A 52,952-nucleotide genomic window follows, 5' to 3' on the forward strand; every position below is an offset into this window, starting at 1 on the left:
ATGGGCATGAGCCCTTCGCCTATCTGAAGGACGTCCTCACCCGTCTGCCGACGCAGCAGCAGAGTCGGATCGGGGAGTTGCTGCCGCATCGGTGGAGGCCGGATTCAGCCTGAGGCTCGGTCAAGAGGGGATTGCCGGGGGCTTACGCTGGCGCGGATGCTCAGTCCGCAGAGTCAGTGCAGGTCCGGAAAACGCTGTAGCCAGAGCCAGGCCACCGCGAGCTGAACAACGACGATGAGGCTCCAGGTGCTAGTCACGTAACAGCAGGCGGCCGGTAGTACGACCTCCAGCAGCTCTTCGCAGAGCAGGCCGAGGGCAAAGAAGAAGAGCGTTAGGCATGTCCACTTCACGATGAAGCCCGGCAGGTGGATGCCCATGCGCCGGTTGTGTCGGTAGTTTTGCTGCCGTTCGATCAGGCTCCCGCGGGTGACGTCCCGAAAATAGGGGAAAGGCCACAGATAGCGGTAGAGCAGGCGCCAGAAGGCGTCCCGGCAGCTTGGCGCAGTGTCGTTCATCATGCCCTCCGATGAGGATGCAGCGCTGCTCAGTCTGCGCCGCGGTGACGCGGGCGGGAAGAGGGAAGGACAGAAAAAGCCGCGGCGCCAGGGCTGCGAGCGGCAACAAAAAAAGCCGACGGCGGAGCGTCGGCTTCTTGTCGTTGCAGTGCAGCGGTGCGGCTTACTTCACGGTTGCCTTGCCGCGCAGATCGGCGATGTGACGCTCGACCACCTGCTGTTCAAGACGCTGCTTCAGCTGACCCTTGACCTCGTCGAACGGGGGCGCCTTGAGTGCGCGGCTGTCTTCGAGCTTGATGACGTGGTAGCCGAATTCGGTCTTGACCGGCGTGGTGGTGAACTTGCCCTTTTCGAGCTTGGTCAGTGCGTCGGCAAAGGGCTTCACGAAGCCGGCCGGATTCGCCCAGCCCAGATCACCGCCCTTGTCGCGGGAGCCCGGATCTTTGGACTGCTTGGCCAGATCTTCGATCTTCTCGCCCTTTTCGAGCTTGGCGATGATGGCCTTGGCGTCTTCTTCCTTGTCGACCAGGATGTGGCGGGCCTTGTATTCCTTGTCGCCCAGCTGGGATTTGATCTTGTCGTACTCGGCCTTCACGTCGGCGTCGCTGACCGGGTGGCCCTTGACGTAGTCCTGAAGGTAGGCACGGATCAGCACGGCCTGGCGGGCCAGATCCATTTGCGCCTGGACGCTGGCGGCCTTCTCAAGGCCCTTGGTGCGAGCGGCCTGCGAGAGCACCTCGCGGCGGACCAGTTCTTCCTTGATGGCGCCGCGCAGTTGTTCGGAATCGGGGGCGCCCTGGCTCTTCTGTTCCGCGATCATCACGTCGGCACGGGCCTGGGGGATGGCGGTGCCGTTGACCGTGGCGACGGTCTGAGCGAACGCCGGCAGCGCGACGAAGGCTGCAAAAAGGGACACGACCAGACGGCTCGGGAGGGTCTTCATCAGTTTTCCTTGCTAGGTGTAACGGGTTGAAATTTACTGTTCGTCCGGGGTTTGCGCCTGGATGGCCAGGGCATGGATTTCCCGACGCATCATCTCGCCAAGCGCATCGTAAATCATTCGGTGCCGGGCAACGGTATTTTTGCCACCAAAGGCCGCCGAGATGATCTGCAGACGATAATGGCCGCCGCCGGCGCGGGCGCCAGCATGGCCGGTGTGCAGGGCGCTGTCGTCGATGAGTTCAAGCCTGGTCGGTTCGAGGGTGGCCAGGCGGCGGCGGATCTCGTCGACGACGCTCACGGCAGGGTTTTCCGGAAAGGCTTCACGGTGCAGCGGGCAAACACGCCAGCGGCGACGTAGGGGTCGGCTGCAGCCCAGGCTTCGGCTTCGGCCAGTGAGGGGAATTCGGCGATGATCACGCTGCCGGTGAAGCCGGCCGGGCCGGGATCCGGCGAGTCGATGGCCGGGCAGGGGCCGGCGAGGACCAGACGGCCGTCGGCCTGCAGCGCCTGAAGGCGCGCGACGTGTTCGGGGCGCACGGCCAGGCGCTTGTCGAGGGTGCCAGGGGCGTCTTCGCCGATCAGGACATACAGCATTACTTGGGTTCCTCTTCAATGTAACGGGACAGCAGGATTCCCTGGGCCAGCACGAACACGAGCATCAACCCCATGCCGCCGAACAGTTTGAAGTTGACCCAGGTGTTTTCGGAAAAATTGTAGGCGATCAAGAGGTTGAGCACGCCCATCAGCCCGAAGAACGCCGCCCAGGCTAGATTGAGGGTGCGCCAGAGCTTCTCCGGCAATTGCATCTGGGCTTCAAGCATCTTGCGGATGAGGTTTTTCTTGAGGACGGCTGCCGAAAAGACCAGCGCGATGGCGAAGAACCAGTACAGCACCGTGGGCTTCCACTTGATGAACGTGGGGTTCTGGAAAACCAGGGTGGCGCCGCCGAAGACGCTGACGATGGCGAGACTGACCCACAGCATGGTGTCGACCTTGCGGTGCCGGAACCACACCCAGGCGATCTGCCCGACGGTGGCGGCGATCGCCACGGCGGTTGCCGCAAAGATGCCGGCGAACTTGTAGGCGACGAAAAACAGGATGATCGGAAAAAGGTCGAAAAGGAATTTCATCGTTCGGGACGGCGGGCGGTGACGGGGGCCGGATGTGCCGGATCGCGAGGTGCGCCGTGCAACAGGCGTTCCGGCCCGCAGGAATCGCGACTGTACTGAACAACCGCGCCGAGCGGAATATCCTGGCCCGGGTGTGCGGATGATTTATTCACGTGGCGCAGTGGTATCGGCCTGATTGCGCATGTGGTCGGCGAGGCCTTCGATGGCCGACCACAGGCGCGGACGCAGGGGCGAGTCGGGAATGATCTCGTCCAGGGCCAGGCGCATGCACATCAGCCATTGATCGCGCTCGGCGCTGGCGATGGTGAAAGGCAGGTGACGTGCGCGCAGGCGCGGGTGACCGTTGGCGCGTTCGTACAGCGGCGGCCCGCCGAGCCAGCCGCTGAGGAACATGAACAGCTTTTCTTCCGAACCGGAGAGATCCTCGGGATGCATCTGACGGATGTCCCAGGCTTCCGGGAGCGTATCCATCAGTTCGTAGAAGCGATGGACGATACGGCGGATGACGGCCTCGCCGCCCAGCTGCGTGTAAGGGGTGCTGTCTTCAGGCGTCATGGACATCCAGCGGGCGGACGCGACCGCAGTTCATGTTGGCGGGCAGCGCTTCGTCCATCATTTCGGGACGCGGCAGCTTGAGCTCGGCCATCTGAGTGATGAAGCTCTGGCGGTTATGGCCGACAAAGCGGGGATTGCTGCCTTTTTCCTGGCCAATGCAGGAGACGCGGTTGCCGCGGTAGTCGTGGCCCGGGTAGACGAGGGTTTCGTCGGGCAGGGTGAACAGCCGTTCGGTGACGCTGTCGTACAGGGTGCCGGCGTCGCCGCCCTGGAAATCGGTGCGACCACAGCCGCCGATGAGCAGGGCGTCGCCGGTGAAGAGGCGATCGCGCCACTGGTAGGTGACGCAGCCCGGCGTGTGGCCTGGCGTGGGGATGACGCGGATCACGTGATTGCCGAAGACGATGGTGTCACCGTCGCCAACCAGACGGTCGGCACAGCCGGCGCCGCCCGCGCGGCCCATCACGCTGCGCGCACCGGTAACTTCGCGCAGGCCTGCCGCACCCGTGATGTGATCGGCATGAATATGGGTTTCGAGGATCCAGTCGAGCTGGAGCTCCTGCTCCTGCAGGAAGCTGAGGTATGCGCCCAGATGCTCCTTGACCGAGTCGATGATGACGGCGTCGCCGGTGAGGGGGTCGGCGAGCAGGTAGGTCAGCGTCGAGCTACCCTGGTCGAAGAATTGATGGAACAGGATCATGGGGATTTGCGCCATAAAGGGGATTGCTCCGATTTTAGCTTTAACTCGGATTTTTTGGCGCAGATTGCAGCAGGATGGCGGCATCGAGCCCCCCGCCGGGACGTGCCGCGAGGCGGAATTCACCGTATTGACCGCGGACGATGCGGTCGACGATGGCGAGGCCCAGGCCGGAGCCCTTCGTGTTGCTGCGGGCTGCCTCGAGGCGGGTGAAGGGGCGCTTCACCTTTTCGGTTTCCTCGGGAGGAATCCCCGGGCCGCGGTCGAGCACGTGCAGTGCCATGCGGCCTTCCTCGGTGCGCACCTCGAGCTCGGGCGGTGCACCGGCATAGTTGATCGCGTTTTCGATGAGGTTGGTGACCGCCCGGCGCAGGGCCTGGGGGCGGGCGAGGGCGACCGGCTTGCCGTCGTGCCGGACGCTGACGTTCATGCCCCGGCGGGCATACAGCGCGGAGAGTTCGTCGGCGAGTTCGCCCAGGTCGAGGGGGCAGAGTGTCTCGCCGCCGTCGATCCGCGAGAACTCCAGGAACTGGCCGATGATGCGGTCCATGTCCTCGATGTCGGAAACCATCGCGTCCACGTCGGCGGGGTCGGCGCCGCACATCTCGACGCCGAGGCGCAGGCGTGCCAGCGGCGTGCGCAGGTCGTGGGAGACGCCGGCGAGGATCAGTGCCCGGTCGGCGTCGAGCTGTTGCAGGTCGTTGGACATCTGGTTGAAGGCGTGGGCGAGGTCGGCCAGTTCAGTGGGGCCGTTCTCGGACTGGCGCGGTGGTACCTCGCCACGCCCGACGGTGCGGGCGGCGGCGGCGAGCGCCTTGAGTGGCCGATTGAGGCGCGAGACGATCATGTAGGCGCCGAGCATCGCCAGGCTCAGGGCGGCGGCGCCCCACCACATCCATTCGAGGGCGTGGGGGCGGATGATCCGGTCGCTGGGCAGCATGACCCAGAAATCGCTGTGTTCGGTGGTGTCGTCCGCCTCGATGCGAAAGCTCACCCAGAAACCCGGCAGGCCTTCCCACGACGAGGCGAAACGGGTATCGGCGCCCAGCTGCAGGCGCACGTCCGCCATCACCCGGCGCAGGACTGCGGTGTCCTCGAGCGGGGTGGTCTTGTCTTCGGCCTCGGCGGGGTAGATGCGAATGCCTTCGAGGGTGGCGAGGTCGAGCAGCAGATCCTTGCGCAGCGCGGGGTCGGCGTTGAGCAGCGCGGTGCGCGTCAGGTTGATGATGCTGACGACGGTCTGGGCGGTCTGGCGGCCGCGGTTGAGCTGGTCGAAATGACTGAAGATCGCCGACCACACCGCCACCGAGGCGAGCATCAACACCGCGACGAGCAGGAAGATGCGCCACAGCAGGGTGCGGGGCGAACCAGGCAGGAGGGTGCGCAGTCGAGGCAGCGACACGGGGCCGGCTTACTGGGTGGTGTGCTTGTTCCCGTCCGGCACGAAGACGTAGCCGAAACCCCACACCGTCTGGATGTAGCGCGGCTTGCCGGGGTCTTCCTCGATGAGCTTGCGCAGGCGCGAGATCTGAACGTCGATGGAGCGGTCGAATACGTCGTACTCGCGTCCCCGCGCCAGTTCCATGAGCCGGTCGCGGGACAGGGGCTGGCGTGGATGCTGGAGCAGAACTTTGAGCAGCGCGAACTCGCCGGTGGTAAGCAGGGTTTCCTCGCCGTTGCGGATCAGCACGCGGGTGCCGAGCTGCACGACGATCTGGCCGAAGCGCACGTCCTCGTCGTCGGCGGCTGGTGCGCCGGGCGGGGTCTGAGGCTGGCGGCGCAGCACGGCGTTGATGCGCGCGACCAGTTCGCGAGGATTGAAGGGCTTGGGCAGGTAGTCGTCGGCCCCCATTTCGAGGCCGACGATGCGATCCACGTCGTCGCCTTTGGCGGTGAGCATCACGATCGGGATGGGGTTGTTGGTGCCGCGCAGGCGGCGGCAGATCGACAGGCCGTCCTCGCCGGGCAGCATGAGATCGAGCACCATCAGGTCGAAGTGCTCGCGCAGCAACGCGCGGTCCATCTGGGCGGCGTCGCTGACGGTCTTGACGTTGAAGCCTTGCTCGCCGAGATAACGCTTGAGCAGGTCGCGCAGGCGAAGGTCGTCGTCCACGACAAGGATGCGGTAGCTTTCTTTTTCCATGAGGCGAATCCTAGCGACTCCCTTTCCGGCCGGCTAGCCGGGGGAGCGGGGGTGGGTAAGCAAACGTAAGTGCGCTTGCCGGTCTAACATCCTCTTACAATGCGCGATTTCAATTGCTGGCGGGCCTGCCAGAATCGAAGCGGTAAGGTTAGGATTAGTGCCATGGGACGTGAAAAAAGTTTGCCGGGAATGCGCGTTCGTCGCCTGGGGCTGATGGTCGTGGTGCTGGCCGGTTCGGCCATGGGCGGCACGGCATGGGCGCAGACCGTCGATCGCAACGGTGGCTGGTTGCGCGCGATTGCCGGGGTGAATGATCGCCCGATCCGCGAACCTCAGGCTTTGGCGGCCGATGCGCCGCGCCACCCCGAATCGGACGAAAGCCGCAATCCGCGGCGCTGGTCGCCCGAAGAACGACGCCAGCTACGCAACGACATTCACCAGGCCGGTCGCGACGTCTACGGCGGCACGCCGCGCAAACGAGACTGATTCCGACACTGCATGCCCGCGGCGCCCTGCCCGGGAGGCGGTAGAATGCACGGGCCATGAAGATTCTTGCCCTCGAAACCTCTACCGAATCCGGTTCCGTCGCTTTGCTCGACGGCGAGCGGATGATCGAACACGCCGTCGTCGGTCGTCCCGGCCATTCCGAAACCCTTCTGCCTGCAACCTGCCGACTGTTGCGGGATGCCGGCGTGGCGCTGGCCGATCTGGACGCGATCGCGTTCGGCGCGGGCCCCGGCGCCTTTACCGGCTTGCGCCTCGCGTGCGGCGTTGCGCAAGGGCTGGCGATGGGGGCGAACAAGCCGGTCGTCCCGGTGGGCACGCTCGAGGCGCTGGCGAGCCAGTGTGAAGCCTCCGCGATTTTCGTCGCCGTCGACGCGCGGATGTCCGAGGTCTACTTCGCCGCCTTTCGGCGCGAGGGCGGGGTGCTGCGCGAATGTGTGGCGCCCGCCTGCGCGGTGCCGGGGGCCGTCGCCTTGCCCGCGGATGGCGAGTGGTTCGGCTTCGGGTCGGCCTTCGGCGCCTATCCGGATGCGCTGTTACCGGCGCTGGGCGATCGCCTTGTCGGCTTCGACGCGACGCCGGTGCCGCTGGCGTCGAGCATTGCGCGGCTGGCCGCCGGTCGTCTGGCCCGTGGCGATGTGGTCGACGCAGCGCTCGCCGCGCCGCTCTATGTCCGCGATAAGGTGGCGATGACCACCGCCGAACGTCTCGCTCGCGGCGGCAAGGCATGAGCGAGGCCATGGCGTTTCGGTTTGCGCCGATGCAGGAGCGTGAGCTCGGCTGGGTGGCCGAGCAGGATCGCCAGCTGTATCCGTTTCCCTGGTCGGCGGGCAATTTCGAGGATTCCCTGCGCGCCGGGCACAGTGCGTGGACGATGTTCGACGGTTGTGAACCTGTGGGCTACGGCGTGCTGATGATGGTGCTCGACGAGGCGCATCTGCTCAACATCAGCGTTGTCGCGTCGCGCCAGCGCGGTGGATTGGGGCGACACCTGCTCGATCATCTCACCGGGGTTGCCCGGCAGGCGGGGGCGACCCAGTTCTTTCTCGAGGTCCGTCCGTCCAATACCGCCGCGTTGGCCCTTTACGCGCGGGCCGGCTTCGCGCTGATCGGCCGCCGCAAGGGCTATTACCCGGCGGTCGAGGGGCGGGAGGATGCGCTGGTGATGAGGGCCGAATTATGACGCGTCCCAACCCGCGTAGCGCGGGCATCCTGCGTGAAATGGGGCTGGCGCCGCTGTGGCGGTTGCGCGGCGCAGAGGACGAGGCGGCGATGCCGATGTCTGTCGAGGCGCCGGTGGTGCCCGCAGTCGCTTCCGCTCCCGTGGCGCCGCCGCCTTCGAACGTCGCCGCGAGGCCGACGGCCGGCCGCGTGGCCTCGCCGGTCATGCCTCGGGCGCCCGTTCGTGCCGCCGCGCCGCCCGAAGCGGCCTCCGCCGCACCCGCCCGTCTTGCGCCGGCGGGCGACGTGGTGGGGTTGGACTGGGATGCGCTTGAGGCGCGCATCCGTGCCTGCGATGCCTGCAGCCTGTGCAAGCGGCGCAAGCAGGCGGTGCCCGGCGTGGGCGACCGCGAGGCGGACTGGCTGTTCGTCGGTGAGGGGCCGGGCGCCGAAGAGGACGAGCGGGGCGAACCCTTCGTCGGGCAGGCCGGCCGTCTGCTCGACAACATGCTGGCGAGCGTCGGCATTGCGCGCGGTAACGACGTGTACATCGGTAACGCGGTCAAGTGCCGTCCGCCCAACAACCGGACGCCGGAAACCGACGAGATCGCGGCCTGTTTCCCTTATCTGCGACGTCAGATCGAACTCATCCGGCCACGGCTGATCGTGGCACTCGGCCGCCCGGCGGCGCAGGCGCTGCTCAACCAGGAGGTCAAGATCGGCGCGGCGCGGGGCAAGCTCTTCCATTACGCCGGCATCCCGGTGATCGTCACCTACCATCCGGCTTATCTGCTGCGTAACCTGGCCGACAAGGCGAAGGCGTGGGAAGACCTGTGCTTCGCCAGGGCGACGATGGGACGGCTGAAGCAGGCCGAGGGCGAGTCGGCCGCTTGAATGCAAGATTTGATGGCGGACCGGCGGGCCTGAGCCCGTCGTATGCCGCGGCGCTAAAATGACGAATTCCGGACGTCGCCTCCGGGTTTTTTCCTGACGAGGGCTCACCATGCGTATCAAGCTTTTCCTGTCCATGATCCTGTCGCTGCTGCTGCTCTCGGGCTGCGGCTACAACCAGATCCAGATCACCGACGAGCAGGTCACCGCGTCGTGGTCCGAGGTGCTCAACCAGTACAAGCGCCGGGCCGACCTGATTCCCAATCTGGTCCAGGTGGTGCAGGGTTACGCCGCCCACGAGAAGGATGTGCTCACCCGCGTTACCGAAGCCCGCGCCAACGTCGCCGGCATGAAGGTGACGCCCGAACTGGTGAATGATCCGGACGCGATGGCCAAGTTCCAGAAGGCCCAGGGCGAGCTCTCGGGTGCCCTGTCGCGTCTGCTGGTGGTCGCTGAAAATTACCCGAACCTCAAGGCCGACGCGGGTTTCCGCGATCTGCAGGCGCAGCTCGAAGGCACCGAGAACCGTATCACCGTGGCCCGCAACCGCTACATCAAGGCGGTGCAGGACTACAACGTGACGGTGCGCACCTTCCCGAACAACCTCACGGCGATGGTGGTCGGCGCCAAGCCGAAGGCCAGCTTCCAGGTCGAGAACGAGGCCGCCATCAGCACGCCGCCGAAGGTCGACTTCGGCGCCCCGGCGGCGCCGGCCAAGCCGGCCGGTCAGTAAGGCGCACCACGGAGCGCCGGTGGTGACGTGCATCCGCGGCCTGTCGTGGCGTTCGCTGCCGGGTGGCCTGGCGCTGCTGGTGGCGCTGTGCCTCGGGTTGATCGGGGCGAGCTTCGCGCAGTCCCTGCAGCCGGTGCCGGTGCTCAGTGCCCACGTCACCGATTCGGTCGGGCTGCTGTCCGACGCTTCCCGGCAGGCGCTTGAGGCCAAGCTGGTCAGGTTGGAGCAGGAAAAAGGCGCCCAAGTGGCCGTGCTGCTGGTCGCCACCACCCAGCCCGAAGCCATCGAGGAATACGCGCTGCGGGCCGCCGAGGCCTGGCGACTGGGGCGCAAGGGCGTTGACGACGGCCTGCTGTTCCTCGTCGCGCGCGACGACCGGCGGATGCGTATCGAGGTCGGACGTGGGCTGGAGGGGGCGATTCCCGATGCGATCGCCAAGCGCATCATCGCCGACACCGTCGCGCCGCATTTTCGGACGGGCGATTTCGCCGGTGGGGTCGAGGCCGGTGTGGCGGCGATCGCAGCGCGTATTTCCGGCGAGCCCTTGCCGCCACCGCAGCCCCAGGCGGGCGGCGCGGCGGATGGGACCGATGTCGAGGGCTTGCTGGTGCTCGGCCTCATCGTGACGATCGTGGCGGGCAGCGTCTTGCGGGCGATCTTCGGTCGGTTGCTGGGGGCCACGCTGGCGTCGGCCCTGGTCGGCGGCGGTGCGTGGTTGCTCACCGGCGCATTGCTGATCGGTGCGGTCGGCGCCGCGCTGGCCTTTGTCTTCGTGCTGGCCTTGGGTGGCAGCGGAGCGGGCCGCCACGTGGGCGGACCGTGGATTGGTGGCAGCTCGGGCGGTTTCGGGGGCGGGTTCGGTGGCCGCGGCGATGGCGGCGGCTGGTCCGGCGGTGGCGGCGGTTTTGGCGGTGGCGGGGCGTCGGGAGGTTGGTGATGGACATCGGACGTGTGCTTCGTCATCTGCTCACGCCGTCGTGGGTGCTTGGCCGGACCTTCACGCCCGACGTGCTGGCGGCCATCGCCGAGGCCGTCGAGGCGTCGGAGGCGCATCACCGCGGGGAGATCCGCTTTGCCGTCGAGGCCGGTCTCGACTTGGCCGAGCTGCTGCGCGGTACGACCACTCGCGCACGCGCCATCGAGGTGTTCTCGCGCCTGCGGGTGTGGGATACCGAGGAAAACACCGGGGTGCTGATCTACGTCCAGTGGCTCGACCGCCGGGTGGAGATCGTGGCCGACCGGGGCATCGCCCGACAGGTGCCGCAGGCGGCATGGGCGAGCGTGTGCCGCCAGATGGAAGCCGCGTTCGTCGAAGGGCGCTTCCGAGCGGGTTCGGTGGCGGCGGTGGCGGCGGTGGGCGAACTGCTTGCCAGGGCCTTCCCGCCAGGCCCGGACAACCCCAACGAACTGCCGGACCGGCCGGTGCTGCTGCGCTGAGCCTTGCCGGCTGCGGGGGCTCAGCCGCCGTTCTGCAGGACCGGCGGCTGGCCGATGCTGAAATACAGCGAGGCGCCCTTGCCGACCTCGCCCTCGGCCCAGACTTCGCCCCCATGCCGACGCACGATACGGGCGACGGTCGCGAGGCCGATGCCGGTGCCGGGAAACTCCCGGTCGGAATGCAGGCGCTGGAAGGGGCGGAACAGATTCTCGCGGTAACGCATGTCGAAACCGGCGCCGTTGTCGCGCACCACGAAGGCGTCGATGCCCTCGTGACGGGTGGCTTCGAAGCGGATTTCCGGGTGATCGACCCGGCCGGTGAATTTCCAGGCGTTGCCGATGAGGTTTTCGAGTACCGTGCGCATCAGGCTCGGGTCGCCTTCGACCTGCAGATCGGGGGCAATGTCGATGCGCACCTCGCGCTCGGGCTCCTGCTGGCGCAATTCGTCGCAGATCACCTGGGCGAGGTGGGTGAGATCGACCGGGCGGCGCTCGAGCTCCTTGCGGCTGACCCGCGACAGGGTGAGCAGGTCGTCGATGAGCTGGCCCATGCGATGCACGGCGGCGCGTACCCGGCGTAGCAACTCCTTGGCTTCGTCGTCGAGCTTGTCGCCGTAATCGGAGCCGAGGATGGCGCTGTAGCCTTCGATGGCGCGCAGCGGCGCGCGCAAGTCGTGGGATACCGAGTAGCTGAAGGACTCCAGTTCGTTGAGGGCGGCGCTGAGCTGCGAGGTGCGTTCGGCGACCCGGCGTTCGAGTTCGGTATTGAGGCGTTTGATGGCACGCTCGGCGAACTTGCGCTCGGTCAGATCGGTGCCGACACCGACGATGTGCGGTTTGCCGTCGAGCACCACGCGTCGGCCGATGACGAGGAAGGGCACCGGTTCGCGGTCGATGCGACGCAGCATGACTTCGGCCGAGGCCTCGCCGGAAGCCAGCGCCGATTCGATGCGGTGGGCCATCACCGGCTCCTGCTCCGGTATCACCAGGCTTTCGGCCTCGGCGTTCATCAGCTCACTGTCGGCGAGGCCGGTGAGTTCGCTCACGAAGCGGTTCCACAGCACCAGCCGGCCTTGCTGGTCGAACAGGAAGAAGGGCGCCGGCAGGCTGTCGATGAGGCCGCGGGAGAAGTCGCGCTCGGCCTTGAGCTGTTCCTCGGCCAGCTTGCGGGCGGTGATGTCGCCGATCGAGCCGACGATGCGAACCGCGCGGCCCTGCTGGTTGCGGTGGGCGAGACCGCGCGCCAGTACCCAGTGGAACTTGCCGTCCTTGTCGGCGAGGCGGTATTCGGATTCGAAGTGGTCGGTCTCGCCACGCAGGTGGGCGACGACGTCGGCGCGGTAGCGGGCGCGGTCGTCGGGGTGGATCAGTTTCAGCCACTCCTCGCCGGTGGTGCGCAGGGTGTCGCTCTTGAGGCCGAGCAGCGACAGCAGGCGAGACGAGAGGTAGAGGTGGCGGGTATTCGGGTCCCAGTCCCACAGGCCTTCGTTGGTGCCCCGCTGGGCAAGTACGTAGCGCTCCTTGGTGTCGCGCAGCTGCTCCTCGGCTTCGAGGTGGGCGGTGCGGTCCTCGACGATGCCGACGCCGCCGAACACGACCTTGCCGTTGGCGTCGAAGTCGGGCGCGACGCGGATCGAGAGGATATGCACGTCGGTGGACATCGGGGTGACGAAGGGGCCGTCGTAGCCGCCGCGCTGGCCCGCGAGGGCCTGCTGGAGGATCGACAGGATGGCTTCGTCGCCGAGGGTGTGGAGATCCATGCCCTGCAGTTGCTCGGGCGTGGAGCGCAGGATCTCGGCGAGCCGGCTGTTGCAATAGCTGATCTTGAGGTCGCTGCCGTAATGGAAGATGCCGACCGGCGCGTTTTCGACGAGGGCGCGGTAGCGGGCTTGCTGGTCGGCGATGGCCTGGCGGGAGTGGCACTCCGCGGTCAGGTCGCGGATCACCAGTACCGTGCCCAGGGTGCCGCCGTCGTGGGGCGCCATCTGGATCGGGGCGCTGTTGCGGGCCACCGGATGGCCGGTGCCACGGCGGTCGACGAGCTGCAGGGCGCCGTCGGCGCTGGCGGTGAGCTGGGCGACGCTGGCCAGCGGCTGACCGAGGGCTTCGTCCTCGCTCCAGCCCGTGAGCGTCTCGGCGACCGGGTTCATCAGGGTGATCCGGTCCTTGGGGTCGGTGGCGATGATCGCCTCGCCGATGCTGCGCAGCGTCACCTGGAGGTATTCGCGCGCGGCGCGGTCGTCGGTCTGGTCGGCGGCGCAGCCGACGATGGCCTTGAGGCTGCCGTCGGGGTGGCGCAGCAGGGTCATGGCGTCGCGCACCCAGATCTGGCCGGCGTGGGCGGAGTCGAGCCGGTATTCGACGGTGATGCCGATCGGCTCGTCGCCCGGGGTGCGCAGGGCGTCTTCGATGCGCGCCCAGACGCGACCGAGATCGTCGGTCGGGGTGCGGCGGGCGAAATGGTGCCAGCCACCGGGGGCGCACAACACGTCGATGGCGGTGCCGAACCAGTGCTCGGCGCAGTCGGAGATGTAGTCGAAGCACTCGTGCGCCGGGTTGAACCGGTAGAGCACGTGGCGCACTTCCTTGAGGGCTTCGCGCAGATGGGCGTCGGCGTCGCCGAAGGCGCGTTCGCCGAACTCCGCCGGCGGCGCCAGCAGGGGGGCCATGACCGGCTGGTGCTGCCGGGCGTCGTCGCGGCGGGATTGCACGAAGAAGACCAGGGCGGCACTCGCCGCGATCAGCAGGCCACTGCTGTAGCCTTGCAGGGCGTCGGGCAGGAGGTGTTCGGCGGCGACGCTGAAGGTGGTGGCCGCGGCGGCGTAGAGGCCGGCGCCCAGCGCGGGCGGCAGGCGTAGCCTGGCGCCGGACGGCGCGATGACGGCCGGTTCGGCGTCGAGCGTACCGGCGTCGAGGGAGTCCGCGGCGGGCCCGCGGCCCGGTTTGACGCTCATCTCGCCAGTCCTGACGTCGGGGGGGCAGGTTCGGTGGGGGGCGGTCTTTTCACGATGCTGCTTTAAAATCTGTCTTTCGTGATCCGAAACTTCTTTTTCGTCATAACATGACTCCTATCAGTCCCGAACAGGACGCCGAATTCATGCGGGTGGCGCTCGAACTGGCCGCCGAGGCGGGCCGCTGTGGCGAGGTACCGGTGGGCGCGCTGGTCGTCGGGCCCGACGGTCGTATCGTGGGGCGCGGCTTCAACCAGCCGATCCGGCGCCACGACCCGACCGCCCACGCCGAAGTGATGGCGCTGCGCGACGCGGCCGAGACCCTGGCCAATTACCGCCTTCCCGGTTGTACCTTGTACGTCACCCTCGAACCATGCGTCATGTGTGCTGGGGCGATTATGCATTCGCGGATCGCCCGAGTGGTGTTCGGCGCACGGGATCCGAAGACGGGCGTTGCAGGTAGCGTAATCGATCTTTTCGCCGAAACACGCCTAAACCATCACGCCGACGTGGAGGGAGGCCTGCTGGCCGACGTCTGCGGTGGGCTTTTAACCGAATTTTTCGCTGCCCGACGCAAGCGGGCGGCTGGAGCGACGCCGCCGTGCTGATCCGAATCGACATTCCCACCCAGGCTCTTTCGCTGTTCGGCGACGACGGGGCATGCATCCGCCGCTACGTGGTGTCCACCGCGAAGAACGGCGTCGGCGAGCAGCGCGGCAGTCACCGCACGCCGCGCGGACGGCACGTGGTGCGCGCCAAGATCGGGGCCGGCGCGCCGATCGGCGCGGCCTTTCGCGGCCGTCGCCCGACCGGCGAGGTGTGGACCCCGGCGCTGGCGGCCGCGTTGCCGGAGCGGGACTGGATCCTGACCCGTATCCTGTGGCTGTCGGGCAGGGAGCCGGGGTTCAACCGTTTCGGGGACGTGGACACGATGCGCCGCTACATCTACATCCACGGTACGCCCGACACCGAGCCGATGGGCGTGCCCTTGTCGATCGGTTGCGTGCGGATGCGTAACCGCGAGGTGGCGGAGTTGTTCGATCTGGTGCCGGCGGGCACGCCGGTGGAGATCGTGGCGTGAGCGGCGGCGCGCCGACGATCCGCCTGGGGACGTGGGACGCGCTGTCGGCGCAGGCCTCGCCGATCCGCTTCGCGGTGTTCGTGGCGGAGCAGAAGGTGCCCGCCGAGCTGGAGCTGGATGCCTTCGATGCGCTGTCGTGTCACGCCGTGGCGTGGGTCGATGGGGTGCCGGTGGGCACCGGGCGCCTGCTGCCGGACGGCCACATCGGGCGCATGGCGGTGCTGGCGGGCTGGCGTGGGCGCGGCATCGGCGCGGCCTTGTTGACGGCCCTCATGGCGGAGGCGGCGCGGCGGGGGATGCGTCGGCTGGTACTCAACGCGCAGACCCACGCGATGGATTTCTATGCCGGCTTCGGCTTCGTGCCGGAAGGCGCTGAATTCGAGGAGGCCGGCCTGCCGCACCGGACCATGACGCGCAGCCGCTGATTTGTCTTGAAACGCCGACGCCCATTGTTGCGGTTATCGCAACAATGGGCGTTGCTCATGGGGCGTCGCCGGTGTCGGGCCTGCGCTGGAGATGAGCGTGGAACCACTCGGCGGCCAGGGTGGCGGCGGTGTCGAGGGCGCCGGGTTCGCGGAAGGCGTCGTCGGTGCCGGCGAGGCCGCGCCAGGCCTTGGGGGCGCCGATGAGATCGTAGGCCTGGCGAAGGTTGGCGATGCCTTCGTCGCGCTCGCCGACGATCATCAGCGTCGGGCAGGCGACCTGGCGCAGTGGCGTGATGCCCGCCAGGCCGGGGCGTCCGCCACGGCACACCAGGGCGCCGACGAGATCGGGCTCCCGCGCCAAGGCGCGCACCGCGGCGGCGCTGCCGGTGCCGCTGGCCACCAGCCCGATGGGCAGTGCCATGAGCGGCGGCTGGTGGCGCAGCCATTCGAACAGCGCCGCGAGGCGCTGGCCGAGGAGCGGGGTGTTGTAACGGGTGTCGGGGTCGCGGGCTTCTTCGTAGCGGGTGATGAGGTCGAAGATCAGGGTGGCGAAGCCGGCCTCCTGGAGACGATGGACGAAGTGGGCTTCGCGGGATTCGCGGTGATTGCCGACGGCCGTCTGGGCGACCACGATCAGGCCAGCACTGTCGGGGGCGTGGGCCTGCAGCGCTTCGAGCCAGATGGGGCCGGCGGCGATGCTGAGCGCGGTCTGGCGGAGTTTCATCATGGTGGGGACGATGGCACGGGCGCGCGGGGGGCCGCAAGGGCGTGCGTCACCGTCCTTCGGCGTGGATGTGCACTGGAACACGGCGCGGCCCGAATGCGCCACCGAACGCACCGAAGCGGCCGGCGATGGCGTGACCGCAAGCGGTGCATGCGCCGCGGGCGTCGAGGCGGTAGGCGCCGATGGCATACCAGTCGCGTTCGATGACGACCTGGCCGCAGCCCGGGCAGTGGGTGGCGCCGCCGTCCGGGTCGTGGACGTTGCCGGTGTAGACGTAGTGCAGGCCGGCATCGAGCGCGAGGCGGCGGGCGTGGGTGAGGGTGGCGGGCGGCGTGGGCGGGAGCTGGTCGAGCTTGTAGTCGGGATGGAAGGCGGTGAAGTGGAGGGGGACGTCGGGGCCCAGTTCGGTCGCGACCCAGCGGGCGAGCCCGGCGATTTCGGCGTCGGAGTCGTTGAGGCCGGGGATCAGCAGGGTGGTGATCTCGACCCACACGTCGGTGTCGTGGTGCAGCCAGGCGAGGGTGTCGAGCACCGGGGCGAGGCGGGCGCCGCACTGGTGGATGTAGAAGTCGTCGGTGAAGGCTTTGAGATCGACGTTGGCGGCGTCCATCACGGCGAAGAAGTCGCGCCGGGCGTCGGGGTGGATGTAGCCGGCGGTGACCGCGACGTTGGCGATCCCCCGGGCGCGGCAGGCGATCGCGGTGTCGATGGCGTACTCGGCGAAGATCACCGGGTCGTTGTAGGTGTAGGCGACGCTGCGACAGGCGTGGCGGGCCGCGGCGTCGGCGATCTCGTCGGGCGACGCGGCGTCCATCAGGCGGTCCATGTCGCGGCTTTTCGAGATGTCCCAGTTCTGGCAGAACTTGCAGGCGAGGTTGCAGCCGGCGGTGCCGAAGGAGAGCACGCTGCTGCCGGGATAGAAGTGGTTGAGGGGCTTTTTCTCGATGGGGTCGATGCAGAAGCCGGAACTGCGCCCGTAGGTGGTGAGCACCATGCGGCCATCGATCATCTGGCGCACGAAGCAGGCGCCGCGCTGACCTTCGTGGAGGCGGCAATCCCGCGGACAGAGGTCGCACTGCAGGCGGCCGTCGTCGAGGGCATGCCAGTAGCGGGCGGGATGGGCGGTCATGGCGTCACTCCTTGGATGCGGGTTCCTCGTGCCATTTGTCCACCTGGTAGGTGGCGATCATCACGTTGGGGCCCCAGAAGTCGGCGGGGAGTCGGGCCTTTTGCTTGAGGGCGGCCATGAAGCGGGCCTTGTCGGGAAGCTGATCCCACACCTGGGGCAGGAAGGTGGCCTTCTGGCAGCCGTTGAAGAAGATCACGCCGTCGATGCCGGGGCGCAGTTGGGCGAGGGCGTCGGCCTCGTCGCGGAACTGGATGAAGTCGGCCTCGGTGAGGAGCGAGACCTCGATGCGCAGATGGCCGAATTCGGCTGCCGTGAGCGGTTCGAAGCGCGGATCGGAGAAGGCGGCGGCGCGCGCGTTCTCGACCACGTCGACGCCCAGCGTCCGGTGGGCGTTGAGGCTGCCGATGCAGCCACGCAGCGCGCCGTCGAGGGTGAGGGTCACGAAGCAGGCGCCGCGCCTGGCGAGGCGCGGATGGTCGGCGGCGCCGGGGGCGGACAGGCCGAGCGCGTCGGCGATCGCCTTGCGGGCGTGGCTGAGCAGGGCGTGGCCGAGGGCGGCGTCAGTGGTGGGCATGGCTGCGGCTTTCGGAGAAGGCGATGGAGGCGTAGCCGACGACGCGCTCGCGGTCGCCGGCGGTGTCGCCGGAGTTGCGCAGGTCGAGCAGGTGGGCGGCCAGGTGATGGCGCTGGGCGGCCAGCAGCAGGCCGTTGATCGCGCCGGCGCCGCAGGCTTGCTCGCCGTCGAGGGTCGCGTCGAGCTGGGCGATCTTGGCGAGGGTGGCCTTGTCGCGCCACTGGGCCTGGCGGTAGGGGTGGTAGTGGGACAGGTCGGAGCTGATGACGATCAGCGTCTCGGGGCCGCCCCACAGGGTTTCGAGCAGACCGGCGACGTGCTGGGCGTCCACGTGGCCGACGGCGAGCGGCAGGATCTCGAAGTGGTCGAGGGTGGATTGCAGGAAGGGTAGCTGGACTTCGATGGCGTGCTCGTCGGCGTGGGGGCGGTCGTCCACCACCACGCCGGGCAGCTCGCGGGCGACGAGCCAGGCCTGGCGGTCGATGGCGATGGCACCCAGGGGGGTGACGAAGGATTGGGCTGCGGGCAGCGCCATGCCGCGCACGGCGACGCGGTGGGTCGGACACAGGATGATCACGCGGCGGATCACGTCGTGGCGCTGCACCAGCTCGGCGTAGGCGCTGGCGGCGACGGCGCCCGAGTAGATGTAGCCGGCGTGGGGCACGATCAACGCCTTGGGGGCGTGCACAACTTCGGCCGGCAGGGCGCTGGCGAGGTAGCCGGAGATCTGGGCGTGCAGGCTGTGGGGGTCGGCGGGGTAGAACACGCCGGCGACGGCCGGAAGACGTTGGGACGCGTGAGCCATGATTTCGTGGGTTCCGTGGATGCGAGGGGCAAGTCCTGTTCCCATTATAGGGAGCTGTGCAGCAACCATGCGATGCCGCTGCCCAGGCCCGCGCCCACCGCCGCCATGCCCAGCGTGACCCGCCGCCCGAGGGCGCCGCCGCTGAGGATGAAGGCGAGCGCCGACTTGAACGCGAGGTTGGCGAGCATGGCCAGCAGAATCGCGATGGCGGCGGAGGCGACCTCGAGCTTGCCCAGATTGAGCAGGCGCAGGGTCGACAGCGAGATGGCGTCCACGTCGGTCAGGCCCGAGATGAAGGCCAGCAGGTAGAGGCCGCCGCGACCGGCGATGTCCGACAGCCAGGCGGCGCACAGCAGCACGCCGGCGTAGAAGGCGCCGAAGCCGACGGCGGCGCGCAGCTCGGTGGGGTTGCGGGTTTCGGGGACCGGCAGATCGCCCTGGCCGGCGAGCTGGCGCCAGTTGAAGCCGATCACCACGATGCCGATCAGCACCGCGGCGACGCAGCCGAACAGCAGCAGCGGCACCACGCCGGGCGAGAGCGCCCAGGCGATCGCGACGATGCGCACCACCATGATGAGGTTGGCGAGCAGGATGACCAGGGTGGCGGTGGAGGCCATTGCCGGGTTTTCGCGGGCATGGCGGGCGAACACCATGGTTGTCGCGGTGCTCGACACCAGACCGCCGAGCAGGCCCAGCAGCGGCGCGCCGTAGCGGGCGCCGACGAAGCGCAGGGCGGTGTAGCCGGCCAGGCTGACGCCGGAGATGAGGACGATCATCAGCCAGACTTGATGGGGATTGACCGCCTCATACGGGCCGAAGCCGTGATCGGGCAGGATCGGCAGGACGATCAGCGAGAGCACCGAGAATTGCAGGATCGAACGCCAGTCCTTGCCGGTGAGGCGGGCGGCGACGCCGCGCAGCTCGGACTTGTAGTAGAGCAGCATCGTCGAGCCCACGGCGGCCATTACCGCGAGCCGGCCGTGGCCCAGCCACACCATCGCGCCGAGGCAGTAGCACACCAGGATCGCGACGACCGAGGTGGTGCCGGGGTCGTCGGCGTCGGGTTGGCGAAGGGTGGCGGCGACGATCATCAGCGCCACCAGCACGAAGCCGGCAACGATGAAGGCCGGCGTCGCCAGCAGCTCGGCCAGCAATGCGCAGACGGCGCCGAGCAGCCCGGTGAGTCCGAAGGTGCGCACGCCGGCCTTGGTGCTCGGGCGGCGTTCGCGTTCGAGGCCGATCAGCAGGCCGATGGCCGTGGCGAGCGCGAGGGCTTCGAGCTGGCGCGATTCGAAAGGCAGGGACAGCAGCATGGCGAGTCTCGCGGGCGGGAATGATCCATTTTGCGGCAGGAATCGGCCAAGGTTAAGCGCTGGCGCGCCCTGCGCCACGAATCGCGGGCGCCGCGGCCGGGCGTTGCGGGCACTTGCGGTTAGAATCGCGGGATGCGATTTCCGACCAGCCGTTGTTTCGCCATCGTCCCCGCCGCCGGCAGCGGCAGCCGGATGAAGAGCGAGCAACCCAAACAATATCTCTCGCTGCTCGGCGAGCCCCTCATCCGCCACACCCTCGGGGTGCTGTGCGCATCGCCGGTGATCGACCGGGTGTATGTGGTGCTGTCGGTGGGCGACCAGACGTGGGATCGGCACGACTGGACGCCTTTCGGCGATCGGCTCGTACCGCTGTTCTGCGGCGGGGTGTCCCGCGCCGAGAGCGTGCTCAACGGCCTGCGCGCCATCGCCGCCGAAGCCGCCGAGTCCGACTGGGTGCTGGTCCACGACGCGGCCCGGCCGTGCCTGGCGCCCTGGCACATCGAAACCCTGGTGCGCGAGCTGATCCACGACGAGGTGGGGGGCATCCTGGCCGTGCCGGTGGCCGACACCCTGAAGCGCGAGGACAGCACCCACCGCATCGCCGACACCGTGCCCCGCGACGGCCTGTGGCAGGCCCAGACGCCGCAGATGTTCCGCTACGTGATGCTCAAGCGCGCCCTCGAGAACGCCCGCCATGTCACCGACGAGGCCAGCGCCATCGAAGCGATGGGCCTGCGCCCGCGCCTGGTGCGTGGCGATCCGACCAACCTGAAAGTCACCTATCCCCTCGATCTGCACCTGGCCGAGTGGATTCTCCAGCACCGCGAGGGGCAAGCATGAATGTACCGTTCCGCATCGGCCAGGGCTTCGACGTCCATGCCCTGGTTCCCGGCCGTCCGCTGATCGTCGGCGGGGTGACGATTCCCTTCGAGCGCGGCCTGCTCGGCCATTCCGACGCCGACGTGCTGCTGCACACCATCACCGACGCCATCCTTGGCGCGGCTGGCCTGGGCGACATCGGCCGCCATTTCCCCGACACCGATCCACGCTTCGAAGGCGCCGATTCCCGCGTGTTGTTGCGCGAAGCGGCCGCCGCCGCCCGCGCGGCCGGCTGGCAGACGGTGAATGTGGACGCCACCGTGATCGCCCGCGCGCCGAAGATCCTGCCCCATGTGCCGGCGATGATCGCCAACATCGCCGCCGATCTCGGCGTTGCGCCGGCGGCCATCAACGTCAAGGGCAAGACCACCGAGAAGCTCGGCTTCACTGGCCGGGGCGAGGGCATCGCCGCGCAGGCCGTGGCCCTGCTGGCGCGGGTGGATGGCTGACGCCACGCGCCGGGTTTTCGTGGCCCTGTGGCCCGACCCGGCGGTGGCCGACGCGCTTCACGCGCTGTCGGCCCGGGCCGCCCCGTGTTGCGGTGGCCGTCGGATGCGACACGACTCCCTGCACCTGACCCTCGAATTCATCGGCGATGTGGCCGAATCGCGCGTTCCGGCCGTGCTGGCGGCATTGGCGGCGGTGCGCGCCGACGCCTTTCGCCTCGAACTCGACACCCTCGGTCACTGGCCGCACAACCATCTCCTCTGGGCGGGTTGCCGCGCCTGGCCGGCGGCGCTGGACCGGCTGGTGGTGGAAATCCGCCGGGCGCTGGCGGGGCTGGGCATGGCGCCGGCCACGGGGGCGGCGTTTTTTCCCCACGTCACCTTGATCCGCAAGGCCCGTCCGTCAGGTCCGCTGCCGGAGGTCGGCGCGCCGATCGCGTGGCCGGTGTCGGCATGGGTGCTGGTCGAGTCGTGCCGGACCGCCGACGGTGCGAGCTACCGGCGGCTCGGCAGCGGGATGTTGGGCTGATCCGGCGGTCGGCCGGGCGCGCGTCGGGACGCAAAAAAGCCCGCAACACGTGCGGGCTTTGCGGGGTCGCGCGGAGGTGGGCGCGTCAGGAACCCGTTTCCATCTGCGACTGCAGGTAATTCTGGATGCCGACCTTGTCGACCAGATCGAGCTGGGTTTCCAGGTAGTCGATGTGTTCCTCGGTGTCTTCGAGGATGTGCTGGAAGATGTCGCGGCTCACGTAGTCGCGGACCGACTCGCAGTAGGCGATGGCCTCCTTCAGGTGCGCGTGGCCGCCCTGTTCGAGCTTCAAATCGCCCTGCAGGCATTCGTGTACGTTCTCGCCGATCAGCAGCTTGTCGAGGTTCTGCAGGTTGGGCAGGCCTTCGAGGAACAGGACGCGCTCGATGAGCATGTCGGCGTGCTTCATCTCCTCGATGGATTCGTCGTATTCGTGCTTGCCGAGCTTGGTGAGCCCCCAGTTCTTGTACATCCGCGCATGAAGGAAGTACTGGTTGATGGCGGTCAGCTCGATGGTGAGTTGCTTGTTGAGATGCTGCAGGACTTTCTTGTCGCCTTTCATGCTGCCTCCTGGATCAATAGGTAGGGTCGATGACCGCGCGCGGAGTGCGCCAGGGGGACATGCTGCTCGAGTGCTTCATGCAGGCACTGCTTGGCGCACTGGGCACACCGGCCGCATTCCTCGGTAACGCCCAACTCTAACCGAAGATCGCGCAGGCGGCGAGCGCCGGCGGCTACCGCCGATTCGATCTGTTTCTCGGTCACGGCACGACAGACGCAAACGTACATTCTCGGATTTCCTTGCCAGCAACGGGTTCAGTTGAAGGGGTAGAGGCGGATGACGAGCTGCATCGCGGCCACGCCGCCCGCCAGTCCGATGACCAGCAGCGCGGCCAGGCCGACGGCCGACAAGCCCTTGGCGGGCGCGACGGTGGGCAGGGCGTGGGGGCGGTGATGAAGGGTGGCCATCATTTCGTCAGGATCAGTTTGCCGGCACGGGTGGTGCGCAGCGCGTAGATCATGCCTTCATGCTCGATGAAGACGCAGTTGCGGTTGTCGAACAAGTCCTTGCTCCGGATCGGGGCGTCGAGCTGGCCCGGCATGGGTGAGGACGCCGTGGGGGGCGAAGCGAGCGGGGCGTGGTCGGGAGCCTTGTTCACGATTTTGCAAAAACAAATGAGAATAATTCGTATTAAACATTCGCTCCGAGGGCAAGTCAATACGTGTGGCGGGGCTTTTGGGGAGATCGCGCAGAAATTTCTCGCCGACTGGTCGAAAGAGGCATCGGCAAGCCCTGGGGGCGCTTCGTAGCATGGTGGCGTCACGCCGTTGCCTCCGTGGTACGCCGGACGTTGGGGCGCTCGACGGCGGCGCGTCCGCCGCGGGGCGGGGCCATGTTCGCGCGTGAGGGGGCGCTCGACCCGGGGCGGTCGTGAAACGGATCGCGGGGCGTCCGGCGGGTTAGAATCCCGCCCTTTCCGTAGCCTGCTTCTTCGCCCCATGCCGCTCATTACCCTCGACGACGCCTGCCTTGCTTTTGGACACGTGGCCCTGCTCGACAAGGCCGCCTTCCAGCTCGACCCCGGCGAGCGGGTTGCGCTCATCGGCCGCAACGGCAGCGGCAAGTCGAGTCTGCTCAAGGCTTTGGCGGGGCAGGCCAGTCTCGACGACGGCCGGCTGTGGCGGCAGCCTGGGGCCCGCGTGGCCTACGTGCCCCAGGAGGCGGATTTCCCCCTCGAGCGCAGCGTGTTCGCCACGGTGGCGGACGGGCTGGGCGACGTGGCGCAACTGTTGGTCGATTACCACGCGGCGATGCTGGCGGTGGCCGACGATGCCAGCCCCGAGGCCCTGGCCCGACTTGAAGACCTGCAGCATCGGGTCGAGGATGCCCAGGCCTGGCGTCTGGAGCAGCGCGTCGAGCAAGTGCTGGCGCAGCTCAAGCTGTCGGGCGAGGCGGTGGTGGGCAGCCTGTCGGGCGGCGGCATCAAGCGCGTGGCGCTGGCGCGGGCGCTGGTCGGCGAACCGGAAATGCTGCTCCTCGACGAGCCGACCAACCACCTGGATATCGACGGCATCCTGTGGCTCGAAGGGCTGATCCGCGAATTCCCCGGTGCGGTGGTGGTGATCACCCACGACCGGGTCTTCCTCGATCACGTGGCGACGCGCATCGTCGAGCTCGACCGGGGCATTCTGGCGAGCTTTCCCGGCCGCTTCTCGGACTACCTGGCGCGCAAGGCCGAGCAGATCGACGCCGAGGAGAAGGCCAATGCCCGCTTCGACAAGCTGCTGGCCCAGGAGGAGGTGTGGATCCGCAAGGGCGTCGAGGCGCGGCGGACCCGCAACGAGGGCCGCGTGCGGCGCCTCGAGGCGCTACGTCGCGAGCGGGGCGCGCGTCGCGACCGGCTGGGTTCGGTCAAGCTGGCCCTCGACCGCGGCGAGAGCAGCGGCCAGATGGTCGCCGAGCTGGAAAACGTCAGCAAGCGGTTTGGCGAGCGCACCATCGTCCGTGATTTTTCCACCCGCATCCTGCGTGGCGACCGCATCGGCCTGATCGGCCCCAACGGCGCCGGCAAGACCACGCTGCTCAAGCTGATCCTCGGCGGCCTCGAGCCCGACGAAGGGCGCGTGCGGCGGGGCACCCGCCAGACCGTGGCCTACTTCGACCAGCTGCGCGAACAGCTCGACCCCGAGGCGCCGCTCACCGAAGTCATCAGCCCGGGCTCGGATTACGTGGAGATCGCCGGCCACCGCACGCACATCATCGGCTACCTGGGCGATTTCCTGTTCTCGCCCCAGCGCGCCCGTTCGCCGGTCAAGTCGCTCTCCGGCGGCGAGCGCAACCGCCTGCTGCTGGCGCGGCTGTTCGCCCGGCCGGCCAACGTGCTGGTGCTCGACGAGCCGACCAACGACCTGGACATCGAAACCCTCGATCTGCTCGAAGATCTGCTCGCCCAGTACGACGGTACGGTGTTCCTGGTGAGCCACGACCGGGCCTTCCTCGACAACGTGGTGACCCAGGTGATCGCCGCCGAGGGCGACGGCGGCTGGAAGGAATACGCCGGCGGTTTCGATGACTGGCTGCGGGTCCGCAAGGCGGCCGAGGTTGCCGCACCGGCCGCCCCCAAGGCCCCCGCGCCAAAGAAGGAGGCGCCGCCCGCCGCCGCGACGAAGCCAGCGAAGGCCGCCCGGCTGAGCTGGAAGGAAGCGCGGGAGCTCGAAGCGTTGCCCGACCGCATCGCGGCGCTGGAAGCGGAGCAGGGCGCCATCCAGGCCCGCCTGAACGATCCGGCGATCTACCGCGATGCGCCGCAGGAGGTGCCCACGCTCAATGCGCGCCTGCAGGCGCTGGAGGGTGAGATCGAGGCGGCGATGCTGCGCTGGGAAGAACTGGAGGCCCGCGCCGCCAGCAAGTGAGCCGGCGCGTCAGAAGCCCTGCGGCGGCTGGGAGGGCAGCGCGCCTTCGGCGTTGCCGCCGGCCCGCAGCAGCGCCTCCACGGATTCGTGGGGCACCGACAGTCGGTTGAGCAGGTTGTCGCGGCCGATGTGTAGCAGATTCTCGATGGCCGACAGATCGTCGGGGATCGCCGCGTTGTCCCAGCCCTGGGCGGTGTGGCGGGCGAGGCTGTTGGCGAGCTGTACGGTGCGCACGCGCGGGTTGTGGATCTGCCGCTCGTCCATCATCGACACCAGCAGATCGGGCAGGTGCCAGTGGCGAACCAGGGCCAACTGCAGTTCCTTCGCCGAAAAGTTGAACACCGCGCGCTGAGCGACCGCCGAGCGCAGCTCGCGATCCACCCGCTGCATCTCGTAGACCTGCTGGGTCAGCGTCGGGGCGAAACTCCAGCACAGGATTTCGGTGACTTCCGACAGCAGTGCGGCGACGGTGATTTCGTCCACGTCCAGGTCGTGGCGCAGGATCGCCCAGTCGCGGGCATAACGCGCCGCCCGGCGCGCCCGGCTGATCACCTTGAGCACACCGACCAGCGCCCGCGGATGGGCGGAAATCTGCCCCTCGATGGTCGGCAGATCCGAGAAGTCGCGCAGGAAGGGCGAGATGCCCATCATCATGATCGCCCGCTCGATGGTCGTGATGTCGTGGTTCTGGCGCGCCCGGCGGTTGGCCTCGATGTGGATCAGCACCTTCAGGGTCATCATCGGATCGGACAGCACCAGCGCCGCCACCGTCCGCCCGTTGATGCTGTCCTCCTGCTCGCGCATCGCCTGCAGTTCCTTCACCGTGTGCTTGAGCACGGGAATCGGTTTCTGGCTGAAGAAGCTGGTGTAGCTGTCGATGCTATCGAAGGGCTGGTTGATCAAGGCCATGGCGGTCCTCCGGCGGGTGATGACCTCATTTACGGCGCGAGCCGCCCGGGATTGAGGCCGGGCGCGGAACAGGGCGGGTCCGATCGCGGGGCGACGCTATAATCCGGAGACAACCAGCCCCGGGGCGCCCCCGCGTACCCGACCAATGAGGAGAGGAAGAACATGACCAATGCCGTTTCCACCGCCGTTGCCCCGTTCCAGGCCTACGTGCTTCGACAGGACGAGAACCGCAAGGTTGCCGCCGCCATCGAGACCTGCACCGTCGATCAGCTCGACGACGGCGAGGTGTTGATCGAGGTGGCGTACTCCAGCGTCAACTACAAGGACGCGTTGGCCGCCACCGGCACCGGCAAAATCATCCGTCGCTTCCCGTGCATCGGCGGCATCGACATGTCGGGTACCGTCGTCGAGAGCACCGATCCGCGCTTCAAGGCCGGCGACGCGGTGATCGCCACCAGCTACGACATCGGCGTGGCCCACCACGGCGGCTACGCCCAGTACGCCCGCGTGCCGGCCGCTTGGGTCGTGCCGCTGCCGGCCGGCCTGTCGCTGTTCGACGCGATGGCGCTCGGCACCGCGGGCTTCACCGCCGCGCTCGCCATCGTGCGCATGGAAGACAACGGCCTGGCGCCCGCCAACGGCCCGGTGATCGTCACCGGCGCCAGTGGCGGCGTCGGCGGCCTCGCCATCGACATGCTGGCCGGCCTCGGCTACCACGTCGTCGCCCTGAGCGGCAAAGCCCACGAAGAGGCCTACCTGCGCGAGCTCGGCGCCGCCGAGATCAAGCCCCGCAGCGACATCGACCCCGCCAAGACCCGTCCGCTGGATGTGGGCCTGTGGGCCGGTGCGGTGGACAACGTCGGCGGCGACATCCTCGCCTGGGTGCTGTCCACGATGAAACAGGCCGGCACCGTCGCCAGCATCGGCAACGCCCAGAGCTTCAACCTCAACACCACCGTCTTCCCGCTGATCCTGCGCGGCGTGAGCCTGCTCGGGGTGGATTCCGGCTACATGGGCGAGCCGACCCGTTCCCGCGTCTGGCAGCGCCTGGCCACCGACCTCAAGCCGCGCCACCTGGCCTCGATGACGCGCACGGTGCCGTTTGCCGAACTTCCGGGCGTTTTTAACGACTTCATCGCCGGCAAGGTCAAGGGGCGCACGGTGATTGCCGTTAAGGCTTGAAGTCACCTCCAACAGCGAGTCCAGCATGAATGATGAAAGCGATCAGGTTCTTCCCCGGGTTCTGATCATCGACGACTCCCGGATGGTCCGGGCTTCCATCATCAGGCATGTGCGCGACCGCTTCGACGTGCGCGAGGAGGCGGACGGGGAGGCCGGCTGGCAGACGCTGCTGGTCGACCCGAGCATCCAGGCGGTCATCACCGACATCGGCATGCCCTTGCTCGATGGGTACGGGCTGCTCGAGCGTATCCGTTCCTCGCGCCTGTCGCGCATCAGCACCTTGCCCGTCGTCGTCATCTCCGGCGACGACGAGCCCGATGTGCGGGTGCGGGCCAAGTCGGCCGGCGCCACCGACTTCATCTCCAAGAGCATCGGCAACATCGAGCTGCTGGCCCGTCTGGAGGCGCTGACCCAGCTCGCCCGCACCCAGCGCGATCTCGAAGAGAGCCGCGCCGCCCTCGCCAGTGCCAGTCCGGTCGACCCGGCCTCGGGCCTGGCCACTCAGTCCTACCTCCATTTCCACGCCTCCCAGGAGCTTTCCCTGGCCCAGCGCCGCCACGGCGCGCTGTCGGTGATGGTCATCGAGATCGACCAGTTCGACACCCTCGTCGCGCGCTACGGCGCCCATGTGGCGCAGCTCGTCAATCGCAAGCTCTCCAAGATCATGGCGACCAAACTGCGCAAGGAGGACACCGTCGCCGAACTGGCGCCGGCGCGCTTCGCCGTCGTCTCGCCGAGCACCGACATGGCCGGCGCCGCCGCCTTCGCGATGCGCCTGCAGGGCGCCATCGAGCACATCGTGATGACGTACCGCGAGGAACGCATCCGTATTCGCCTGAGCATCGGCCTCGCCGCCGCCGACCCCGCCCAGATGCAGACCGTCAGCCACCTCATCGGCATTGCCGTGCAGCGCGTGCAGGCCGGTCAGGCCGCCGGCGGCAGCCGCGTGGTGGGCGAGGAGGGCGAGATCACTCCCGACATGCTGGCCCCGGCCCTGCCGCCGCCGCTCAGCATCGACCAGCTCCTGCAGCGGCTCGCCACCACCGGCGTCGACGCGCGCCTGCGCGCGCAGCTTCCGGACGCCATCCGGACCCTCCTTCCTTTGCTGGAATTGATAGAATCCGAGCACCCGTCCGGCCTGCCGCTTGCCACCCTCGCACGCGTCGCAGAAGCCGGTCTGGCCACGACAGCGCACTAAAACCACCCGGCGGGTGTCCCGACGCACCGCCAGCGCTGCCCATGTTCGGCTTTTTACTTGGGGGAGGAACCCATGGCTTCATACAAGGAATTTCACAAGCGCTCCATCGAAGACCGTAACGGCTTCTGGGGCGAGCAGGCCCAGCTGATCCACTGGAACAAACAACCCGAGCAGATCTACGACTTCTCCAACCCGCCCTTCGTCAAGTGGTTCAAGGGTGGCGAGACCAACCTCTGCTACAACGCCGTCGACCGCCACGCGGAAACCAACCCGAACGGCAAGGCGCTGGTCTACATCTCTACCGAGACCAACGAAGAGAAAACCTATTCGTTCTCCGAACTGCGCACCGAAGTCATGCGCATGGCGGCGATCTACCAGAGCCTCGGTGTCAAGAAGGGCGACCGCGTCCTGATCTACATGCCGATGATCGCCGAAGCCTGCTTCGCGATGCTGGCCTGTGCCCGCATCGGTGCGATCCATTCGGTGGTGTTCGGCGGCTTCGCCTCCCACTCCCTGGCCACCCGCATCGACGACGCCAAGCCCACCGTGATCGTCTCCGCCGACGCCGGCATGCGCGGCGGCCGCCCGGTGCCCTACAAGCACCTGCTGGACGAAGCCATCAACCTGGCCGAGCACAAGCCCGCCAAGGTGCTGATGGTCAATCGTGGCCTCGACAAGGAAATGGCCGTGGTCGAAGGCCGCGACGTGGATTACGCCACCCTGCGCGCCGCCCACCTGGACGCCAACGTGCCGGTCACCTGGCTCGAGTCCTCCGAGCCCAGCTACATCCTGTACACCTCCGGCACCACCGGCAAGCCGAAGGGCGTGCAGCGTGACACCGGCGGCTACGCCGTGGCGCTGGCTGCGTCCATGAAGCACATCTACTGCGGCAACGCGGGCGAGACCTTCTTCTCCACCTCCGACATCGGCTGGGTGGTTGGTCACAGCTACATCATCTATGGCCCGCTGATCGCCGGCATGGCCACGATCATGTACGAAGGCACCCCGCTGCGCCCCGACGCCGGCATCTGGTGGAAGATCTGCCAGGAGCAGGAAGTCACCGTCATGTTCAGCGCGCCCACCGCCATCCGCGTGCTCAAGAAGCAGGACCCGGCCTTCCTCAAGAAGTACGACCTCTCCAAGCTGCGCGCCCTTTACTGCGCCGGCGAGCCGATGGACGAGACCTCCCACCAGTGGATGATGGACGAGCTGGGCATCCAGGTCATCGACCACTACTGGCAGACCGAAACCGGCTGGGCCATGCTTTCGCTGATGCCGGGCGTCGAGCACCAGGAAGTGCAGCTAGGCTCGCCGGGCTTCCCGGTGTACGGCTACGACGTGCGCCTGTTCCGCGATGACGGCTCCGAGTGCGGCCCCAACGAGAAGGGCATCGTCGGCGTCGTGCCGCCGCTGCCGCCGGGCTGCCTGTCCACCGTGTGGGGCGACGACAAGCGCTTCGTGTCCACCTACTTCACCCTGTTCCAGGAGCCGCAGGTCTACTCCAGCTTCGACTGGGGTATCAAGGACGACAACGGCTACTACAAGATCCTCGGCCGCACCGACGACGTCATCAACGTCGCCGGCCACCGTCTGGGCACCCGCGAGATCGAGGAAGCGGTGCAGTCGCACCCGGCCATCGCCGAAGTCGCGGTGGTGGGCGTCGCCGACCAGCTCAAGGGCCAGATGCCGATGGCCTTCGCCGTGGTCAAGGACCCGGCCACCATCGACACCCCCGAAAAGGTCGTGGAGCTCGAGAAGGCCGTGATGAAGATCGTCGACGGCAGCCTCGGCGCCATCGCCCGTCCGGCCCGCGTGCACTTCATCTCCGGCCTGCCCAAGACCCGTTCGGGCAAGATGCTGCGCCGCTCGATCCAGGCCCTGGCCGAAGGCCGCGACCCGGGCGATCTGACGACCATCGAAGACCCGACCACGCTGGACCAGATCAAGGCCGCCCTCGGCGCCTGATCGCCCTCCAGCCCAACCCGAAAGCCGACCGCTCACCCGGTCGGCTTTTTTGTCTCCCAGCGGGGCGGGCGCCATCGTTCTCCGGCCGCAGAACGAATCGCCCGCCACCCCTGTCTGTCGATCATCCCACCACGTTCCGTCTGCGCCGCCCGATGAACCCCTTCCGCCTGCCGATCCTGCTCCTTGTGCTCCTGCCCGGCCTTGTCGCGGCGGCCGCGCCCAGCGTCGTCTGTCACACCACCTACGGCGGCGAAACCCACGCCCATCGCGTGCGCCCGGTGGCCTCGCCCTACGGCGTCGAGGCCGTGCCCATCGGCAGCCACTTCCTGTTCAAGCCGGTGGTCGAGATCGCGCCGGCCGGGCTCTCCGCGGTCAAGATCTACACCTACGCCGATCTCGATCACGGACCGGTGCCGCTGCACCAGGCCAGCTACCCGCTGCCCCTGCGCCGCCAGGCCGGGCCCTTCGGCTTCACCGGCCAGCAGCGCGTGTACGAACCACGCCGCGACAGCGAGCTGGAATATTGGTGCGAAATCGCCCCCGGAGGCCGCCGGTGAGCGCCCGCCGTCTGCTGCTGGCGGCCGCGTTGCTCGTCGTGGCGCCGATGTCGCGCGCCGACACCCTGCGTCTCGTCTTCGCCGGCGACGTGATGCTCGACGACGGCCCCGGCCGGCTCATCGCCGCCGGCGGCGACCCGCTCGCCGCCTTCGCGCCGCTCCTCGCCGACGCCGACTACCGCATCGCCAACCTCGAATGCCCGGTGGCCACCACCGGCACGCCGCTCGCCAACAAGATCTACAGCTTCCGCGCCGACCCGCGGGTGCTGTCGCGGCTGGGGGGCCGTTTCGACGCCGTCTCCCTCGCCAACAACCACTCTGGCGATTACGGCCGCGACGCCTTCGTCGAGACCATCGCCCACCTGGACGCCGCCGGCATCCGCCGCTTCGGCGGCGGCCGCAACCTCGCCGACGCCCACGCCCCCCTGTGGATCGAGCGCAAGGGCCTGCGCGTCGCGGTGCTCGGCTACAACGAGTTCAAGCCGCGCGCCTTCGAGGCCGGTGCCCGCCACGCCGGCATTGCCTGGAGCGAAGACAGCCAGGTGGTCGCCGACATCCGCGCCGCCCGCAAGGCGGGGGCCGATCTGGTGATTCCCTTCATGCACTGGGGCTGGGAGCGTGAGCGCCAGCCCTCCGCGCGTCAGCGTGCCTTGGCCCGGCGCATGATCGATGCCGGCGCCGCCGCGGTAGTCGGCGGCCATCCCCACGTCACCCAGGGCGCCGAACTGTACCGGGGCCGGCCCATCGTCTACAGCCTCGGCAACTTCGTCTTCGACGGCTTCGACGACGAGCCCGCCGGCCGCGTCGGGTGGCTGCTGCGGCTCGAACTCGACAAACGCGGCGTCGTCGCCTGGCGCACCGTCGAAGCGCAACTCGACGGCGACGGCTCGCCGGCCCCCGCGCCCGGTGCCGCCACCCCTTGCGGCCGGCGGGGCGAGCCCCGCGTCAGGCTGTGCCGCCCCCCCTGACTGCCCGCCGTCACCGCCTTGTCGGCGTTTGCGCGACGGCGATTTTTATCGAGAAATCAACGCGAATCCCCAGGTTCAGGGCCGGGCGTCGGGAGCGATGCCACACGCCGTCGCCCCCTCGCCGCACGCCTGTGCATAGAATGGCCGCTGCATGTCCTCGCCGATCGGCGCCGCGCCACGACCCGTCAAAAAAACACCCGGAGACCACCACGATGAAACTCGCCTACGCCTTGCCGTCCGCCGTCCTGGCCGCCCTGAGCGGCGCCCCCCTGGCCACCCACGCAGCCTGCCCCACCGATCTCGAAGCCGCCGCCGTGGCCGCCGCCATCGTCGCCCGCCAGCCGGTGCCCGCGCCGGCCGGCGAGATGAGCATCGCCGATGGCCTGTGCGGCCGCGACAAGGTGGTGCGCTTCCTCGCCCAGACCTACGGCGAGGTGGCCGGCTACAAGGCCGGGCTCACCAGCCCGGCGGTGCAGCAGCGCTTCAAGTACGACGCGCCCCTGCGCGGCACCCTGTTCAAATCCATGCTGGTGCCCGGCGGCAGCACGCTGCCCGCCAGCTTTGGCACTCGCCCGGTGTTCGAGGCCGACCTGCTGGTGGAAGTGGCCGACCCGGCGGCGCTGGCCAAAGCCGACACGCCGCTGGCCGCCCTCAAGGCGCTCAAAAGCTACGCGCCCTTCATCGAATTGCCCGACCTGATGGTGGCCGACCCGTCAAAACTGGGCGGCCCGATGCTGGCGATGATCAACGTGGGCGCCCGCGCGGGCGTCGTCGGCAAGGCCATCCCCATCAAGGCGACCCCCGCGCTGGCTGAGTCCTTCGCAACCATGAGCGTCACCGTCGCCGACGCCAGCGGCGCGGTGCTCGACACCGGCAATGGCGGCGCCACCCTCGGCAACCCGCTGAATGCCGCCAGCTGGCTCGCCCGCGATCTCGCCGCCGCCGGCATTCCCCTCAAGCGCGGCGATCTGCTGTCGCTCGGGTCATTCACCAAGCTGCTGCCGCCCAAGGCCGGGCTGGCGGTGACGGTGAAATACGCAGGTCTACCGGGCGATCCGGCGGTGGGGGTGAGCTTCCGCTGACGCGGCTGCCGCGTTCAGCCCTCGTTTGCCTCGGCGAGCATCGCCTGGAGCGCGGCAATCATCTCATCAAGCTCGGCGACCAGCCGCCCCCCGGCCTTGAGCGCGTGCGCGATGGTCACTTTCAATCCTTCCCCGATGACATGGGGAAGGATACCCGGGCTGCCCGGGGGACGAACCGCCTACCCGTGCCGCGGCTGGGTCAGGATGGCGTGGCCGTCTTCGAGGCGTTCGACCTGGGCCAGGGTGGACACCGGCACCCGCAGATCCTCGATGTGCTCGCGGCCGCCCTTGAAGCGCTTTTCGACGACGAAGCCGGCGCCCAGCACCTCGGCGCCGGCTTCGCGGGCCATCGCGATGAGGGCGGCGGCGGTGCGGCCGTTGGCGAGGAAGTCGTCGACGATGACGACCCGCTGGCCGGCTTTGATGTAGCGGGTGGAGATCGCCAGCTGCGTCTCGCCGCCCTTGGTGGGCGAGGGCAGGGTGCGGCACACGGCGGGGGTCTCCACGTCGAGGGCGTACTTCTTGGCGTAGACCATCGGCACGCTGAGGGCCTGGGCGACGATCAGCGCGGGGGCGATGCCGCTGGCCTCGGCGGTGAGGATCACGTGGGGCTGGAAGAAGGACAGCCGGCGGGCCAGCTCGTGGGCCAGCTCGAACAGGAAGGCGGGTTCGATGCGGTGGTTGAGGAAGTGGTCGATGACGAGCATCTGGCCGTCGACGCTGCCCTCGGCTTCGATGCGGCGGACGAGGGGCAGGTAGGGGGCGGTGAGGTCGAGATGGGGGCTCATGATGGCGGTCGGGTGGGGCCGGCGCGAGGGCAGACCGGCGGATTCACTGTATCAATGGGTGGCGGGGGGCGGCGTGACGCTTTCCGCGAGGCGGACGAGACGCCGGCGCACCAGACCGATGTGTTCGCGCAGGGTGTACAGCTCGTTGCTGAAGGCCAGCGGCAGCTTGCGGTGGGCGGCGCGCTGCTCGATGCGGTCGAGCCGGGCGAGGAAGGCGGCGAGCGCGGCGGGCGTGCGGGCGGCCTCGGGAGTGGCGTCGATCTCGGCTTCGAGGTATTTCAACTCGCCGTACCAGCGGTACACCCGCGAGCGCATGCGCCAGTTGTAGAGGCCGGGCAGCACCTTGGAGAGCGGCAGCACCACCGCGATCAACGGCAGGATCATGACGAACAGGCGGTCGATCAGGACCGCCAGCCAGAAGGGCAGGTAGCGTTGCAGCAGCGGCGGGCCGGATTCGTAGAAGCGCTGGGCCATGGGGTGCAGCGGCAGGGCGTGGTCGTGGGGGGTGGGAAAGGCGTTGGCGGCCTGGAGCAGGCCGGGCGGGCTGTGCAGCTCGCGGGCGTGCTTGAGGAGCAGGGTGACGATGGCCGGGTGGATGTCGGCCTTGACGACGAGGTTGGCGGTGGCGGCGACGAGGTGGATGTCGCGCGGTGGGCGGTCGCCGCCGATGTCGAGGGCGCCGCGGGGCAGGGTGACCTTCACGAGATGCGGGAAGTGGCGCACGTAGCCGTCGGCCTGGGCGAAGTCGAGCAGGCTGATGCCTTCGGCGTGAAGCAGGGCGTCCACCACCGGCGCCTGGGGCGCGCCGACGACGAAGAAGGCGTCCACGTCGCCCTGCCTGAGGGCCGTGACGGCCTCCATGCCCCCGATGGCGACGAGGGTGGGGTCGTGGGTCTGGAAGCCGTTGGCCGACAGCAGTTGCAGCGCGAAGAGCTGGGCGCCGCTGCCCGGCACGCCGATGGCGAGGCGCTTGCCCTTGAACTGGTCGATGCGTTCCAGCGCCTCGCGGCCGCGGTAGAACACCCATACGGGTTCGAGGTACATGCTGCCGAGGGTGGCGAGGTCTTCGGCGTCGGGTTCGTTGGCGATGCCACCCTGCACGAAGCCCACGTCGACACTGTCGTCGGTCTTGAGGCGGCGCAGGTTCTCGACGGCGCCGCTGGAGGGGCGCAGCTCGACCTCGATGCCTTCCTGGGCGAGCTTCTCCCGGTAGCGCTCGCCGAAATAGTGGTAGGCGCCTCCCGCCGCGCCGGTGCTGAAGACGATCTTCTTGGGCGGCGCCGGCCGCACGAACTGCCAGGCCAGCACGAAGGCGCCGGCGATCAGCAGCAGGGCGGGCAACGCCAGGGTCAGCAGGTCGCGCAGGTTGCGGGTGTCGGCGGAGTCGGAGGGGGTGCGGCGCATGATGGCGTTGGCGTGCGGGCGGCCCGGCGGGTCGAGGCTTGGGGGGCGAATCTTACCGCGCCGGCGGGCTGGCCGTGGGCGCGCCGGCCCATGATCGCCGGATGGGGCTGGCGGCTGGCGGGGCGATGCCGGCGGCCGGTGGCGTGGTCGGCCTGCCTTTTGTCGGCCGGCAATCTCCGGTACATTGCGCCCCCGGCTTTGAAACACAAGGATTTTTCCCCGATGACCCGCCTCCTGCTGGCGCCGATGGAAGGCCTCGCGGACGACGTTCTGCGCGAGGTGCTGACCCGCGTGCCGGGCTACGACCATGCGGTGACCGAGTTCGTGCGCGTTTCCGGCACGCGGTTGCCCCGGCGCGCCTTCGTTCGCACCGCGCCCGAGCTGACGACCGGCAGCCGCACCGGCAGCGGAACGCCGGTGCGGGTCCAGCTGCTGGGCTCGGACCCGGCGTGCATGGCCGACAACGCGGCGCAACTGGCGCGCCTGGCGCCGGCGGGCATCGACCTCAACTTCGGATGCCCGGCGCCGCTGGTCAATCGGCATGGCGGCGGCGCGGCGCTGCTCGACGAGCCGGAGCGCCTCTACGCGATTGCCTGCGCGGTGCGCGCGGCGGTGCCGCGGTCGATTCCGTTCACCGCCAAGATGCGTCTGGGGGTGGCGGATACGGCCCGGGCCCTGGATTGCGGCCGCGCGCTGGCCGACGGTGGGGTGGAGGGGCTGGTGGTCCATGCCCGCACCAAGAACGACGGCTACCGTCCGCCGGCCCATTGGGAATGGGTGGGGCGCATCGCCGACGTGGTGGTGGTGCCGGTGGTGGCCAACGGCGAGGTGTGGAACGAGGACGACTGGCGGCGCTGCCGGGCGGTGAGCGGCGCTCGCGACGTGATGCTGGGCCGCGGCGCGGTGGCCGACCCGTTCCTGGTGCGGCGCATCCGCGCGGGCGGCGAGGCGCCGGTGGACCGCGACGCGGAGTGGGCCGAGTTGCTGCCGCTGATCGGGGAGTTCTGGCGCCGGGTGCTGGCCAAGGTGGAGTCGCGCCATGCGCCGGGGCGGCTCAAGCAGTGGCTGGGGCTGATGCGGCGCAACTTTCCGGCGGCAGAACGGCTGTACGCGGAGCTGCGGGCGCTCAAGGACGCGCCGGCGGTGAGCCACCTGCTGGCGCGTCACGGCGTTCCGGTGCTGTTGGCCGCCGCGTAGAATTGCGGGATGTACGCCAATTCGAAGATTCCCGAGAGCGCCCAGCAGGGCGTTCATGAAAACCTCGTCGAACGGGTCGCGAAGCACGCCCGTTCCGATTTCCGCAAACCCTGCCTCGATTACAACAAGGCCGCCTTCGAGGCCAGCCTCGCGGGCTGGGACGGCAAGGCGCCGCTGATCCTCGACGCCGGCTGCGGCGTGGGACACAGCACGATCCAGCTGGCACGGGCGTTTCCCGATCACTGGGTGATCGGCGTCGATCAGTCCGAAGACCGCCTGACCCGCAAGAAGCCCTACCCGGACGCCCTGCTGCCGAAGAACATGGTCTTCGTGCGGGCCGATCTGGTGGATTACTGGCGCCTCATGTCCGATGCCGGCATCCGCCTGGCGCGGCATTACATCCTGTACCCGAACCCCTGGCCGAAGATCGGCCACCTGACCCGGCGCTGGCACGCCCACCCGGTGTTTCCGTTCGTGCCGCGGCTGGGGGGACGGCTGGAATGTCGCAGTAACTGGAACATTTATGTGGAAGAATTCGCCGTCGCGCTGGGGCTGCTCACCGGTCGTGAGGTGGGTTGGGAGGCCTTCGAGGCGCCCGTTCCGCTGACCCCTTTCGAACGCAAGTACCGGGATTCCGGCCAGACCCTTTACCGGTGTGTGGTGGAGTTCGATCGCCAACCCAACCTGGAGCAAGACCCGTCATGACCCGAATCCAATCCGAACCGCTGTCCGACGAAGAGCTGGAACAACTCGAGGAGCTGCTCGTCTCCGACGATGTGCCCGCCGACTGCATGAACCTCGAGATGCTCGACGGCTATCTCGCCGCGATCATCGCCTCGCCGCTGCCGGTCAAGGTCGAGCAATGGCTGCCGGCGGTGTGGACCGCCGACGAAGGCGAAGTGGGCTTTGGTTCCGGCGCGGTGCTGCAGAAGGCCATCGAGCTGGTCCTGCGCTATCACAACGACATGCTGGCGCTGATCGGCGACGACGAGGGCGACGAGGAAGGCGAGGCCGAGGGCTGGCAGCCGTTCTGCTACGCCCAGGGCGGCGAGGACGACCCGGCCATCGGCGAGGAGTGGACCAACGGTTTCGAGCAGGGCTTCGAGATGTGGCCGCCGGAGTGGCCGGATGCGGTGAGCGATACCGCCATCGCCGAGGAACTGCTGGAAACCCTTCTCGGTGCCGAGGAGGAAGTCGTGGTGCCGCCCGATGCCGAGGCCCAGCTCGCTGAGCTGGAAGAAAAGGGCCTCGCCGTGCAGCACCTGTTCCAGACCTGGCGCGCCCTCGGCCTGCCGGCGCCCGAGCCTGTGGCGGTGAGCGCGGCGGCCGGCGCCCGGAAGAGCGGGCCCGGGCGCAACGATCCCTGCCCCTGCGGCAGCGGCAAGAAGTACAAGAAGTGCTGCGGCGCGGACGCCTGATCGGGTCGGCCGCGGTGCGGCCCGGGCGCCGCGCGCGGTGAAGTACCGCGGCGAGATCGATGGGCTGCGCGCGGTCGCAGTCCTGCCGGTGATCCTCTTCCACGCCGGCTTCGGGCTGTTCGGCGGGGGCTACGTGGGGGTGGATGTGTTCTTCGTGATCAGCGGTTACCTGATCACGCGCATCCTGCTGGCGGAGCTGTCGGCGGGGCATTTCACGCTGGTCGGCTTCTACGAGCGACGGGCGCGGCGCATCCTGCCGGCGCTCTTCGTGGTGATGCTGGCCTGCCTGCCGTTCGCGTGGTCGTGGCTGGCGCCGGGCGAGATGCTGCGCTTCTGCAACAGTCTGATCGGCGTTTCGCTGTTCGCGTCGAACATCGTGTTCTGGCGCGAGAGCGGCTATTTCGACACCTCGGCCGAACTCAAGCCGCTGCTCCACACCTGGAGCCTGGCCGTCGAGGAGCAGTACTACCTCTTCTTTCCGCTGCTGCTGATGGCGGCCTGGCGGCTCGGGCCGCGGCGCATCGCCGTGCTCCTGGGCGGGGCGCTGCTGGCGAGCCTGCTGCTGGCCGAGTGGGTGCTGCGCCGCGATGCCACCGCCGCCTACTATCTGCTGCCGACCCGCGGCTGGGAGCTGCTGGCCGGGGCGCTGACGGCCGTGGTGCTCGCGGCGCGGGCCGGCGCGAGCGGCGCACTGGAGCCGCGCGACCGCCGTGTCGCCGAGCTGGCGAGCCTGGCCGGGCTGGCGGCGGTGTTGGGCGCAGTATTCCTGTTCGACCGCCAGACGCCGTTTCCGGGCTTCTGGGCGGCGCTGCCGGTGGCCGGCACGGCGCTGCTGGTGCTGTTCGCATCGCCCGCGACCCGGGTCGGGGCCTTGCTCGGCAATCGCTTCCTGGTCGGCATCGGGCTGCTGAGCTACAGCGCTTACCTGTGGCACCAGCCGCTACTGGCCTTCGCGCGGGTGCGCAGCGTCGAGGCCCCGGGCGCGGCGACGATGGCCGGGCTGGCGCTCGCGTCGCTGGCCCTGGCCTACTTGACGTGGCGTTTCGTCGAGCGCCCCTTCCGCAACCGGCGGACGGTACCGCGACGGGCGGTGTTCGTGCTGAGCGGGGTGTGCCTGCTAGGTTTCATCGCGCTGGGGCAGGGCGGGCGGATGAGCGGCGGCTACGTGTCGGCGCGGCTCGGAGAACGGCAGATCGCCCTGCGCCAGACGGCCTTGCCGAGCCCGAAGCGCGAGGCGTGCCACACCCTCGACAGCGCCGACTTTCCGCCGCCATCCGCGGCGTGCAGCTACTTCGGACCCGACGTGCGCTGGGCGGTGTTCGGCGACAGCCACGCGGTCGAGCTCGCCTACGCTCTGGCCGAGGGGCTGCGTCCGGCCGGGCAGGGCGTCAAACATCTGAGCTTCAGCGGCTGCGGACCGCTGTTCGGACGAACCGACCTCGACACCCCGTGCCGCCGCTGGAGCGACGCCGCGCTCGACTACCTGCTGGCGACGCCGTCGATCCGTACCGTGGTGGTGAGCTACCGGATGAACCTGCACCTGTTCGGCGAGCACGAGGGCGTCTATCCGGCGCTGCCCGATGCGGTGCCGGCAGCCGAGCGGGCGCGTCTGTGGCGGGCCTACGTGACGATGCTTGAACGCCTCGTGGCGGCGGGCAAGCAGGTGGTGGTAGTGCTGCAGGCGCCCGAACTGCGCAAGGGCATCGACGATCTCGCGCTGGTCGAGGGCGAGCGCGATGCCATCGTCGGTGTGCCGCGTGCCTGGTGGGAAGCCCGCCAGGCCTTCGTGCGCAGCCATCTGACCGAGCTGCCGCCCGGGGTGACGGTGGTCGACCCCGCCGAGCTGTTCTGCGACGCCGACAAGTGCTACGCGGCCCGGGGTGGCGCAGCCGATTATTTCGACGACGATCATTTGTCGATGCACGGCGCACAGCGGCTCGCCGGGCGCATCCTGAACCTGCCGGGGCCCGTTCCGGCCCCCTGACCGTGGAGTGAATCGAGTGGCCGATCCCTGCTTGAGTTGTGGCGCGTGTTGCGCGAGTTTTCGGGTGGATTTCCATGTCTCCGACCTGGAGAACCAGCCGGGCGGATGCGTGCCGCCGAACCTGACGGTGCCCGTCACCGCCACCCTGGTGCGCATGCGCGGCACCGATGACGGACCGCCCCGGTGCATCGCCCTGGAAGGGGAGATTGGCGGTGCGGTGCGCTGCACGATCTACGACCGCCGCCCCGGCCCGTGCCGCGACTTCGCGCCCTTCGCGGCACTGGGCATCGGGGACGAAGGCTGCGCCCGCGCCCGTCGTCGCCATGGCATGAAACCGCTCGACGAGTGATTTTGTGCCCGAAATCCGCGCGACGTGACAGTTAGATACATTTCGACCGCCCGGGATGTGACGGAGCAGCTTAGTCTTTCACTTTTACAACCAGAAGGAGCGACACATGGGTTTGCTGAGTTTCGTACGTGAAGCAGGTGAAAAGCTGTTCGGTCGCAAGGACGTGGAGGCCGCCGCCGCCGAGCCGAGCGCCGCCGACAAGCTGGCCGATCTCAACCAGAAGGCTGCCGCCGCCATCGTCGCCTACATCGACAAGCAGGGCCTCGACACCAGCGCCCTGCGGGTGAGTTTCGACGGCGTGAGCAGCACCGTCACCGTTGCGGGCACCGTCGCCGACCAGGCGACCAAGGAGAAAGTGCTGTTGTGCTGCGGCAACGTGGATGGCGTGGACAAGGTGGACGACCAGCTCGGCGTCACCAATCCCGAGCCGCCGGCACAGTTCCACACCGTGGTGCGCGGCGACACCCTGTCGGCCATCGCCAAGACCTACTATGGCAACGCCAATGCCTACATGAAGATCTTCGAGGCCAACAAGCCGATGCTTGGTCACCCGGACAAGATCTACCCGGGCCAGGTGCTGCGCATTCCGGCCTGAATCGTGCCGTAGCGGCCGCCGGCGGGCGGCCCGGATTGGCGGATTGGGTCGGCTCTGACACAATCCGCCGCTCCTTTCACATTTCCGTCACAGACCGGAGCCCGCCATCATGACCATCCGTTTCCCCGTTGAAGGCGAATTCATCCAGCTCGACCAACTGCTGAAGGCTGCCGGGCTGTGCGGTTCGGGCGGTGAGGCGAAGCAGCGCGTCGCCGACGGCGTGGTGTTCGTGGATGGCGAGATCGAGAACCGCAAGCGGGCCAAATTGCGTCCGGGCCAGCGCATCGAGTTCGCCGGCGAGACCATCGAGCTGGTCGCCGCGGGCTGACCCGTCCCGGGCCGGCCCGCTCGTCCCCGGACGGACGTCCGGGGCGATTCCGTCTTATTTCAGCAGACCTTCGGCCTTCAGTGCAGCCTGCACGGCCGGACGTGCCTGGATGCGCTCGACGAAGGCGCCGAGGCTCGGCCATGCGCCGATGTCGACGCCCACGAAGCCGGTCCACCCGAGCACCGTGAAGAGATAGGCGTCGGCCACCGAGAAGGTGTCGCCCAGCAGATAGGGCTTGGCTTCGAGCGCGGCGGCGGCGATCGGCAGGCGACGGGCCAGCAGCGCGCGGGCGGCGTTCTTCATGTCGTCGGTGGCGGCCGGGTTGAACAGCGGGCTGAAGTTCTTGTGCAGCTCGGTGCCGATGAAGGTGAGCCATTCCTGCAGGCGGGCGCGGGCCAGTGTGCCGCACGGCGGGGCGAGCTGCTTTTCGGGCACCAGATCGGCGACGTACTGGATGATGGCCGGGCCTTCGGTGAGCACCTCGCCGTCGTCGAGCTGCAGCGCGGGCACGTAACCTTTGGGGTTGATGGCGCTGTAGTCGCCGCCGGAGGCGAGTTCCTTGGTGCGCAGATTGACTTTCTCGAGGGTGACGTCGAAGCCGGCTTCGCGCAGTACGATGTGGGGCGACAGCGAGCAGACGCCGGGGGCGTAGTAGAGCTTCATGGGTGGTCTCCTGGGGTGGTGTCAGTCCGGGTGGATGTCCCCGGTGGTGTAATGCCAGCGTTCGCCGAGGCGCACGAAGCGGCTGGTTTCGTGAAGACGGTGGGCGCGGCCGCCAATCTTGTAGCGGGCGACGAATTCGACGAGGGCGTGGGTGGCGTCCTCCTGGTGGTGACGCTTGATCGCGAGGCCCAGCCACTTGGTGGGCGGCTCGTCGGCGAGCCGTAGCTCGTTGGGGCGGAAGTCCGGGTGCCAGGTGGCCAGCAGGTAACCCTCGCGGCCGAGCGTGAAGGCCGTGTAGCGGGAGCGCATCAGCGCCTCGGCGGTGGGTGCCGGGGTGTCGGAGTCGAGGTAGCGTCCGCAGCAGTCGGCGTAGCCGGACGCGTTACCGCAGGGGCAGGGCAGGGCCATGAAGGGTCGTCGGGCAAGGTGGTGGCGCATTCTGGAATGCCTCGCCGATCGCCGCAAGCCAAAATGGGCCCCGACACTGGAGAGTTCGCTGCCGTTGCCGTTATCCGTGGTTGGAGATCGGCGGCGGGTCGGAGGCGATCCGGACCGCCGGCCGGGAACGAAACACCCCGGGGAGGGTGCGGTGCGGACGAAGTCTGGGGATGGGGCTGCAATGGGACTGAAAAGGTGGATGGTGGGGATTCGCGGCAAGCTGATCGCGATCTTCGTGGTCATCAAGGTGCTGCCGCTGTTGTTGCTGGCGCTCCTGGCATGGAGCATGGCCCAGCGCCTGGGCGACACGGTGAGCGCACAGGCCAGCGCGATGGCCGAGTCGATGCTCGCGACCATCAAGCAGGTGAGCAACGCGGCCACCGACGACGCGATCAAGGCGCTCGACGACCGTGCCCGGGTGGCCATCGAGCGGCTGACGACCGATACCGCCCGCGCCGTGGCGGCGTTTTTGTACGACCGGGACTCGGACGTGCTGCAGGCGGCGCAGATCGAGCCGAGCGAGGCGGCGTATCGCAGCTTCCTGCGCCACCGGGAGCGGCCGCTGCATCGCCACGGCGAGTGGCGCCTGTCCGACGACCAGACCCGCTGGGAGCCCGCCGCACCGGAAAGCTGGGACGAGGCGCTGGCGGCCGACGCGCAGCAGGCCTTGCCCGACAACGCCAGTGCGTTCAGCGCCCGTCCGCCGGAATTCATCGGCCACGTCGAGCCGCGGCCGTTGTTCGTCGAGATGAGCTTCATCGACCTGCAGGGGCGCGAGCGGGTCAAGGTGGTGACGGGGGCGCTCAGTACGCCGGCCCTGCGCGACGTGAGCGACCCCCACCAGACCTTCCTGAAGGCCGAGCGCTACTGGCCGGCGCTCAAGCAGCTCAAGCCGGGCGAGATTTACGTGTCGGAGGTGATCGGTGCCTACGTGGGCAGCAAGGTGGTGGGCGCCTACCTGCCCGCCAGCGCGCAGAAGGCCGGCATCGCCTTCGAGCCGGAGAAGTCGGCCTACGCGGGCACCGAGAATCCGCTCGGCAGGCGCTTTCGCGGCATCGTGCGGTGGGCGACGCCGGTGGTGCGCGGGGAGCGGATCGTCGGCTATGTGACCCTGGCCCTTGATCACGACCACATCCGCGAATTCACCGATCACATCAGCCCCACCGATTCGCGCTACACGCCGATCAACGATGCCATCGCCGGCAACTACGCGTTCATGTGGGATCACCGTAGCCGGGCGATTTCGCATCCGCGGGATTACTTCATCCCGGGCTACGACCCGGCCACCGGCGAGCCCGTCACGCCGTGGCTGGACCAGTCGCTCTACGAGGCCTGGCAGGCGTCCGGAAAGCCTTCGCAGGCCTTCCTGGCCGAGGTCAAGCCCTTCGATGCGCAGTCGCTGAAGAAAAAGCCCGCCGCCGCCCAGGTCAAGGCCGGCACGGTAGGACTGGATTGCCGCTATCTCAACTTCTCGCCCCAGTGCGCCGGCTGGAACCAGCTGACCGAGAACGGCGGCTCCGGTTCGTTCAAGATATTCTTCTCGGGGCTCTGGAAGCTCACCACCGCGGCGGCCATTCCGTACTACACCGGCCAGTACGGCGAATCGAAGCGGGGGTTCGGCTTCGTCACCATTGGCGCCAACGTGGACGATTTCCACCGCGCCGCCACCGATTCGGCCGCACGTATCGGCCAGAGCATCGCCGAGATGGACAAAGCCTTCCTGGCCCAGCGCCAGGGGCTGCGCGACGGCATCGCCACCAATCTCGCCCAGACCGCCGGCGCATTGAGCCTGTCGACGCTGGTGATGGTGGTGCTGGTGATCATCGTGGCGATCTGGATGGCGCAGTTCATCACGCGGCGCATCACCACGATGATCGACGGCCTCGGCCGCTTCCAGTCCGGCGATCTGTCCCATCGGCTGGAAGTGCGCTCCACCGACGAGATGGGGCAGCTCGCCCAGTCGTTCAACAGCATGGCCGACGAGGTGCAGGAATCGTTCGCGCGTTCCGAGGAGGCGCGGGGCCGGGCCGAAGAGGCCAACAAGCTCAAGTCGGACTTCCTCGCGAGCATGTCCCATGAACTGCGCACGCCGCTCAACGGCATCCTCGGCTATTCCGAACTACTGCAACTCGAACTCGAGGACCCGGGCCAACAGGAATTCGCCGCGACGATCCACGCGTCGGGCCAGCACCTGCTCGACATCGTCAACGACCTGCTTGATCTCGCCAAGGTCGAGGCGGGACGGATGGACGTCAAGTTCGCCACCCAGGATCTGGCCCGGCTGGCGTCCGAACTGGTCGGCACGCACCGGGCCTACGCCCAGGCTAAAGGGCTCGAGATGGCGCTCCAGCTGGCCGACGACCTGCCGTCCGAGATCGTCATCGATGCGCAGCGCGTGCGCCAGATCCTCAATAACCTCTTGAACAACGCGATCAAGTTCACCGAAAATGGCAAGGTTGGCTTGACTGTCCGGCGCGACGGCGAGTGCATCGCCTTCGACGTGTCGGACAGCGGCCCCGGCATTCCGCCCGAAGCCCAGGAACTCATCTTCGAGAAATTCCGTCAATTGGATCAGTTCATGACCCGCGATCACGGCGGCACCGGCCTCGGACTGGCGCTGGCGCGCGAACTGGCCCATCTGTTGGGGGGCGATCTCCGGGTGCGTTCGCGCATCGGCGAGGGCTCGACCTTCACCCTTACCCTACCTGCGAACGGGCAGCTGTCCCGATAGGCATCCTTCCATGAGCGATTCGCCCACTCCATCCCAGAAACGGGTGCTCGTCGTCGACGACAACGCGATCAACCGGCGGCTCGCCATCGCCTTCGTCACCCGCTTAGGCTACGCCACCGACCAGGCCGAGGACGGTCCGGCCGCGCTCGGCAAACTCGGCGAGGGGCCGTTCGACATTGTCTTCCTCGACATCAGCATGCCCGGCATGTCGGGCGAGGAAGTGCTCGCGCGGATCAGGGCCGACGGCCGGTTCGGCGGCCTGCGCGTCATCGCCTATACTGCCCATGCGCTGCCCGAAGAAAAGCAGCGCCTGATCGACGCCGGCTTCGACGACCTCCTCATCAAGCCGATCACCCTCAGTGCCGTCGAGCGCATCCTGGCTGCCTGAGGCAGGGCGCAGCAGCGCCCGGGAGCCGTTGAACTTGTGGGAAGATTTGAATTGTGCGTTCGCACAATCGAAGGCATTTTAAAATATAATATATATAAGACTTGGCGTCGTCAGACAAAAACCAAAGGCCGGTCTGTGAGGGAGACGCGTGCCGGGCCGCGACGGTCCGCCGCGAAGACAGCATCACCGTAATGTAACCATCGTCTAGGAAGGATCTACCCATGCTTGAAGCCTACCGCCAGCACGTTGCCGAGCGTGCCGCCCTCGGCATTCCGCCGCTGCCCCTGTCGAAGCAGCAAACCCAGGCTCTGGTCGAACTGCTGCAGAACCCGCCGGCCGGCGAGGAAGCTTTCCTGGTAGACCTGCTCACCTATCGCGTTCCCGCCGGTGTCGATGACGCCGCCAAGGTCAAGGCCGAATTCCTGGCCAAGGTCGCCAAGGGCGAGCTGGCCTGTGCGCTGGTTTCCAAGGTCAAGGCCACCGAACTGCTGGGCACCATGCTCGGCGGCTACAACGTCAAGCCGCTGATCGATCTGCTGGGCGACGCTGAGTGCGGCGCCACCGCGGCCGAGGGCCTCAAGAAGACCCTGCTGGTCTTCGACTACTTCCACGATGTGGCCGAACTGGCCAAAGCCGGCAACGCCAATGCCAAGGGCGTGATGCAATCTTGGGCCGACGGCGAGTGGTTCACCTCCCGCCCCGAAGTGCCCGCCAGCCAGAAGCTCACCGTCTTCAAGGTCACCGGCGAAACCAACACCGACGACCTGTCGCCCGCGCCGGACGCCTGGTCCCGCCCCGACATCCCGCTGCACGCGCTGGCCATGCTCAAGAACCCGCGTCCGGGCATCGAAGCCGACGAGCCGGGCTCCCGCGGCCCGATCAAACAGCTCGAGAAGCTGGCCGCCAAGGGTAACCTGATCGCCTACGTCGGCGACGTGGTCGGCACCGGATCTTCCCGCAAGTCCGCCACCAACTCCGTGCTGTGGTTCACCGGCGAGGACATCCCGTTCGTTCCGAACAAGCGTTTCGGCGGCGTGTGCCTGGGCTCCAAGATCGCCCCGATCTTCTTCAACACCATGGAAGATGCCGGCGCGCTGCCGATCGAGATCGACGCCGGTCAGATGGACATGGGCGACGAGATCGAGCTGAAGATCGACCAGGCCACCGGCAAGGTCGTCGCCACCAAGAACGGCACCACCATCGCCGAATCCCAGCTCAAGACGCTGGTGATCCTCGACGAAGTCCGCGCTGGCGGCCGCATCCCGCTGATCATCGGCCGTGGCCTCACCGCCAAGGCCCGTGAAGCCCTGGGCCTGCCCGTCTCGACCCTGTTCCGCCTGCCGCAGAACCCCGCCGATTCCGGCAAGGGCTTCTCGCTGGCCCAGAAGATGGTCGGCCGCGCCTGTGGCCTGCCGGAAGGTCAGGGCGTGCGTCCGGGCACCTACTGCGAGCCCAAGATGACCACCGTCGGCTCCCAGGACACCACCGGCCCGATGACCCGCGACGAACTGAAGGATCTGGCCTGCCTCGGCTTCTCCGCCGACCTGGTGATGCAGTCCTTCTGCCACACCGCGGCCTACCCGAAGCTGGTGGACGTGCGCATGCACCGCGAGCTGCCGTCCTTCATCTCCACCCGCGGCGGCGTCTCGCTGCGTCCGGGCGACGGCGTGATCCACTCCTGGCTGAACCGCCTGCTGCTGCCCGACACCGTCGGCACCGGCGGCGACTCCCACACCCGTTTCCCGATCGGCATCTCCTTCCCGGCCGGCTCCGGTCTGGTCGCGTTTGCCGCCGCCACCGGCGTGATGCCGCTGGACATGCCGGAGTCGGTGCTGGTCCGCTTCAAGGGCAGCATGGAAGACGCTACCAAGCGCGGCATCACCCTGCGTGACCTGGTCAACGCGATCCCGCTGTACGCCATCAAGGCCGGCCTGCTGACCGTCGAGAAGAAGGGCAAGAAGAACATCTTCTCCGGCCGCATCCTCGAGATCGAAGGTCTGCCGGACCTGAAGGTCGAACAGGCCTTCGAACTGTCCGACGCCGCTGCCGAACGTTCCGCCGCGGCCTGCTCGGTGCAGCTGAACAAGGCGCCGATCGTCGAGTACATGCGTTCCAACATCACCCTGATGAAGTGGATGATCGCCGAAGGCTACGAGGATGCCCGCACCCTGAAGCGCCGCATCAAGGCCATGGAAGAGTGGATCGAGAGCGGCGTGCTGCTCCAACCGGACGCCAACGCCGAATACGCCGCCGTGATCGAGATCGATCTGGCCGACGTGACCGAGCCGATCCTGGCTTGCCCGAACGATCCGGACGACGTCAAGGTGCTGTCCGAAGTCCAGGGCGACAAGATCGACGAAGTCTTCATCGGCTCGTGCATGACCAACATCGGCCACTTCCGCGCCGCGGGTAAGGTGCTGGACGGCAAGTCCGACATCCCGACCCGCCTGTGGATCGCCCCGCCGACCAAGATGGACGCCCTGATCCTGACCGAAGAAGGCTACTACAGCGTCCTCGGCAAGGCCGGCGCGCGCATGGAAATGCCGGGCTGCTCGCTGTGCATGGGTAACCAGGCGCAGATCCGCAAGGGGTCCACTGCGGTGTCCACCTCGACCCGTAACTTCCCGAACCGCCTGGGTATCGACACCCGCGTGTACCTGGCTTCTGCCGAACTGTCCGCCGTCGCCGCCCTGCTGGGCCGTCTGCCGACCGTCGCCGAGTACCAGGAGCAGGTCCAGGCCGTCAATGCGAAAGCCGCCGAGGTCTATCGCTACATGAACTTCGACCAGATCCCCGCTTTCGTTGAAGTGGCGGATACCGTCGAGATGTAATCTCCGCCTGAGGCACCGTTCGCGGTGTCGCCAGCGAGTTCGACCCCTGCCGTCCGGGTTTCCGGGCGGCAGGGGTTTTTTGTTTTTGGGCGTCCAATGCAGAGGTGAGGGACGGATGGCATGGGTCGGTGCGCGCTGCCCAGCGCGCTAAATCGCGTTAAAACGAAAAAATCATTAAAAACGACTTTATTTTTTTAATCGTTAAAAGTGATAATACTCAAAACCCTGACGCCGCAGCCATGAAGCACGAATCCCAGTCTTCCCTCACCTGTTCCACCCGTGACGCCGCGCGTTTGCTCGGCGTCAGCATCCGCACCGCGCAATTGTGGGTCGAGGATGGACGGTTGCGGGCCTGGAAGACGCCGGGCGGGCATCGGCGGATCTTGATCGAATCGGTGGATCGCCTGCTGGACGAGCAGCGCAGGGCCGGCCTGCCGGTGGGCCGGGCGTCCTACGGCGTGCTGCTGTTGCGCGAGAACGAGCGCGAGCGTGCCGCCTTGCTGGCGCTGCTCGACACCCTGCTGCCCGATTGCGTGCTCAGCGCCGCGTCGAGCGGTTTCGAGGGCTTGATCCAGATCGGCGAAAATGCGCCGGACGTGCTGATCACCGATCTGGGCGTCACGGGGCTGGATTTCTTCCGGATGATCCATTCGCTGCTCGGTTATCTGCGCGACCGGCAGATGCTGGTGGTCGTGCTCCTCGCGGCGGGGTCCGACCGTGGCGCGGTCGCCGAACGGATGCCGACGGGAGTGGTGCTGGTCGATCCGCCGGTGGATGGCCCCGAGCTGGCGGCGCTGGTGTGGGGTTTGCTGCGCGACCGGGACATGGGGACGACGGGGCCACACGCTGTACGGGACAGGGCGAACAGGTCGAGCTAGTCCGGCCCCGCCAACAAAACCCCCCCGGCGTACGGGGGTTTTTTGTTGGCGGGACTGGTCCGGCAGCGTGCGGTACGTCTCAGGCCAGGTCGGCCGGCATCACGGTGCGCAGTACGGTCTGGGTTTCACCTTCGCGGACGCGGTTGGTGAACCACCACAGGGCCCCTTTCTTGATCGTCCAGTCGGCTTCGTGACCCGACAGGAGGAGCGAGGCCAGACGGCCCAGTTCCGGTTGGTGGCCGACGACCAGGGCCGAGCCGCCGCCGTCGGGCCAGCCGCAGGCGGCGAGAATCGCGGAGATGTCGTTGCCGGGCCCGAGCGCGGGGACGATCTCGAAATCCTGGGTGAAGGCGCTGGCGGTCTGGCGCGTGCGCACGGTGGGGCTGACCAGTACGCGGAGCTTCTTCGGTCGGCGCTTTTCCAGCCACTCGGCCACCTTGTGCGCCTGCCGGATGCCCCGCTCGGTGAGTTCGCGGGTGCTGTCGGGCAGGCCGTCGACGGCTTCCGCGTGGCGCCACAGCAGCAAATCCATTTGGGTTGTCTCCTCGTTTTTTGAAATAGCCAGGGATTCTCGGCCATCAAGGTTACCGCCAGATGAATGCATCAGCGCCGCCACGGCGCTTTACCCCACAGCACCGATTCGAGGGACGGCAACACGCTCTTGCGCAAGCGGGCGATCCGCGGGGCGTGCCAGCCGGCGACGAAGGCCGCGCCGCTGCGCAGCTCCGGATCTTTGCCGGCCCAAGCCTTGAGGCGGTTGCGGGCGACGATTTCGTCGTTGAGGTAGCCGAGGGTTTCCTGGACTTCGGCGATCTCGTTGGCGAAACGCACGGTGGCCTTTTCGGGCAGCAGTGGGAGCAGGAATTCGATGCCGTAACGCAGACGCTTGAGGGCAACGCGCAGTTCGTGGAGTTTTTCGGGGTGCAGGTCGGCCGCGGCAACGAAGCGCTTGCGGGCGCGCTTGCGCAACTGGCTCAGCTGAAGACGCGCGAAGGTGGTGAGGTTAGCCGACTTGACCAGCGAATCGCTCTGCAGGGCGAACAGGTCGGCGGCCAGGGCCAGCATCTGGCGGCCGTGGCTGGCGGCGAGGAGTTGCTCGCGGGCGGCGGCCTTTTCGCGGTCGCGCCGGTCGATGGCCATGGCGATCAGACGTTGGGTGGCATCGTCGGCCAGGCCCGATTCGGCAACCGGGCTGAGGACTTCGGCCAGCATCACATCCAGGTCGCGGGCGGCGCCGAGGCCGTCGGCGGCGTCCTTGAGGCCTTGCGACCAGCGCTCGACGAAGGCCGCGGGCAGGGCCGGACCGAACAGCCGGAGCGCCGAGCGCAGGCGTCGCAGCGCGACCCGCAGCTGGTGGATGAACTCCGGGTCGTCGCTCTCGCGGGCGCCGGATTCGTTGGTCTGCCACAGGGCCAGGCAGTCGAAGGCGATGATCCGGAAGGCGTCCACCGGCGACTGCTCGGCGGCGAGGCGGGACGGGCGGGCCTTGGCGGGACGCAGGGCGTGGTTTGAGTACAGGCGGTAGCCACGCTCGGCCTTGCTGACGTTTTCGGGGGTGAGGGGCAGGTTCTCGGCCAGTTGCAGGGCGAGGGCGTAGAGCTCGCGGGGGTCGCCCTCGACCAGTTCGAGTTCGAGCTCGCACAGCGGACGGGTCTGCGCGCCGGCCTCGATTTGGCCGTTGTCGATCATGGCGAGCACCTTGACCCCTTCGCGCGGGGTGAGGATGCAGGTCTCGCGCTTGAAGTGGGTGGTGAACACCGGCACGAGCTGGGGCTGCAGGTTTTCGAGCCGGCTGCGCACGTCGTCGCTGTCGATCGCCGAGAAATCGAAGGCGCCGTTCACGTAGGGCTGCTCCCATTCGGGACGCGCCGACAGGCCGCCGATGGACTCGGCCGCGCACTTCACGGTCTGCAGCCAGCGCGTGCCCGCCTTGCGGGTGCGCACCGCCATGCGACGTTCGCGCAGTTCGAGTTCGGGCGTGTCGAAGTAGGTGTTCTCGAGGGTGACGCTGCGGCCGTCACGCGGCGCGTCGGCGATCAGGGGATGGCGGCGCAGGGCGGGGAGGGCCTTTTGCGGGAGGGTCAGCTTGAGTTCGATTTCGCGGCTCATGGGGATGCCATCGGTTGTCATGGAACAGCCCGGATTCGGGCGCGGGCCATTCTAGTCCCGATGGCGGGCCGCTGTCTTGCGCGGCGCCGTTACATTTTCAGGCTGCGCCGCGGGGTGGATCAGGCGGCGCTGAAAACCGTCTCGGCGCTGCCGCGCTGGCCCTTGTTATCGACCCAGGTCACGGCGAGGCGGTCACCGGCCTTGACGCCGCCGAGCTGGAAGGCGAACAGGGGATTGGCCGACACGGCGGTGCCGAGGGCGCCTTCAATGACCGGTCTGCCGTTGAGGCTGAGCACGACCGAGGTGATGAAGTGCGCCGACACGAGCTGGCCGCCGGCTTCGCGTCGCTGGCCGGATTCCATCGGGTGCGGCAGCAGGACGCGGACTTCGCCGTCGTCGCCCCGGACGGTGGCGCGCAGTTTGATCGGATCGGGCATGTCGGGTTTCTCCGCTATTCGCCGCAGCCGCCGACGGTTACCTTGACGTCGCGGAAGACGGTGTAGTGCCGGCCGCTGGCCAGGGCCACGACGCGCAGACGCGAACTCTCGGCCATCTTGAGCTTGGCCTGGAAGCGCGGCTGGGCGCCGGGGGCAAAATTGAACTGCAGGGCCAGGGGAAAGGGATTCTTGTCCACGAGCACCGACAGGCGCGTGGTGCCGGCGATCTGGCTGGCGACCTCGATGGGCACGGCGGCGCCGTTCTCGGCGATCTCCGGCGTCTTGAGGACGATCTCGCGGCTGGCCTCGGCGCCCGCAGCGCCGATCAGTCGAAGGGCATCGGCGACGTTGCGGGCTTCGAAAGGGCCGCGGGGAAAGTCGACCGCCACGGCGCGCCCCGGCCGGAGCACGCCGGCTCCCACCAGGGCCAGCAGCGCGCCGGTGCTGCCGAAGGCTTGCAGGAAGCTGCGTCGGGCTGCGGGCATCACGCCTCCGCCTTCCAGTGCCCGGACTTGCCGCCTTCCTTTTCGAGCAGGCGGATGCCTTCCATCGTCATGCCCTTGTCGACGGCCTTGCACATGTCGTAGATGGTGAGCAGGCCGATCTGGACGGCGGTGAGGGCTTCCATCTCGACGCCGGTGCGACCCACCGTCTCGGCGGTGACGGTGCAGCGGATGGTGTCCTGGCCTTCGGCTGCGAAATCGGCGGCAACCCGGGTGAGGGGGATCGGGTGGCACAGCGGGATGAGGTCGGCGGTGCGCTTGGCGCCCTGGATGGCGGCGATGCGGGCAATCCCGATCACGTCGCCCTTCCTGGTGTCGCCGGCGAGGATGCGGGCGAGGGTGGCGGGCCGCATGACGATGCGGCCTTCGGCGCGGGCGACGCGGCGGGTCTCGGATTTGGCGGCGACATCCACCATGTGGGCCTGGCCCTGGGCGTCGAAATGGGTGAAAGCGTCGGACATCGGACAGGGAACCGAAAGGTGAGGGCGGTTATCATAGCACCCGTGAAAAAACGACTGATCGCCGCCCTGTTGTGCGTGGCCATGATTCCCCGCGGCGTGGCCCAGAACCTGCCCGATCTCGGCGACAACGCGGCCAGCGAGCTGTCGCCCCTGGCCGAGCAGCGCCTGGGTGCGCAGATCATGCGCGAGATTCGCTGGCGCGATCCGTCCTACCTGCGCGACGCCGAGGTGGAGGACTACCTCAACCGCATCGGCGACCGGCTGGTGGCGGCCGGCGCGGGGGCTGGGTTGCCATTCCAGTTCTTCGGGGTCAGCGATACGTCGCTCAACGCCTTTGCGATGCCGGGTGGCAACATTGGGGTGCACAGCGGTTTGATCCTCGCGGCGCAGAGCGAATCCGAACTGGCCGGGGTGTTGTCCCACGAAATCGCCCACGTCACCCAGCGCCATATCGCACGAATGGTGGGCAAGCAGACCCAGAGCGGGCTGCTGATGCTCGCTTCGCTGCTGGTGGCGGTGCTGGCGGCCAAGTCGAGCGCTCAGGCCAGTCAGGCCGCGATCACCGCAGGGATGGCGGTCGGGGTCAGCAACCAGCTGGCCTACTCCCGGGA

The 52,952-nt window shown here is 68.1% G+C and carries 62 protein-coding genes (1 of these 62 running past the window's edge); 33 read left to right on the forward strand and 29 right to left on the reverse strand.

All coding sequences use genetic code 11. The features are described 5' to 3' along the window. The coding region (locus tag ACE3P2_RS01695; RefSeq protein WP_374260580.1) for a transposase domain-containing protein at positions 1-113 on the forward strand (113 nt) is incomplete at its 5' end. A gap of 60 nt (positions 114-173) precedes the next feature. On the opposite strand, the gene ACE3P2_RS01700 is transcribed toward ACE3P2_RS01695, so the two are convergent. The 9 genes from ACE3P2_RS01700 to ompR all read right to left on the reverse strand — a co-directional run bounded on the left by ACE3P2_RS01700 (position 174) and on the right by ompR (position 5,982). After that, positions 174-518: a hypothetical protein gene (locus ACE3P2_RS01700; RefSeq protein ID WP_374260211.1), complete on the reverse strand. Its 345-nt coding sequence runs from the start codon at positions 516-518 to the stop codon at positions 174-176. Positions 519-678: 160 nt separating this feature from the next. Further along, on the reverse strand, positions 679-1,458 hold the full coding sequence (locus ACE3P2_RS01705; RefSeq protein WP_374260213.1) for a peptidyl-prolyl cis-trans isomerase: 780 nt from the start codon (positions 1,456-1,458) through the stop codon (positions 679-681). 33 nt (positions 1,459-1,491) lie between these two features. Further along, entirely contained in the window at positions 1,492-1,755 is a 264-nt protein-coding gene (locus tag ACE3P2_RS01710) for a BolA family protein (RefSeq protein WP_374260215.1), read from the reverse strand. After that, entirely contained in the window at positions 1,752-2,051 is a 300-nt protein-coding gene (locus ACE3P2_RS01715) for a YciI family protein (RefSeq protein ID WP_374260218.1), read from the reverse strand. Before ACE3P2_RS01715 ends, ACE3P2_RS01710 begins: the two co-directional genes overlap by 4 nt. Further along, the gene (locus tag ACE3P2_RS01720; RefSeq protein WP_374260222.1) at positions 2,051-2,587 is read right to left on the reverse strand and encodes a septation protein A; all 537 of its coding nucleotides are present in this window, start codon (positions 2,585-2,587) and stop codon (positions 2,051-2,053) included. Before ACE3P2_RS01720 ends, ACE3P2_RS01715 begins: the two co-directional genes overlap by 1 nt. A 144-nt stretch (positions 2,588-2,731) precedes the next feature. After that, positions 2,732-3,142 (reverse strand): group II truncated hemoglobin, encoded by a 411-nt coding sequence (locus ACE3P2_RS01725; RefSeq protein ID WP_374260224.1) that lies wholly within the window; start codon positions 3,140-3,142, stop codon positions 2,732-2,734. Then, positions 3,132-3,857, reverse strand: coding sequence for an MBL fold metallo-hydrolase (locus ACE3P2_RS01730; protein WP_374260227.1), 726 nt, complete (start codon positions 3,855-3,857; stop codon positions 3,132-3,134). Before ACE3P2_RS01730 ends, ACE3P2_RS01725 begins: the two co-directional genes overlap by 11 nt. Before the next feature lie 25 nt (positions 3,858-3,882). After that, positions 3,883-5,241: an ATP-binding protein gene (locus ACE3P2_RS01735; protein ID WP_374260229.1), complete on the reverse strand. Its 1,359-nt coding sequence runs from the start codon at positions 5,239-5,241 to the stop codon at positions 3,883-3,885. Between the two features lie 9 nt (positions 5,242-5,250). Further along, positions 5,251-5,982, reverse strand: a complete 732-nt coding sequence (ompR, locus tag ACE3P2_RS01740) for a two-component system response regulator OmpR (RefSeq protein WP_374260231.1) — start codon at positions 5,980-5,982, stop codon at positions 5,251-5,253. Between the two features lie 162 nt (positions 5,983-6,144). Here ompR and ACE3P2_RS01745 point away from each other — a divergent pair, with 162 nt between their 5' ends. From ACE3P2_RS01745 to ACE3P2_RS01775, 7 genes are all read left to right on the forward strand, one after another. After that, positions 6,145-6,468: a hypothetical protein gene (locus ACE3P2_RS01745; protein ID WP_374260234.1), complete on the forward strand. Its 324-nt coding sequence runs from the start codon at positions 6,145-6,147 to the stop codon at positions 6,466-6,468. Positions 6,469-6,524: 56 nt separating this feature from the next. Beyond that, the gene (gene tsaB, locus ACE3P2_RS01750; RefSeq protein ID WP_374260237.1) at positions 6,525-7,217 is read left to right on the forward strand and encodes a tRNA (adenosine(37)-N6)-threonylcarbamoyltransferase complex dimerization subunit type 1 TsaB; all 693 of its coding nucleotides are present in this window, start codon (positions 6,525-6,527) and stop codon (positions 7,215-7,217) included. After that, on the forward strand, positions 7,214-7,669 hold the full coding sequence (gene rimI / locus ACE3P2_RS01755) for a ribosomal protein S18-alanine N-acetyltransferase (protein WP_374260239.1): 456 nt from the start codon (positions 7,214-7,216) through the stop codon (positions 7,667-7,669). Before tsaB ends, rimI begins: the two co-directional genes overlap by 4 nt. Beyond that, on the forward strand, positions 7,666-8,541 hold the full coding sequence (locus tag ACE3P2_RS01760) for a uracil-DNA glycosylase family protein (protein WP_374260241.1): 876 nt from the start codon (positions 7,666-7,668) through the stop codon (positions 8,539-8,541). The genes rimI and ACE3P2_RS01760 overlap by 4 nt, the downstream gene beginning before the upstream one ends. 109 nt (positions 8,542-8,650) lie before the next feature. Next, positions 8,651-9,271 (forward strand): LemA family protein, encoded by a 621-nt coding sequence (locus tag ACE3P2_RS01765; RefSeq protein WP_374260244.1) that lies wholly within the window; start codon positions 8,651-8,653, stop codon positions 9,269-9,271. A gap of 22 nt (positions 9,272-9,293) precedes the next feature. Beyond that, positions 9,294-10,208: a YgcG family protein gene (locus ACE3P2_RS01770; RefSeq protein ID WP_374260247.1), complete on the forward strand. Its 915-nt coding sequence runs from the start codon at positions 9,294-9,296 to the stop codon at positions 10,206-10,208. Beyond that, positions 10,208-10,708, forward strand: coding sequence for a TPM domain-containing protein (locus tag ACE3P2_RS01775; protein WP_374260249.1), 501 nt, complete (start codon positions 10,208-10,210; stop codon positions 10,706-10,708). Before ACE3P2_RS01770 ends, ACE3P2_RS01775 begins: the two co-directional genes overlap by 1 nt. A 20-nt stretch (positions 10,709-10,728) precedes the next feature. Here ACE3P2_RS01775 and ACE3P2_RS01780 read toward each other — a convergent pair whose 3' ends face one another. Continuing rightward, entirely contained in the window at positions 10,729-13,662 is a 2,934-nt protein-coding gene (locus tag ACE3P2_RS01780) for a PAS domain S-box protein (protein WP_374260251.1), read from the reverse strand. Positions 13,663-13,769: 107 nt separating this feature from the next. Between ACE3P2_RS01780 and tadA the strand changes: the two genes are divergently transcribed. The 3 genes from tadA to ACE3P2_RS01795 are packed head-to-tail and all read left to right on the forward strand — an operon-like array spanning position 13,770 to position 15,165. After that, positions 13,770-14,267 (forward strand): tRNA adenosine(34) deaminase TadA, encoded by a 498-nt coding sequence (gene tadA, locus ACE3P2_RS01785; RefSeq protein ID WP_374260253.1) that lies wholly within the window; start codon positions 13,770-13,772, stop codon positions 14,265-14,267. Next, positions 14,261-14,740 (forward strand): L,D-transpeptidase family protein, encoded by a 480-nt coding sequence (locus ACE3P2_RS01790; protein WP_374260255.1) that lies wholly within the window; start codon positions 14,261-14,263, stop codon positions 14,738-14,740. Before tadA ends, ACE3P2_RS01790 begins: the two co-directional genes overlap by 7 nt. After that, positions 14,737-15,165, forward strand: a complete 429-nt coding sequence (locus tag ACE3P2_RS01795) for a GNAT family N-acetyltransferase (RefSeq protein ID WP_374260258.1) — start codon at positions 14,737-14,739, stop codon at positions 15,163-15,165. Before ACE3P2_RS01790 ends, ACE3P2_RS01795 begins: the two co-directional genes overlap by 4 nt. A 55-nt stretch (positions 15,166-15,220) precedes the next feature. Here the strand turns inward: ACE3P2_RS01795 and ACE3P2_RS01800 are convergent, their stop codons facing one another. From ACE3P2_RS01800 to ACE3P2_RS01820, 5 genes are read right to left on the reverse strand one after another with little or no spacing between them, the layout of a single operon-like run. Beyond that, positions 15,221-15,892, reverse strand: a complete 672-nt coding sequence (locus tag ACE3P2_RS01800; RefSeq protein ID WP_374260260.1) for a dienelactone hydrolase family protein — start codon at positions 15,890-15,892, stop codon at positions 15,221-15,223. A 46-nt stretch (positions 15,893-15,938) separates the two neighbouring features. Then, entirely contained in the window at positions 15,939-17,018 is a 1,080-nt protein-coding gene (gene amrS, locus ACE3P2_RS01805) for an AmmeMemoRadiSam system radical SAM enzyme (RefSeq protein ID WP_374260263.1), read from the reverse strand. Positions 17,019-17,022: 4 nt separating this feature from the next. Then, positions 17,023-17,592: an AmmeMemoRadiSam system protein A gene (amrA, locus tag ACE3P2_RS01810; protein ID WP_374260265.1), complete on the reverse strand. Its 570-nt coding sequence runs from the start codon at positions 17,590-17,592 to the stop codon at positions 17,023-17,025. Continuing rightward, on the reverse strand, positions 17,579-18,397 hold the full coding sequence (gene amrB / locus ACE3P2_RS01815; protein ID WP_374260268.1) for an AmmeMemoRadiSam system protein B: 819 nt from the start codon (positions 18,395-18,397) through the stop codon (positions 17,579-17,581). The genes amrA and amrB overlap by 14 nt, the downstream gene beginning before the upstream one ends. Positions 18,398-18,441: 44 nt before the next feature. Then, positions 18,442-19,710: an MgtC/SapB family protein gene (locus tag ACE3P2_RS01820; RefSeq protein WP_374260270.1), complete on the reverse strand. Its 1,269-nt coding sequence runs from the start codon at positions 19,708-19,710 to the stop codon at positions 18,442-18,444. A 132-nt stretch (positions 19,711-19,842) separates the two neighbouring features. Here ACE3P2_RS01820 and ispD point away from each other — a divergent pair, with 132 nt between their 5' ends. The 3 genes from ispD to thpR are packed head-to-tail and all read left to right on the forward strand — an operon-like array spanning position 19,843 to position 21,564. Beyond that, positions 19,843-20,550, forward strand: coding sequence for a 2-C-methyl-D-erythritol 4-phosphate cytidylyltransferase (gene ispD / locus ACE3P2_RS01825; RefSeq protein ID WP_374260273.1), 708 nt, complete (start codon positions 19,843-19,845; stop codon positions 20,548-20,550). Continuing rightward, on the forward strand, positions 20,547-21,038 hold the full coding sequence (gene ispF / locus ACE3P2_RS01830; protein WP_374260276.1) for a 2-C-methyl-D-erythritol 2,4-cyclodiphosphate synthase: 492 nt from the start codon (positions 20,547-20,549) through the stop codon (positions 21,036-21,038). The genes ispD and ispF overlap by 4 nt, the downstream gene beginning before the upstream one ends. Continuing rightward, a complete protein-coding gene (gene thpR / locus ACE3P2_RS01835) occupies positions 21,031-21,564 on the forward strand; it encodes an RNA 2',3'-cyclic phosphodiesterase (protein WP_374260279.1) in 534 nt (177 codons plus the stop codon). The genes ispF and thpR overlap by 8 nt, the downstream gene beginning before the upstream one ends. An 85-nt stretch (positions 21,565-21,649) precedes the next feature. On the opposite strand, the gene bfr is transcribed toward thpR, so the two are convergent. From bfr to ACE3P2_RS01855, 4 genes are read right to left on the reverse strand one after another with little or no spacing between them, the layout of a single operon-like run. Beyond that, positions 21,650-22,126 carry a bacterioferritin gene (gene bfr / locus ACE3P2_RS01840; RefSeq protein WP_374260282.1) on the reverse strand — a complete coding sequence of 159 codons (477 nt, stop codon included), beginning with the start codon at positions 22,124-22,126 and terminating at the stop codon, positions 21,650-21,652. Continuing rightward, positions 22,123-22,353, reverse strand: a complete 231-nt coding sequence (locus tag ACE3P2_RS01845; RefSeq protein WP_374260284.1) for a (2Fe-2S)-binding protein — start codon at positions 22,351-22,353, stop codon at positions 22,123-22,125. Before ACE3P2_RS01845 ends, bfr begins: the two co-directional genes overlap by 4 nt. 27 nt (positions 22,354-22,380) lie before the next feature. Further along, positions 22,381-22,536, reverse strand: coding sequence for a hypothetical protein (locus tag ACE3P2_RS01850; RefSeq protein ID WP_374260287.1), 156 nt, complete (start codon positions 22,534-22,536; stop codon positions 22,381-22,383). After that, positions 22,533-22,724 carry a hemin uptake protein HemP gene (locus ACE3P2_RS01855; protein ID WP_374260290.1) on the reverse strand — a complete coding sequence of 64 codons (192 nt, stop codon included), beginning with the start codon at positions 22,722-22,724 and terminating at the stop codon, positions 22,533-22,535. Before ACE3P2_RS01855 ends, ACE3P2_RS01850 begins: the two co-directional genes overlap by 4 nt. A gap of 340 nt (positions 22,725-23,064) precedes the next feature. Between ACE3P2_RS01855 and ACE3P2_RS01860 the strand changes: the two genes are divergently transcribed. Further along, on the forward strand, positions 23,065-24,978 hold the full coding sequence (locus ACE3P2_RS01860; protein ID WP_374260292.1) for an ATP-binding cassette domain-containing protein: 1,914 nt from the start codon (positions 23,065-23,067) through the stop codon (positions 24,976-24,978). 9 nt (positions 24,979-24,987) lie between these two features. On the opposite strand, the gene ACE3P2_RS01865 is transcribed toward ACE3P2_RS01860, so the two are convergent. Beyond that, positions 24,988-25,887 carry an HDOD domain-containing protein gene (locus ACE3P2_RS01865; protein WP_374260294.1) on the reverse strand — a complete coding sequence of 300 codons (900 nt, stop codon included), beginning with the start codon at positions 25,885-25,887 and terminating at the stop codon, positions 24,988-24,990. Between the two features lie 162 nt (positions 25,888-26,049). On the opposite strand from ACE3P2_RS01865, the gene ACE3P2_RS01870 reads away from it, so the two are divergent. The 6 genes from ACE3P2_RS01870 (at position 26,050) to ACE3P2_RS01895 (ending at position 32,839) form a co-directional block, all read left to right on the forward strand. Beyond that, positions 26,050-27,069 (forward strand): oxidoreductase, encoded by a 1,020-nt coding sequence (locus tag ACE3P2_RS01870; protein WP_374260297.1) that lies wholly within the window; start codon positions 26,050-26,052, stop codon positions 27,067-27,069. 25 nt (positions 27,070-27,094) lie between these two features. Continuing rightward, positions 27,095-28,267 (forward strand): diguanylate cyclase, encoded by a 1,173-nt coding sequence (locus ACE3P2_RS01875; protein ID WP_374260299.1) that lies wholly within the window; start codon positions 27,095-27,097, stop codon positions 28,265-28,267. 72 nt (positions 28,268-28,339) lie between these two features. Next, positions 28,340-30,232 carry a propionate--CoA ligase gene (locus ACE3P2_RS01880; RefSeq protein ID WP_374260301.1) on the forward strand — a complete coding sequence of 631 codons (1,893 nt, stop codon included), beginning with the start codon at positions 28,340-28,342 and terminating at the stop codon, positions 30,230-30,232. A gap of 152 nt (positions 30,233-30,384) precedes the next feature. Continuing rightward, entirely contained in the window at positions 30,385-30,789 is a 405-nt protein-coding gene (locus ACE3P2_RS01885; protein WP_374260304.1) for a hypothetical protein, read from the forward strand. Next, positions 30,786-31,757 carry a CapA family protein gene (locus ACE3P2_RS01890; RefSeq protein ID WP_374260306.1) on the forward strand — a complete coding sequence of 324 codons (972 nt, stop codon included), beginning with the start codon at positions 30,786-30,788 and terminating at the stop codon, positions 31,755-31,757. Before ACE3P2_RS01885 ends, ACE3P2_RS01890 begins: the two co-directional genes overlap by 4 nt. 212 nt (positions 31,758-31,969) lie before the next feature. Then, positions 31,970-32,839, forward strand: a complete 870-nt coding sequence (locus ACE3P2_RS01895; RefSeq protein WP_374260308.1) for a 2-keto-4-pentenoate hydratase — start codon at positions 31,970-31,972, stop codon at positions 32,837-32,839. A gap of 179 nt (positions 32,840-33,018) precedes the next feature. Here ACE3P2_RS01895 and xpt read toward each other — a convergent pair whose 3' ends face one another. Further along, positions 33,019-33,627 carry a xanthine phosphoribosyltransferase gene (gene xpt, locus ACE3P2_RS01900; protein WP_374260310.1) on the reverse strand — a complete coding sequence of 203 codons (609 nt, stop codon included), beginning with the start codon at positions 33,625-33,627 and terminating at the stop codon, positions 33,019-33,021. 51 nt (positions 33,628-33,678) lie between these two features. Then, complete coding sequence (locus ACE3P2_RS01905; protein WP_374260313.1) at positions 33,679-35,031, reverse strand: TAXI family TRAP transporter solute-binding subunit; 1,353 nt, start codon at positions 35,029-35,031, stop codon at positions 33,679-33,681. A 222-nt stretch (positions 35,032-35,253) separates the two neighbouring features. Here ACE3P2_RS01905 and ACE3P2_RS01910 point away from each other — a divergent pair, with 222 nt between their 5' ends. The 7 genes from ACE3P2_RS01910 to ACE3P2_RS01940 all read left to right on the forward strand — a co-directional run bounded on the left by ACE3P2_RS01910 (position 35,254) and on the right by ACE3P2_RS01940 (position 40,902). Next, entirely contained in the window at positions 35,254-36,228 is a 975-nt protein-coding gene (locus ACE3P2_RS01910; protein ID WP_374260316.1) for a tRNA dihydrouridine synthase, read from the forward strand. 9 nt (positions 36,229-36,237) lie between these two features. Further along, positions 36,238-36,933 carry a tRNA (guanosine(46)-N(7))-methyltransferase TrmB gene (locus ACE3P2_RS01915; protein WP_374260319.1) on the forward strand — a complete coding sequence of 232 codons (696 nt, stop codon included), beginning with the start codon at positions 36,238-36,240 and terminating at the stop codon, positions 36,931-36,933. Continuing rightward, on the forward strand, positions 36,930-37,646 hold the full coding sequence (locus ACE3P2_RS01920; protein WP_374260322.1) for a UPF0149 family protein: 717 nt from the start codon (positions 36,930-36,932) through the stop codon (positions 37,644-37,646). The genes ACE3P2_RS01915 and ACE3P2_RS01920 overlap by 4 nt, the downstream gene beginning before the upstream one ends. A 37-nt stretch (positions 37,647-37,683) precedes the next feature. Further along, a complete protein-coding gene (locus ACE3P2_RS01925) occupies positions 37,684-39,630 on the forward strand; it encodes an acyltransferase family protein (RefSeq protein WP_374260325.1) in 1,947 nt (648 codons plus the stop codon). Positions 39,631-39,646: 16 nt separating this feature from the next. Continuing rightward, entirely contained in the window at positions 39,647-39,979 is a 333-nt protein-coding gene (locus tag ACE3P2_RS01930; RefSeq protein ID WP_374260327.1) for a YkgJ family cysteine cluster protein, read from the forward strand. A gap of 106 nt (positions 39,980-40,085) precedes the next feature. Then, positions 40,086-40,574, forward strand: coding sequence for a peptidoglycan-binding protein LysM (lysM, locus tag ACE3P2_RS01935; RefSeq protein ID WP_374260329.1), 489 nt, complete (start codon positions 40,086-40,088; stop codon positions 40,572-40,574). Positions 40,575-40,683: 109 nt separating this feature from the next. Further along, on the forward strand, positions 40,684-40,902 hold the full coding sequence (locus ACE3P2_RS01940) for an RNA-binding S4 domain-containing protein (RefSeq protein ID WP_374260332.1): 219 nt from the start codon (positions 40,684-40,686) through the stop codon (positions 40,900-40,902). A 54-nt stretch (positions 40,903-40,956) separates the two neighbouring features. Here ACE3P2_RS01940 and gstA read toward each other — a convergent pair whose 3' ends face one another. Then, on the reverse strand, positions 40,957-41,565 hold the full coding sequence (gene gstA / locus ACE3P2_RS01945; protein WP_374260335.1) for a glutathione transferase GstA: 609 nt from the start codon (positions 41,563-41,565) through the stop codon (positions 40,957-40,959). Between the two features lie 21 nt (positions 41,566-41,586). Further along, positions 41,587-42,003 carry a YchJ family protein gene (locus tag ACE3P2_RS01950; protein ID WP_374260337.1) on the reverse strand — a complete coding sequence of 139 codons (417 nt, stop codon included), beginning with the start codon at positions 42,001-42,003 and terminating at the stop codon, positions 41,587-41,589. Positions 42,004-42,184: 181 nt separating this feature from the next. Between ACE3P2_RS01950 and ACE3P2_RS01955 the strand changes: the two genes are divergently transcribed. From ACE3P2_RS01955 to ACE3P2_RS01970, 4 genes are all read left to right on the forward strand, one after another. After that, positions 42,185-44,734, forward strand: coding sequence for a sensor histidine kinase (locus tag ACE3P2_RS01955; protein WP_374260340.1), 2,550 nt, complete (start codon positions 42,185-42,187; stop codon positions 44,732-44,734). A 10-nt stretch (positions 44,735-44,744) separates the two neighbouring features. Beyond that, positions 44,745-45,122 carry a response regulator gene (locus tag ACE3P2_RS01960; RefSeq protein WP_374260341.1) on the forward strand — a complete coding sequence of 126 codons (378 nt, stop codon included), beginning with the start codon at positions 44,745-44,747 and terminating at the stop codon, positions 45,120-45,122. 221 nt (positions 45,123-45,343) lie between these two features. Further along, positions 45,344-47,953 carry a bifunctional aconitate hydratase 2/2-methylisocitrate dehydratase gene (locus tag ACE3P2_RS01965; protein ID WP_374260343.1) on the forward strand — a complete coding sequence of 870 codons (2,610 nt, stop codon included), beginning with the start codon at positions 45,344-45,346 and terminating at the stop codon, positions 47,951-47,953. 239 nt (positions 47,954-48,192) lie between these two features. Then, entirely contained in the window at positions 48,193-48,831 is a 639-nt protein-coding gene (locus tag ACE3P2_RS01970; RefSeq protein WP_374260346.1) for a helix-turn-helix domain-containing protein, read from the forward strand. Positions 48,832-48,910: 79 nt separating this feature from the next. Here ACE3P2_RS01970 and ACE3P2_RS01975 read toward each other — a convergent pair whose 3' ends face one another. The 5 genes from ACE3P2_RS01975 to moaC all read right to left on the reverse strand — a co-directional run bounded on the left by ACE3P2_RS01975 (position 48,911) and on the right by moaC (position 52,341). Further along, positions 48,911-49,363, reverse strand: coding sequence for a histidine phosphatase family protein (locus ACE3P2_RS01975; RefSeq protein ID WP_374260348.1), 453 nt, complete (start codon positions 49,361-49,363; stop codon positions 48,911-48,913). Between the two features lie 71 nt (positions 49,364-49,434). Next, positions 49,435-50,940, reverse strand: a complete 1,506-nt coding sequence (locus tag ACE3P2_RS01980) for a CHAD domain-containing protein (protein ID WP_374260349.1) — start codon at positions 50,938-50,940, stop codon at positions 49,435-49,437. 119 nt (positions 50,941-51,059) lie between these two features. Further along, positions 51,060-51,377: a thiosulfate oxidation carrier complex protein SoxZ gene (gene soxZ / locus ACE3P2_RS01985; RefSeq protein WP_374260352.1), complete on the reverse strand. Its 318-nt coding sequence runs from the start codon at positions 51,375-51,377 to the stop codon at positions 51,060-51,062. A 14-nt stretch (positions 51,378-51,391) separates the two neighbouring features. Next, positions 51,392-51,862, reverse strand: coding sequence for a thiosulfate oxidation carrier protein SoxY (locus ACE3P2_RS01990; RefSeq protein WP_374260354.1), 471 nt, complete (start codon positions 51,860-51,862; stop codon positions 51,392-51,394). Further along, positions 51,862-52,341, reverse strand: a complete 480-nt coding sequence (moaC, locus tag ACE3P2_RS01995) for a cyclic pyranopterin monophosphate synthase MoaC (protein WP_374260357.1) — start codon at positions 52,339-52,341, stop codon at positions 51,862-51,864. Before moaC ends, ACE3P2_RS01990 begins: the two co-directional genes overlap by 1 nt. 42 nt (positions 52,342-52,383) lie before the next feature. On the opposite strand from moaC, the gene ACE3P2_RS02000 reads away from it, so the two are divergent. Beyond that, a protein-coding gene (locus ACE3P2_RS02000; protein WP_374260359.1) for a M48 family metalloprotease crosses the window boundary here: on the forward strand, positions 52,384-52,952 show its start. It continues 880 nt past the right edge of the window; only the first 569 of its 1,449 coding nucleotides appear in the window; the start codon lies at positions 52,384-52,386; its stop codon lies off the right edge, out of view.

This window comes from Zoogloea sp., from assembly GCF_041911615.1.
Classification (GTDB): Bacteria; Pseudomonadota; Gammaproteobacteria; order Burkholderiales; family Rhodocyclaceae; genus Zoogloea.

Excerpts from the sequence above, each read along its gene's own strand:
- ACE3P2_RS01745 (WP_374260234.1), top strand. The coding sequence starts at position 6,145 with ATGGGACGTGAAAAAAGTTTGCCGGGAATGCGCGTTCGTCGCCTGGGG.
- amrS (WP_374260263.1), bottom strand. The coding sequence starts at position 17,018 with ATGACCGCCCATCCCGCCCGCTACTGGCATGCCCTCGACGACGGCCGC.
- ACE3P2_RS01950 (WP_374260337.1), bottom strand. The coding sequence starts at position 42,003 with ATGCGCCACCACCTTGCCCGACGACCCTTCATGGCCCTGCCCTGCCCC.
- ACE3P2_RS01990 (WP_374260354.1), bottom strand. The coding sequence starts at position 51,862 with ATGCCCGCAGCCCGACGCAGCTTCCTGCAAGCCTTCGGCAGCACCGGC.
- amrA (WP_374260265.1), bottom strand. The coding sequence starts at position 17,592 with ATGCCCACCACTGACGCCGCCCTCGGCCACGCCCTGCTCAGCCACGCC.
- xpt (WP_374260310.1), bottom strand. The coding sequence starts at position 33,627 with ATGAGCCCCCATCTCGACCTCACCGCCCCCTACCTGCCCCTCGTCCGC.
- ACE3P2_RS01910 (WP_374260316.1), top strand. The coding sequence starts at position 35,254 with ATGACCCGCCTCCTGCTGGCGCCGATGGAAGGCCTCGCGGACGACGTT.
- ACE3P2_RS01865 (WP_374260294.1), bottom strand. The coding sequence starts at position 25,887 with ATGGCCTTGATCAACCAGCCCTTCGATAGCATCGACAGCTACACCAGC.
- ACE3P2_RS01715 (WP_374260218.1), bottom strand. The coding sequence starts at position 2,051 with ATGCTGTATGTCCTGATCGGCGAAGACGCCCCTGGCACCCTCGACAAG.
- ACE3P2_RS01975 (WP_374260348.1), bottom strand. The coding sequence starts at position 49,363 with ATGGATTTGCTGCTGTGGCGCCACGCGGAAGCCGTCGACGGCCTGCCC.
- ACE3P2_RS01725 (WP_374260224.1), bottom strand. The coding sequence starts at position 3,142 with ATGACGCCTGAAGACAGCACCCCTTACACGCAGCTGGGCGGCGAGGCC.
- ACE3P2_RS01780 (WP_374260251.1), bottom strand. The coding sequence starts at position 13,662 with ATGAGCGTCAAACCGGGCCGCGGGCCCGCCGCGGACTCCCTCGACGCC.
- lysM (WP_374260329.1), top strand. The coding sequence starts at position 40,086 with ATGGGTTTGCTGAGTTTCGTACGTGAAGCAGGTGAAAAGCTGTTCGGT.
- ACE3P2_RS01760 (WP_374260241.1), top strand. The coding sequence starts at position 7,666 with ATGACGCGTCCCAACCCGCGTAGCGCGGGCATCCTGCGTGAAATGGGG.
- ompR (WP_374260231.1), bottom strand. The coding sequence starts at position 5,982 with ATGGAAAAAGAAAGCTACCGCATCCTTGTCGTGGACGACGACCTTCGC.
- ACE3P2_RS01730 (WP_374260227.1), bottom strand. The coding sequence starts at position 3,857 with ATGGCGCAAATCCCCATGATCCTGTTCCATCAATTCTTCGACCAGGGT.
- amrB (WP_374260268.1), bottom strand. The coding sequence starts at position 18,397 with ATGGCTCACGCGTCCCAACGTCTTCCGGCCGTCGCCGGCGTGTTCTAC.
- thpR (WP_374260279.1), top strand. The coding sequence starts at position 21,031 with ATGGCTGACGCCACGCGCCGGGTTTTCGTGGCCCTGTGGCCCGACCCG.
- ACE3P2_RS01845 (WP_374260284.1), bottom strand. The coding sequence starts at position 22,353 with ATGTACGTTTGCGTCTGTCGTGCCGTGACCGAGAAACAGATCGAATCG.
- ACE3P2_RS01875 (WP_374260299.1), top strand. The coding sequence starts at position 27,095 with ATGAATGATGAAAGCGATCAGGTTCTTCCCCGGGTTCTGATCATCGAC.
- rimI (WP_374260239.1), top strand. The coding sequence starts at position 7,214 with ATGAGCGAGGCCATGGCGTTTCGGTTTGCGCCGATGCAGGAGCGTGAG.
- ACE3P2_RS01955 (WP_374260340.1), top strand. The coding sequence starts at position 42,185 with ATGGGACTGAAAAGGTGGATGGTGGGGATTCGCGGCAAGCTGATCGCG.
- ACE3P2_RS01870 (WP_374260297.1), top strand. The coding sequence starts at position 26,050 with ATGACCAATGCCGTTTCCACCGCCGTTGCCCCGTTCCAGGCCTACGTG.
- moaC (WP_374260357.1), bottom strand. The coding sequence starts at position 52,341 with ATGTCCGACGCTTTCACCCATTTCGACGCCCAGGGCCAGGCCCACATG.
- ACE3P2_RS01820 (WP_374260270.1), bottom strand. The coding sequence starts at position 19,710 with ATGCTGCTGTCCCTGCCTTTCGAATCGCGCCAGCTCGAAGCCCTCGCG.
- ACE3P2_RS01940 (WP_374260332.1), top strand. The coding sequence starts at position 40,684 with ATGACCATCCGTTTCCCCGTTGAAGGCGAATTCATCCAGCTCGACCAA.
- ACE3P2_RS01705 (WP_374260213.1), bottom strand. The coding sequence starts at position 1,458 with ATGAAGACCCTCCCGAGCCGTCTGGTCGTGTCCCTTTTTGCAGCCTTC.
- ACE3P2_RS01980 (WP_374260349.1), bottom strand. The coding sequence starts at position 50,940 with ATGAGCCGCGAAATCGAACTCAAGCTGACCCTCCCGCAAAAGGCCCTC.
- ACE3P2_RS01765 (WP_374260244.1), top strand. The coding sequence starts at position 8,651 with ATGCGTATCAAGCTTTTCCTGTCCATGATCCTGTCGCTGCTGCTGCTC.
- ACE3P2_RS01850 (WP_374260287.1), bottom strand. The coding sequence starts at position 22,536 with ATGATGGCCACCCTTCATCACCGCCCCCACGCCCTGCCCACCGTCGCG.
- ACE3P2_RS01920 (WP_374260322.1), top strand. The coding sequence starts at position 36,930 with ATGACCCGAATCCAATCCGAACCGCTGTCCGACGAAGAGCTGGAACAA.
- ACE3P2_RS01960 (WP_374260341.1), top strand. The coding sequence starts at position 44,745 with ATGAGCGATTCGCCCACTCCATCCCAGAAACGGGTGCTCGTCGTCGAC.
- ACE3P2_RS01885 (WP_374260304.1), top strand. The coding sequence starts at position 30,385 with ATGAACCCCTTCCGCCTGCCGATCCTGCTCCTTGTGCTCCTGCCCGGC.
- tadA (WP_374260253.1), top strand. The coding sequence starts at position 13,770 with ATGACTCCTATCAGTCCCGAACAGGACGCCGAATTCATGCGGGTGGCG.
- ACE3P2_RS01880 (WP_374260301.1), top strand. The coding sequence starts at position 28,340 with ATGGCTTCATACAAGGAATTTCACAAGCGCTCCATCGAAGACCGTAAC.
- ACE3P2_RS01965 (WP_374260343.1), top strand. The coding sequence starts at position 45,344 with ATGCTTGAAGCCTACCGCCAGCACGTTGCCGAGCGTGCCGCCCTCGGC.
- ACE3P2_RS01860 (WP_374260292.1), top strand. The coding sequence starts at position 23,065 with ATGCCGCTCATTACCCTCGACGACGCCTGCCTTGCTTTTGGACACGTG.
- ACE3P2_RS01700 (WP_374260211.1), bottom strand. The coding sequence starts at position 518 with ATGATGAACGACACTGCGCCAAGCTGCCGGGACGCCTTCTGGCGCCTG.
- soxZ (WP_374260352.1), bottom strand. The coding sequence starts at position 51,377 with ATGCCCGATCCGATCAAACTGCGCGCCACCGTCCGGGGCGACGACGGC.
- ispF (WP_374260276.1), top strand. The coding sequence starts at position 20,547 with ATGAATGTACCGTTCCGCATCGGCCAGGGCTTCGACGTCCATGCCCTG.
- bfr (WP_374260282.1), bottom strand. The coding sequence starts at position 22,126 with ATGAAAGGCGACAAGAAAGTCCTGCAGCATCTCAACAAGCAACTCACC.
- ACE3P2_RS01905 (WP_374260313.1), bottom strand. The coding sequence starts at position 35,031 with ATGCGCCGCACCCCCTCCGACTCCGCCGACACCCGCAACCTGCGCGAC.
- ACE3P2_RS01915 (WP_374260319.1), top strand. The coding sequence starts at position 36,238 with ATGTACGCCAATTCGAAGATTCCCGAGAGCGCCCAGCAGGGCGTTCAT.
- ACE3P2_RS01970 (WP_374260346.1), top strand. The coding sequence starts at position 48,193 with ATGAAGCACGAATCCCAGTCTTCCCTCACCTGTTCCACCCGTGACGCC.
- ACE3P2_RS01775 (WP_374260249.1), top strand. The coding sequence starts at position 10,208 with ATGGACATCGGACGTGTGCTTCGTCATCTGCTCACGCCGTCGTGGGTG.
- ispD (WP_374260273.1), top strand. The coding sequence starts at position 19,843 with ATGCGATTTCCGACCAGCCGTTGTTTCGCCATCGTCCCCGCCGCCGGC.
- ACE3P2_RS01800 (WP_374260260.1), bottom strand. The coding sequence starts at position 15,892 with ATGATGAAACTCCGCCAGACCGCGCTCAGCATCGCCGCCGGCCCCATC.
- ACE3P2_RS01895 (WP_374260308.1), top strand. The coding sequence starts at position 31,970 with ATGAAACTCGCCTACGCCTTGCCGTCCGCCGTCCTGGCCGCCCTGAGC.
- gstA (WP_374260335.1), bottom strand. The coding sequence starts at position 41,565 with ATGAAGCTCTACTACGCCCCCGGCGTCTGCTCGCTGTCGCCCCACATC.
- tsaB (WP_374260237.1), top strand. The coding sequence starts at position 6,525 with ATGAAGATTCTTGCCCTCGAAACCTCTACCGAATCCGGTTCCGTCGCT.
- ACE3P2_RS01720 (WP_374260222.1), bottom strand. The coding sequence starts at position 2,587 with ATGAAATTCCTTTTCGACCTTTTTCCGATCATCCTGTTTTTCGTCGCC.